Origin of the sequence: Sinorhizobium numidicum (assembly GCF_029892045.1) — a bacterium.
GTDB classification, from domain to species: Bacteria; Pseudomonadota; Alphaproteobacteria; order Rhizobiales; family Rhizobiaceae; genus Sinorhizobium; species Sinorhizobium numidicum.
This window is the reverse complement of record NZ_CP120367.1, coordinates 515,358-571,164: the sequence shown is the minus strand read 5'-3', so window position 1 is coordinate 571,164 and position 55,807 is coordinate 515,358. Positions and strand designations below refer to the sequence as shown.

Sequence of the window (55,807 nt, the reverse complement as noted above, 5' to 3'; positions counted from 1 at the left end):
AGAAAGTCTATCGCGCGTTCCTCGAGGCCGACGCGCTCGCGAAATGGCTTCCGCCCAACGGCTTCGCCTGCACTGTGCATCATCTGCAGCCAAAAGTCGGCGGCACGTTCAAAATGTCCTTCCGGAACTTCACAACGGACGAAAGCCACGCGTTTGGCGGCGAATATGTCGAGCTCGTCCCGGGCGAACGCCTGCGCTACACGGACAAATTCGACGACCCCAACCTGCCCGGCGAGATGCAGGTTACTGTGACGTTGAAGAAAGTATCGATCGGTACCGAACTGGATATCGTGCAGGCAGGCGTGCCGGACGTCATTCCACCCGAGGCTTGTTATCTCGGTTGGCAGGAGTCGTTACGAAACCTGGCACGGCTCGTCGAGCCTGAGATCAATCAATAGCGCATCAGGATCGAGCAAAGCCGCCGGCATCTGATCGCGTGCTCGACCTCCGCGATCCGACGTCGGCGCTTTCCAACTCGCATCTCCGATTTGGCAGACGCTCGGGCATTGGCGCGACTGCGCCGTTCCGGGAAATTGGTTAATCCTATCTATGCGAAGACGCGACTCCGCAGGCGGGATGTTACCCCGGCGGCTATCAACCCTGGCCAGCCGGCGCGCGTTCGCCGGGCGGTGCTCGCGGCAGCACCATACAATGCCTTCACCCTCACGGACGCGGGAAATATTTTCCTGTCGGCCGGTCAGCCCGAAAAGGCGCTGGAACTGACCGACGCCGCGGCCGCGCGGGACCCCGGATTGGACTGGTTCATTAACTACGTGCGAGGTGCCACCTTTATCGTGCTTGGCAAAAACGAAGACGCGGTTGAGGTGCTGAAGGCCGCAGAATTCGCCGACGCTCCGTTGCTATTAGCTATTGCCTATATGCGTCTTGGGCGCGAAGCAGGGGCCCGAGCTGCCGTCGCGAAGATGCTGAGGTCAGCTCCGACTGCGACGATTCAGTCCTGGCGGCAGGCCTGGAACTTCCGCGAGACTTCCATTCTCGATCAGGCCGCCGCTGACCTTGCGCGCGTCGGCCTTCCCGTTCAACTTTGGCATGAAGTCCGCCCCCGCATGGTGGATACCGATCACATCCCAATCAGCCGAAAATACTGACTGCCGGAACTTCCCGGTTCGGTAGGAGCTCGGTAATGCAAGAGAACCCGCCCGGAGATCGTCGGCTTGCCGCTGGTCGAACCTTCGTGGTCCAGGAGTTGGTTGTCCTGAAGAGAAAAGCTGAGCTCGCCCCCGAGTGGACGTCCGATCACGTACACCCGTTGATCCTCATCTGCGACCGGGAGCGTCGCCATCGGCCACTCAGGTACTCCTTTAGCCGTAGAAAAGGTGGCATGATACCGCCCGATGGCGGAAACCGGGACGGACTAACCGTCCCGGCGCCGGGTGACTACCACCAGGATGTGTAGAAGACAGCTAGGCCGGCCGCGAGCGCTTCGCGGGCCTTGGCGACAAAAGCGAGATCATCGTCGACTTCGCTGCCCTCGGACACGCCGAAGAAGAAGCCTTCGGTCGGCGGCAGGCTGCGATCATGGATCGCTGTTTCCAGGCGATCGAGATCCTCGGCAGTCAGCTGAAGAATGACGCAATTGAAATTCGCGTCATTGCCGCCCTTCTCGCGGTAGAGCTGTTCCATCCTGCCGTGAAAGTTCGGATGCTTGCGCCGGCCGGGCGACTCGCGAAGAGTGCAGGCGTACATGTCGAGTCCCATGATTTTCTCCTTTCATTGCTCGGTCCGAAGGACGCGGCGTGAAAGGCCGGACGGCAGCGGCCGCCGCCGTCATGGCCAACACGGGCCATCGCCGGGGCGTCCCGCCCCCGAAGGCTGGTGCGGGCAGGTCATTGACGGCAAGATGCCGCGCGGCAGGGACGCGAGAAACCGGAGGGACTGTAAGGCAAAGGAAGCCTGGGACCGGCCTCGTCCTGCACCGACGGCTGCCATCCTGCGCAAGGACGCCGACGAGGATGAGCGGCGCAACGGCAACGATTCTCCAGCCGCCTCGCGGCTGAACAGCGAACAGGCGATTGGCTTGCTTCCTGCGGGCTGGGCCTAGAAAACATGCGATCATCTGTGCCAACCGCGGGATGTTAAGCCTCCATTAGGGCCGCAGCATATACTCTCTATTCGCAGCGCACTGCGGGCATGATGCCTCCTGCGTCCCCGGTTATCCGAGGAATTCATAGAGCCATCCCCGCAGGTATCTCCATGCACAGGAATACAGTTTCGGAAAATCGGCGCACCCAGTTACTGGTTCTGCTCGTCGCCGCCGTTTTCATTCTGGTCGCAGCCGCCCTCGCCGGACTGGTTGCGGGCTCGATCGCGACGATCACCACAACCGCAGATGCAATCGATGATCAAAGAGCCCTGCAAGCAACATCGGGAGCGGTGCACGCGCTTCGCAAGCAAATGGCGGCGACCTTGCGGGACAACGCGTACTGGGATGATGCCTATGCCCAGGTGAACGCCGAAACACGCATCGACTGGATCATCGAAAACTGGGCCTCGACCACCGCCGACTACCCTTTGTATGACACGGCGATCGTCGTCGATAGCCGGAATCTTCCGGTCGTTGCGTACCGCAAAGGCGCTCCGATGGACGTCCCGCCGAGCGAATTCTTTGACGACTTCGAAGGATTGATCGACGCGGCGAGGCGCGCGAGGATGTCCGATGCAGTTCCCGTGCATTTCGCGCGCTCCCCCGCGGGAACTGAGCTGATCGGCGCGGCCGCAATCCAACCGTTCGAAAGTGACGACGCGCTCGATTCGCGACGTTTCTATGTGCTTGTCTTCGCAAAGCTGATCACCCCGGCCGTGGTGGCCGAGGTGTCCGACAGTTTTGCAATTGCCGGCCTGCGTCTTGCTTCGAAGCCTGCTGCAGGGCGATTGGCCGTCGCGTTGACAGGCGTGTCCTCTAAGGACGTTGCCTTTTTCACCTGGCCCTCGATGGCACCAGGGACCAAAAGTTACGAGAAAGTCGATGGGGATCTGCGAACAGCAGGCGCCATCCTGATCCTGTTTCTCTGCGGCATTGGGGTAGCCGGTGGCACAACGGTTCACAATTTGCGGAAAAGCGAACACTCTTCGCGCCTACGTGCATTGCATGACCCTCTGACGGGCCTCTTGAACCGCGCCGGACTGCTTGAGAACGTTGCTGCCGCGTCCGACTGGGCTCGACTGAACGAGAAGCAGGTGAAGCTCCATTTCATCGATCTGGACGGCTTCAAAGCCGTCAACGACACCTGGGGGCATGCCGTCGGAGACGCCCTGATCGTCGCCGTTGCCCACCGGCTGCGGGACGCTTTGCCGAAGGATGCGTTTGCTGCGCGCCTTGGCGGCGACGAATTCGCCGTAGTGACCGTCGATGAGCTCGGTGCTGAGCTTCTCCCTAGCTTCGGGGGACGGCTTCAAGAGGCCTTGGCCAGCCTATTCGAGATTGACGGACGGTCGATCGAAATCGGCTGCAGTATAGGCGTCGCGGTCTCTGAGCGAGGTGCCGTGGAGACCGGCGAGCTCATGCGCCGCGCCGACATCGCCCTTTACCGAGCCAAGGACCTTGGCCGCGGCATGACCATCGACTTCGACGACAGCTTTGACGATGATGCCCTCCAACAGTCTGAACTAGAGAGTCAGCTGCGAGCCACGCTGTTGAATGACGGTATGTCGGTTATGTTCCAGCCGCTGATCGATGCACAGTCGGGCGCGGTCACCGGCGTGGAGGCTTTGGCGCGATGGCGTAAAGAGGCTGGTACTGCAATTTCTCCGGATGTATTCATCCCCCTCGCAGAGCGCGCGGGAATGATTGATCTGCTGGGAATGCAGGTCTTGCGGACGTCCCTGCACGCCGCCACCGCATGGCCGAGGCTCAGTCTCGGGGTCAACGTTTCGCCGCTGCAGCTGAAGAACCCGCGCTTCGTCTCGCAGGTCCAAGAAGCGATCAAAGCTGCGGATTTTGATCCGCGTCGATTGACGGTTGAGGTGACGGAGGGTGTTCTGATTTCCAATCCAGAACAGGCGCGTCGGGCGATCGATGGCTTGAAGAAAATCGGTGTCAAAGTTGCGCTAGACGATTTTGGCTCTGGATACGCCAGCATCGGATCACTCCGGCGCTTTGGGTTCGACCGTATAAAAGTGGATCGCTCTTTGGTGACGGCGCTGGACCTCGACCATAATGCCGGCGCCGTGCTTCAGGCAACGGTTGCTCTTGCCAATGCTCTGCAAATTCCCGTCACCGCCGAGGGTATAGAGACTGAACAGCAGGCCACGGCTGTGCGGTTGTCCGGCTGCGACGAACTCCAGGGATATCTATTTAGCAGGCCAGTCAGTGCCGACGCAGTTACCGCTCTTTATTGCGAAGCCGAATCTGGCGGTCTCGCGAGCCAGAGCAGTCGCTGAATCAGAGAGGCGTTCTGCAATGGAATCTGGACGTTTCCCTAGCTAGTCACGTGAGCAAGACATCCCTGCGGTCGTCCCCGCGGATCTTGCCCGTTTTTCCTGGATCGAGGTGGCGCGAGGACGTGAAATACCGTTAGTACCGCCGGGGCTTTACCGCTTTACCGGCCCAGCCCCCAATCGACCGGAGGCTGATGTAAAATCCGGCCGGGACGGCTTGGCTCGTTCCAAGACGTCGCTGCAGGCGAAGGACGCTTCAATGCATGCGGCTACGAAGGAATTTCTTGCCCAATCAGAATATTGCGGGTGATGCAAAGCGGCGCGACAGGCTCGGACGGCCCGGACCTGCTGCGTGCGATGCATCGGCCATTCGTTCTCGAGGAAATCAAGTGCGTCGTAAGGGCCGCAGAACCGTCGCTTCATACCGTTTTGCAGCGTCACCGACAGTGGAACGTGCCATGGCACTTCTTTCATTTTCGGACCTCCTGAAAGGCCGTATGCAGAACCGCCAACCCATCGAAGTCGTTCCCAAAATAAGTGATTCGTCACTCCTGGTCACGGACACGAATCCTTTCACGGCGACGAAGTCGACATTCAGGGTAGTTGCCTGGACGTCGTTGCGGGCGCAGGGTGGCGCTTCACCCTATGATGATAAGCTTGTTTAGGTCATCTGCGCAGCAGGAAACGATGACGATATTATCCGAACGGCAACGTTACCCATCGTCGGCATAGGGGCATCGGCTGGTGGTATTCCTGCCGTGGAAGGCTTCTTCCGGGGGCTGCCGGCACGGCCAGAGATGGCCTTCGTCATCGTAACCCATCTGAATCCGCAACGTCAGAGCCTCCTCAACGAGGTGGTGAGCCGCTATACAGAAATGCCGGTACTCGTCGCCGAAGACGGGATCCCGACCGAGCCAAACCATGTCTACGTGATGCCGGAGAACGCGATCCTCACCATCAAGGAGGATGTGAGGCTGGTTGAGAGCAGCATCGTCACCAGCGGAGGAGTGACCGCTGCGAACGTCCGCAACTTTTCAGAAACTCACGCCGATCCTCATCGCTCCGCGAGGGCTGCAGCTCTGATCTTTCCTGATCCATAACACAGCACAAGCTAATATGCTGCCATATACGCCTTTAGAGCTATCGACGGGCTCCGCGCTGGTGCGATCCAGGCGCCAACGACAGGATCGGGTGTCATAAAAAAGGTGCCCGTCGATCGACGGGCACTCCTAAATCTTTCGCCTCCGCCGAGAGAGCGATATATTCAAACGCTGCGGCAAAAGGAAAGTTCCCCCTCTGCCGCTTAGTCACTACTCAGCCTTACCGGCCCCCCCAGTGGTCAGCATGCTGCGTTTGGATAGACGCGGCTTCAGCTTCGCGCCTTGGTCGCGCCATGCGTTGTCGTGTCGTCGAAGATCAGGCCACCAGACGAACGACGCCCATCACCTAGACAACGAAAAAGAGAGCACTACTATAAGCTCGCATGATCACATCCAGTCTCGGCCCTCTCCCCCACCGGAGAGGGCCTCTTTTTTGTTAATCTGGAATGTCGCGGAGTGGGTGGAGCTGTCCAAAAAATCAAGCGTCGAGACCGAACGAATCCTGAACTCCGCAACAACACTGAGCTACTAATGCGATTGCGCTACAATGATTTACACCAAACCGCCGAAAAACCCCTAAAAATGCATTGCGTCATCCACCTATAAGTGTAATATCCTGCCTGCGCGGGCACACCCTTTAAGTATTGAGCGATTTTCGCATGGAGCGACTTAGGGTCGTATTGCCGTGTCAGCGCTTTATATTGTGCGACTTGGAATGTAGTGGATTTAGTATCAATAGCTTATTCGAAATCCACCGAAACTGTGCATGAAGGATAGCCACATTATTGGCCCTTTAACTCTATGAGCCCGCTGGTCTCTCATACCGTCGGGCTCTTTTCGTGGCCGATTTTCTTCAAGCTGCTGCTTTGAGAATTTCTCGCAGAAGGCCGCCTGCCTCAGGCCACCTTTACAAAGACTTATGAACCATTGCGGCCTTTCGCAAGTCCGCGCGTTATTGGGCGCACGGCAAAAACGTCATCGAAGAAACCCACCCGCTCGATGAGCCTTCCCGATAGTTCATGACGCCTAGCGCGGCATTTGAGCGTGCGCTAAAATGCCGGCATGGCCAAGCGATATGAATTGAAGGATGACGGCAACGGACTGTGGAGCGTGATCGATCGCTTCACTGGAATGCCCGCACGTTGGGAAGGCGTGCTGCAGACTGGCTTGCAGCTATACGCGGCGGACGATCTAAACGAGTTGCTCAACCTGCTAGACGAACGCAGGCGTGCAAAGGGCAAACCAGAGCGAGACCAGCTGTTGTGAGCGAGACGCCGCGCTACACGATCCAGCAAAACGAGAACGGTAGCTGGAACGTCGTTGACACCGAAACGGGTCGCCCCGTCGTCTGGCACAGTGTCCGCGACAATGGTCTAAGTGAGAGCATGGCGCGCGCCTTGGCAGCCAGCATGAACCGGATTGACGCAGGCATGGGAATCGTTCAAGGGCGGCTTAAAGCGGCAGGTTTGCGGGTCGTGAAGGGCGGCAAAAAGGATTGACTCATCCGGTCAGTTCACGGACGCAAAGCAAAAGCGCATAGCCCCGCCTTGATCTATAAAACCCTCCGCTGGTTGCCTGGGCGTTCTACAGCACAAGCTAATTGGTACGATACATCCTTTTAGAGCTATGGACCGTCGCTCGCGACTTTCGCGAGTGTACCAATGGGCCGCTTGGGTAAAAGTCGCCTCAAAAAGTCCGCCCGTTGCTTGGGCGCGCGCGGAGTGTCTGGTCTTCGCTGATGGCTGCCCCAGTGACGATTGCAAGCTCGCCCTCGAGCGTGGTCAGCCGGCCGAGCCGTATTTCGCCCGCATTGGCGACGGCTTGGCGGTAGCGCCGCAGCATCGGCACCAGGGACGGCAGCATCATTGCCATCATCATCTTCACAAGCCACATGCCGAGGAACGATGCCGCGGCAGCGGACCATGTCTGTCCGGGCATCCGCATCCACGTCATCGACATCGTCCAGCCGTGCCAGGCATCGGCATCCCGCCCATCCATGACATGGGCGCGCTCCAGACGATGGTGACTGCCGCGCTGGCGGCGAAGAGCAGCGCCGAAACGGCCAAGAAAGACGGCTCTGACGTTCGCTGCGAAACCACCCCCGTAGCTTCAAAGGCCATTCCATCCCGGCAAATCGCAATCAGATTGACCGGGGCTACCAACAAAACCTCGCTCGACTCCCGACTTCCTTCCAGCTCATGTGGTGCGAGATTTGGTCGCCCCTACCAAACACATCTCACGCGGCACGTGCGGCGAAGATGTCCTTCTTCACCACCGCATGCACCCCCCAGTTTCCATCAACGACCTGGGTGATGCCGAAGTCCACTCCGATCGACATCAGCGAAATCGCCTCGTCCTCTGTTAGTCCTTTGGTTTTCATGAGGAAATGGCGCATTTTCCGGAACGCATCGCGCAGCGCTCTGTCGACAGACGACTTGGAATAGATGTCGCTCTGAGCGCTCGGTCCCAGTTCCTCGAGGTAGTTGGCGTAGGAAAACCCGTGCACGAGCCAGTCGGTTTGCGTCTCGAGCATGGGGTAGTTGAGCTCCTCGAGCGGTGTGCCGGCAAGGTCCGCTTTCTTGTGCAAGATGAGCTGGAACGTACCGGTGAGCGAGCATTCGATCGCCGTGCCGCACAATTCGCTGTCGCCTTGGCTGGCATGGGGATCACCGACCGAGAGCAGCGCGCCGTCGACCGAGACCGGATAATACATCGTGGCGCCCTTGCCGATGCGCCAGTTGTCGATGTTGCCGCCGGTGTAACTCGGCGGGATGGTGTCTACGACGTCCGCTTCCTTCGGCGCCAGCCCGATCGTGCCGAAATGCGGGCGAATAGGCAGTCTCACCCCCTTCAGCACATCGTAGTTCCGTTTGGTCAGGCTATGGTCGACGGGAACACCAGGGTAGTCGATCGTGTCATGCTTGACGCCGAACGGATCGGTCTGCGGCACCCATTGGAAATTGTACACCGCTTCGGCCCAGCTCTTGCCGCTGGCGATGTCGACCTCGTAGATGGTGACGACCTCGCGCTTGGTGCCGCCAAGGAGGTCGTTATAGTGGAAGCCCCAATTGGCCGCCGCGTTGGAGCCATATGACTTGCCGCCGAACTTGGGATTGCCGGACGGACGCGGCTCGCAATCGAGAATCCGCACCTCCAGTATGTCGCCTGGCTCCGCGTCGCGGACATAGACTGGGCCGGTCATGATGTGCACGCCCTGCCCCTCACCAGAGCCTTTCTTGTACTTTGCCGGGTCGGTAGGGCCGGCACCGCGGCGGTCGACGCCCTTCTTCTCTTTCGTCCAGAGATAGACGCTCTCTGCACCCTCGTCGCCCTCAACCATGCGCTCCAGGTCATCGCCCGCATGGTGGGTGAGCGACTCGATCGTGACGATGTCGCCGGAATTGACCTCGATGCGCGGCTTCAGTGATTTGCTGAAGTAGCCCCAATGCACAGTCTCGGCGTTGGCCGGCAAATAGTGATAGGCGCGTTGGGCAGGCAGCTTCGATGTCGTGGCCTGCGCCAGTGCCGGTGTGACCAGCGAGATGCCACCGGCGCCCAGCGTGGCCAGTCCGCTGGCCGCGAACAGGCCACCCTTCAGAAAGCCGCGACGCTCGGCATTTAGATCTTGCTTCAACTTCTTGTAGTGAAGTTCGAAATGCGGACAGCTGACATCATCGCCTTTGCACATGAACAGTCCCCTTGTTTTTTGTTGGAAGGAATATGCGCGATGTTATGCACCACAGGCGCCACCGGCAATCCAGCGAAACGGCCACGAAAATCAATACGTCGCGGTGGCCACCTCAAAAACGCGCGCTAATTCAACGCGTTATGAGAACGCCGGTAACATTGTGCAAGCTTGAGCTCCGCCTGTTGACCGGATAAAGTCAAGAGATTGTTCGCATGCGCACAAATACTGTAGCCGGCGTCGCGATATACTCGATCTGCGGCCGACGGGCGCCCGATGGACGTCACGTGTCGCGGAACAACAAGGACCCTCTTCATATGTTTGCGGCTCCGCGATCGATCGACCATCTGCCCCTCGATCAACGTCATAGGGCGTGGCTCGACTGGTTCGGGGAGCTTTCCCTTTCCGCGTCTGTCGACGATCAGCCGATCCCGAGAGGCACAATGCGCCTGCGGGCAGCGAACGCCACCACGCGCCTCGCCGACGTCTCCGGCACACCGCAGCGCATCGTGCCGATGCGCCGAAGCCACGGGATCCTCTTCGCTCTTATCGTTGCCGGGCGCGGGCGCCTTGTCGCCTCGCAACAGGCGTTCGATCTCGCTGACGGCGACATGATGGTGCTGGGCACGGCCGACGACTGGTCGTTGACCTTTCGCAGCGACTTCCGCGCGTTCCTGCTTCAGGCGGCCGCCGGTCCGCTGGAGGCACGCCTTGGCCGCAGCGGCATTCGCTTGCCGAAAGTGCTGGGCAGCACCGTCGTCGCTGCGGTCGCGAAGTCCGGATTGCGAACGCTGGGCTCAAATCTCGAGACTTCCGGTGCAGCCGATCTGACCGCGGCCGAGGTGGCCTTGACGGAGCTCGTGGCAAGCGCCCTGCTCGGCGAGGTGCGCGAGCCCGCTGGCAGCCTGACCGGTGTGCAAGCGGCGCATTTCAGGCGCGTCGCGGCGGCGATCGACGCGCGGCTGTCCGACCCGGAGCTCGCCTTGGCAGGCATCGCTAGACTAGAAGGGCTTTCCGTCCGTTACGCACAGAAACTGTTCGAGGGGCGCGGCGGAAGCTTCTCCGATTATGTGCGCCAGCAGCGCCTCGAGCATTGCCGCATAGACCTGGCGGATCCCAACCATGCACATGAAAGCGTCGCCGCGATCGGCCAGCGCTGGGGCTTTCGCGATCAATCGCATTTCAGCCGCGTTTTCAGCGCGACGTTTGGAATGAGTCCCACGCAAGCGAGGCGCGCTAGGGCGCAGACGGAGGAAGCTTATCTGCTGCGCGGCAAACCTGACGGCCGCAAGATGGCGGCGGCGCGGGCTGCCCCAATGCTCCAGGCCCCTATGGATCGGCCGCCAACGGTAAGAGCGCGCGAACGCACGGATCATTGGCATTTGCCAGCAACAGCGGAGACCGTGCATTGGGGCTTTTTCAGCCGCTCGCTGCCGCCGGTGTTACGCGTCGATTCGGGCGATATAGTCACCGTCGAGACACTCACTCAGCACGCCGGCGACGACTGGCAGCGGATGGTGGCAGGTGATAGCGGGGCCGAAAGCGTGTTCGATTGGTCACCCGAACACAAGCGCGTCGACCGTCGCGGTGCCGGTCCGGCCAACGCGTCGATCTTCGGGCGCGGCACCGGCGAGGGATTCGGCGTTCACATCATGACCGGTCCGATCTATGTGCGCGGCGCCGAGCCGGGCGACGTGCTCGAGATCGAGTTCGTCGATATTCGGCCAAGGCCAAGCGCTGCCTTCCCCGGCAAGGCCTTTGCATCGAACGTATCGGCATGGTGGGGGTTTCAGTATCACGACCTTCTGGACCGGGAGGTCAAACGCGAAACGGTGACTATCTTCGAGATCGACATGCAGTGCCCGGCCACCGCGCGGCCGCTATACAGCTACGAATGGCAGCCGCAGACCGACCCCTTCGGCGTTGTCCACGAGACGATCGACTATCCTGGCGTGCCCGTCGACCACAGCAAGGTTTCGCATCGCGACTTGAGTGGAAGCGGCGTGCTCATACCGGCGCGCATGCATTTCGGGTGCATCGCGGTGGCTCCGCGCGAGGCCGACCTGGTCGATTCCATTCCGCCGGGCTATTTCGGCGGCAATGTCGACAATTGGAGGATTGGAGCCGGTGCGAAGCTTTATTTGCCCGTTGCGGTTCAGGGCGCACTGCTCTCGCTCGGCGATGGACATTTCGCGCAGGCGGACGGCGAGATCAACGGCACGGGGCTTGAGTGTTCGCTGACGGGCGACATCGTGATAAAGCTGCATAAGGCGGGCGACGCATGCCCGGCTTTCCTGCGCGGTCTTAACTCGCCGCTCATAGAAACCCAGCACAGCTGGGTGATACAGAGCTTCAGCCACCCCAACTATCTCAAGGACCTGGGCAGCAACGCACAGTCGGACGTTTACAAGAAATCCACCATCGATTTGGCGCTGCGCAACGCCTTCCGCCAGACGCGCCGATTCATCATGCAAACATACGATCTCACGGAGGACGAGGTGCTGAGCATCATGTCGCTCGCCGCCGACTTCGGCATCACGCAAGTCGCCGACGGAAATTTCGGCGTGCACGCCACGATCAACAGGGCCGTGTTCGGGGAGCGACACCACAGCCAGCGTACCGCTCGCCCCTGACCGCCCACCTTTTCGAGCCGCCTGCGAACTGAGCACAGCGCAGTGCTGCCTGCGCTGGTGCTGCTGTAGCGCCAGGCCCGACACCCCCATTTGCCTTTGACTTTCACTATCTCTCATCGACCCGCTCTAGCACCGCCTCAACGGCCGCTTCCATGTCAGCGCAGCCGCTTCTTCGTCTCTGGCGCATAGTGCCGAACCCAGCGCGCGGTTCCCCTTGATAATGCGATCTATCGAGCACAGATCGGGAACACGCTCGCTAGAGCTTTCGTGCCGCTACCGGACCTCTGCTCGTGACGCTGCGAAAGTCTCGTGTCGACACAGAGCTGCCGCTGATCATCTTCGCGGTTGTGTCGCGCCGATAAAGTCCGCATCCAGCGATGCCTTGCATCGTCATCCTTGAACTTATATTGCACTGCAATAGTAATCATTCTGCCTGTCCGGACTTTTCCATGGCTGCAGGCTCCCTTCACGCGAAGAGCGCTCCTTGCGCATGACAGAAGGAGTCATCTCATGATAAATTCAATGTACAATATAGACGCTTCCGCCACGTGCCGAGGCCACATCGATATAGGGTGACGCTGTTCGGCGATCTCGCGAAGCGCGCGGGATAAAGCGTCGAGGACCTCGCATTAACCTGCGGTCTGACTGGCGCCACGAAATTAAAAGGATTGAGCTAGGTGCCGATGTCGACCCGGGCAGGCTCAGGCGCATCGCCGTTGCACTTCGAGTGCCAACCTCCACGCTCCTGCTGAAGTAGCGGAATCGGGCGCCGCACTGCTTTCAGTTGCGACGCCCCAAGGCTTCTGATTTCTAAGCCAATGGCCACCCAGTTGTCCCGCACTGGGCTTTGTTGAACGCCGCAGATGCAGCGATGGCTGCACCTAACAACGCGGCGCGCGGCCATGTATTCGGGCCCTCTGGGTTCGCTCGGATCCGCTCCACTCCTTTGGGGTTACCCAAGACGCAAACCGTACCGCTCGGCGAGGATTGGGATAGTGCTGAAGTGGATATCAAGCTCGTATCGGGCAACGACCTTGCCGATTGCAGCGTCGTCTCGGTAGCTAAGAATGGTGCAAGCTCGCGAAAATAGTCCTCGAACCCTGCCGATGACATGAGCTCGAGCAAGCGCCGCCGCGTGCGCCCGGCGCACCGCTCGACACGCATCGCAACTGGCTTGCAGCTTGGCGACGACGTGCTGATGGCCGGTGTACGTCTTTCGGAATTGCCTACTCCGGCTTCGCGTTGTCTTTGGTGGCCATTTTGTCTCTCCTTCAAATTCAATGAGGGAACGGGTGCGCGCAGTAGTCGGCTGAGTCTCAGGCGGGCGATTTGAGCAGGCCCCCATTCTTTTCAACCTTTTTGCTACTACTGATGTTACCGCTGATCATGTCTCTCATGCGCTGAAGGCGGGGAGAATATTCTTGGTCGACAAGGTTGCTGGTCCTTGGCAGGGCTGTAGTCTACCCAGCAGTGAATAATGCTGATCTCAGGGCGCGGCATGGAGTGCCGCTTCCGAGCAACCGGCTAGGTTGGCGCGTAACTCTCGCGGAGGCGACGATGTTTATCCTGGTTCTCGGCCTGCTGATCTTTCTGGGCGTCCACTCGGTTCGTATTTTTGCGCCGGCCTGGCGCAACCGGCGCATTGCGGTTATGGGGAACGGGCCGTGGAGAGGGTTCTATTCGCTCACCGCGCTGATCATCTCGATAAAACGCCGGGGCAATGACATACCGGCGCCGGGGCCGGCAAAACGGGACATGATGGCTGCAATCGCAGGCCTCTTGGTTTATGGGCTGTTCGTATGGAAACTGCACGAATGGCTGTTTGGCGTTACGTCGCTGCCCTGATCCGCACATCGCAGATTGGGGCGGCAGTTGGGTAGCAGGAGGGAAGCCCATCAACGTCCGTCAGCTTCATCAGCTCGACTTTGCGGCCTGCCTCGCTCCAACCGTCGGCTCTAGTGCACCTGGTTGAGCTAGCCATGGAGGTAGAGCTTCAGCATCGTTGCGGGGCCGCCCAGTCGCCGCCGCAGCGGCAAAGCTCTTTTGCACTCAAATCCAGCTCATCGATGAAAACATCTACAACACGGACAGAGTTGTCTTCGGCGACATAGTCATCGCGCATTCCGGCACGAGCAGCCGCTCTCGGCGGTTTTTGCTCTCGATGAGACCTCCATGCGGGCTTATAGTTACTTTGGCCCGGAAAGCCGACTGTTCAAACCTTTGCCCTGAGGGAATCGACTGTAGACCATTAAAACCTATCCGCATCGACTGCCGCGACCACGATACAGCCGATTCTTCGTCCCGGGCTGCCACCGCCTACAAGGATAGCCCCAACGCCTCCAGGCAATTGTAGAAGGAAGGAGAGTACCGAAATGGCCAGGAAATTCGCAGCCGGCGCGCTTCTCGCCGGGACAGCGCTCTTATGGCTGAGCGCCGCCGCCGCTCACTCCATCAAGGCCGAACCGGCGGAGGCTGTCCAGGCCCCGTTTGACATCATTGAGACCACCATCGCGACGAAGGGTGACACTGCCGTGTTCACAACCCGGGTGCGTGGCGAAGCAGGCTCTGAAAAACCCGCGGCGACGGGCAAATTCGAAGGGTCCGACGTCTACGCCTACGTCTGGCCAACCTCGTTCAACAGCGGCGAAATCGGCTTCGACAAAGACCAGGGCATCGTCGCGCTTGCGGTAACGTTCCACCCCGACTTCGACGACGCCGCCAAAGGCGGGAAGAACCGCGACGTCTGGCACCCGCACTGGGTCGTTCTGGCGGAAGACAAGACCTGTGGCGGTGGCCTTAAGGTCATCGACATTCCGGCAGGCGCTAAGCCTAAGGTCCCGGAGACCTGGCCAGGCGTTCCGCTGTTGATCGACAGCCCGGAATACCCGATAACGTTTAAAGGCGACGCCGTGGACGTCACCATTCCGCTGTCGCTCATCGGCGGCATCGCAGGCGCTGCATACGACGGCGTCACGGCAGGCCTCAAGGTCAGCGGCAACCTGCACGCCCCGCTGCTGTGCGTAAGCAACGTCTTCAAGGTCGCGTCGGGCAATCTCAGCCTACCCGGCAAGGTCACGCCCGCCGAGTAGCACGACGTCGGTCCGGCGATGGCAGTCGCCGGACCGACAATTCCTCCCCTCCAAGCACTGAAGAGAAAAACACGAGGCTCAGAGGCCCGTGCGCCTAGCAGCGGACTTTTCGCTGAGAGCTTCCTTCTGGTAGTGCGCTGGCTAATCGCATCTGGTTCACTCGGTCTGAGCTCGAAGGCGGTGGGGTCCGTACTCGCAGCATTTGCTCGCTGGTCCATCACACCCGAGGCTAGACTACGATACCTGCTTCGCGTTGCTGGAAACAAGGAAATCTCATGCCCGTAGTCGCCTCGTTCATGTACCGAGACGGAAAGCGCGCGGAGGAATTGCCGCTCTCCCCAACGCCGATTTCCTTCAAAGACGATGAATTCGCATGGATCGGCTTCTACGCCCCGGACGGTCGAAGAGATGGCGACCCTTCGCGCTTCATCAGCTTGCCGTCGAGGATGCACTCAATTCGCAGCAGATAGCAAAGGTGGACATCTACGGCGAGCAGCTCTTTGTGATTGCCAAAACCGCGCACCTCGAGTGCGACAAGATCTCTACGGCGAAACGTCGCTGTTTGTCGGGCGGCACCACATCATCTCGGTCCGGCAGGGCTCTGCACGTGCTTACACCGAGCTTCGCTCACAACTGGAGGCCTCGCCCCAATCGTTGCAGAGGGGGCCGGATTACGTACTACACGCGATCATCGATTTCATAGTCGATGGTTATCTCCCGGTCGTGCAGACGATCGAGGACAAGGTGCTGGCGATGGAAAAGCACAGGCTGGTGGCGTTTCTCGAGCGCGAGGAGATCCGCCGCGTTTTCCGTCTGCGCCGACAGGTCATCCTCTTCCAACGCATTCTTGGTCCGATGTCGGAGATCGTATGGCTGAAACGAAACTCAACTCCGCTCGACGGCCGGGCCGGCCATTGCGGAAATGCCGGTGCCATTGTGGGTACGCTCCGCCTTGGTGCCGGATCGTTGCTCCGGGATCAGCGCTGGAACAGGATCGGGCAGCCGCTCCAGCCGCAGCGAATTCACCACCACGAGGATGCTCGAGCCGGCCATGACCGCCGCCGCAAGGATTGGCTGCAGAAGTCCGAATGCTGCGAACGTCAGCGCGACGAGGTTGTAGCCGAACGCCCACATAAGGTTGGTCAAGATGGTCCTGCGGACCGCGCGGGCCACGTCGACGATCCAGGGCAGCATCCATAATCCATCCGCAGGCAGCACGAGCGCCGCAGTCTCGCGGGCGAGATCGGTGGCGGAGCCGACGGCGATACCGACATCTGCGGCGGCCAGGACCGGCCCGTCATTCAGTCCATCGCCGACCATCGCCACCGAACCGTGGTGATGGCGGAGCCGATCCAGGGCCAGCCGTTTGGCCTCGGGCGAAAGGCCCGCTTGGACGTCCTTGATCCCAACCAGGGCCGCGATCCGCTCCGCCGCTTGCGCCAAGTCGCCGGTCAACAGCGTGGCGTCGAGCCCGCGCTCACGCAGGGCCGCGATCGCGGCCTGCGCCTCGGGAAGCGGTGAATCATCGAGCGACAGCACGGCGTGAACCCGCTCGCCCCAACCGACATAGACCACCGAATAACCGCTCGCCTCCAGCGACCGCGCACGCTCGACCAGCGACGGGGGAAGCGGCCAGCCCAGATCATTCATTAATCTGCCGTTCCCTGCCGCCACGGGCCGGCCTTCGGCGTTGCCGCGGATGCCACGGCCAGGAACCGTCCGAACATCGCGGGTGACGAGCGGTGTGATGTCTCGCTGAGCGGCGGCCGCCGCGATTGCCCGCGCCAGACCATGCTGGGAAAGGCGCTCCAGACCGGCGGCGCGCGCCAGTACTTCGTCGATGCCGACCTCCTCGCGGTCGATGCCGACGAGACGCACTTTGCCCGCCGTCAGAGTGCCGGTCTTGTCGAAGGCGAGCAACCGTACACGCGCGAGAGTCTCGAGCACGCCGGGGTCGCGGACGAGGCACCCGTGCCGCGCCAGCCGGCCGATGCCGAGTGATGTCGCCATCGGAGCAGCGAGGCCGACGGCACAAGGACAGGCAACCACCAGTACCGAGAGGCCAATCAGCAACGCCCGATCGAGCGGCAATGACTGCGCCCAGTAAACGATCGCCAAACCGCCGAGGGCGAGGACGAGCGGCACGGACACGCCAACGACGCGATCGGCAAGGCGCTGGGTTGGACTGCGACGGCCCAGCGCTTCGCGCACCGACCGGCAAATCCGCGCCCAGCGGGTTGCGGTTCCGTCACCGCTGCTTTGGATCAGGAGCGGGCCGTCGATATTGATGCTGCCGGCAATCACCTTTGAGCCGGCGCCCTTTGTCACTTGCCGGCTTTCTCCGGTAATCACGGCCTCATCGGTGTTCGATTCCCCCTCGACAACCAGGCCGTCGACCGGAATGCGCTCGCCTGGCCGGACCCGCACCAGCATGCCGGCCGACACCTCCCGCACCGGACGGCGGATCTCTGCCGCGCCATCGACCACGGTCGCGCTCTCGCTTTCTGCGGCCAGAAGAGGTTCGAGGTCGCGCGCCGCCCTTGCGCGGCCAACAGCCTCGAGATAGCGGCCAACGGTGAAAAGCATCATCACCATCACGGCGGTATCGAAATAGACATGCGTGCTGCCCTCGAACACGGCAAATGCCGAATAGAGGTAAGCGGCAGCGACGCCGAGCACGATGAGTGCCGACGACGTCACTCGTCCCTGAATGCCATTGAGCCACATTTCGCGCAGATAGGGTCCGCCGAGAATCACCACCGCCGGCGTCGCGAAGATCCAGAGCAAAAGGTGAACCCACGGCAGCACGCCCGCATCGACGCCGGTGAACGCGTCCGAATAGAGGAGGAGGCTGAACATCATGATATTCATGGAGAGAAAGCCTCCCACGCCGAGCTGGATCAGAAGCCAGGCGGCTTCCCACTCTTCGTGTCTGCCGCTCTTCACCTGAAAGGCGATGCAACAGCCGTAGCAGCAGAACGCGCAAGCCTCACCGTTGAGCCTGCGCTCCATCGGGCGCAGGCCGACGGGCAGCGAACAATGGCTACAGAGGATATGGTCATGCGCAGTCATACGGGATGTCCGCCCAGCCAGGCAAGGCCGATATGCGGGTGAGAAGGCAGGAGACCACGGCCGAGCGTGATGAGACCGAGCAAAAGTATAAAGCCACCAGCCAGCCGCACGCCGCGCCGCCGCCAGGCTGGCCCGAGTATCCGGCCAACGCCGCCCATCATCAACATCGCGGGGAAGGTTCCCAGTCCGAACCATGCCATGACGAGGAACCCGGGAAGCGCTCCGGCGGTGCTCGCCGCCTGGGCGGCGAAGGCATAGACTAGCGGACATGGCAGGAAGCCGTTGAAAACGCCAAAGGCGAGCGGTGCGGCGCTGCTCCGGGCCGTCAAGAGACCGCGTAGGGACAATGCAAATGTGCTGCCGCCAAATCCGATCGCAAGGCGATGAAAGACCTGCAGCAAGCCGAAGAACTGCAACGCCATGGCAATCATGAGCAGGCCAGCGACGATCGCGAGAATTCGTTGGGCGATGTCGAGGGAGCCGTTCAAGAGCGGCGCTGCCGTTAGACCTTGCGTGGTACAGATGACCTGACCGATCGCACCCGCGAGCCCGCCCAGAAAGCAATAGGTTGTCAACCGGCCGGTATTGTAGAGCAGATGGCGAAGGACGGTTGCGCCTCCGCCTCGCTGATCGCGGCCCAGCGCGCAGGCAAAGCCGCCGCACATGCCGATGCAATGAAAGCTGCCTGCAAATCCAGCGGCGAAGATCACGAGGTAGTAGATCATTGGCGTTGTCGCTGCGCCGCTATTGCCGCACAAGATAGAAAAGGTAGATGATAAAGCCGACGGTGCAGCCGCCATAGATGAGGAAGCCGAGCATCTGCGGCAAGCCGGCGTCAGCGAGCTTGAAGACGGTGTCCTGTAGCATCCGCTGCTCCTATGTCAGCCGAAATAAAGACGAAGCACGTTTATCGCCACCTCGAAGGCCAGGAAAAGGAGGTTCAATGCGGCGACCCCAAGGAGAATTTTAGGTATCAACATCTCCATCACTCCTGCCTTACCGGCCCTGGCGACAGTCTTCTTAGAACAGACGGCCGGGGCCGAGTCCGCCCCAATAAACATACATGTAATACAGCCCCCAGGCGAACAGCAGTACGTAGACGACGAGAAGCCATAGCGGAATGAATCCCACACGCGCCTGTATCAGGCCGCCGGCATAGTCCTCCAGTTCAGGGTGCGAGCTTTGACGCACCTCCAGTTCCGGATGCCTCGGGCTCTCCGGATCGCTGCTCTGCAGATCGCTCATTTTCCATTTCCCTTTCAAAAAACCCGTTGGCGGCTTTGTCGGTGCCGCTCAAGGCGCCGGATAGGACGCCCCAGATGAACAAGAACAGGGCCGCCAGGCTCATCAGCATGGCGCCCGCATAGGGTCCGGTGACTTCAAAACCGAGCATGCGCTAACCTCCGGCGGGTGCCTGTTCCTCGCCAGGCGGCGCTGGCGGGCCAGACGCTGGCACCGACGGATCGGGTACATACGCTCGCTCAGGCTTGTCAGCGACCAGTTCCAGATCGTTCAGCGCCGCGCGGGCCTCCTTCTTGATCGAGAGCGGCTGCAGCGAGAGCGGGTCTTTATAGGCGGAAAGCGCCACCACGAAATAGGAAAGCGCCCACCGGTCCTCGTCCGGAAAGGCATTCCGGTAGGACGGCATCGGCGTGCCGCTGAGGCCGGTAGTTATCGTCCGGAAGATGTCTTCGACGGCCGGGCCAGACTTGAACTGGCCGCTTGTGAGGTCGGCCGGCACGCTGGCGAACCCGAGATCATCCTTGAGGCCGGCAGCCTTCTCGCCGTCGCCCTTGCCGCCTTGGCCGTGGCACTCCCAGCATTTCGCCACCTGCCAAACCTCCTTGCCACGGTCCAGCATCGTCTGGGACGGGATCGGCGGGCGCCCGATATACAACGGTGGGCCAGGCGGTTCCTCGACGAAGAAAGCGTAAGGACTGGCAGGATCGGAACGGTCAACCGCTAGCTCATACTTGATGTACTGGATCACCGCCAGCCGATCGTTGAGCGGCAGGTCGTACCAAGGGGGCATTGCCGTGCCGCGGACGCCGCGAGTAATGGTGCGCAGCATGTCGCCGTCCGTGGGCAGGGGCTCCTTTGTCAACCTGAACTTGAAGACTGCGGACGTGAAGTCCCTAGGCCGCTGGTTAAACATAAAGGTGGCGGCCGGCCCGTTGCCGTCGCCTTTGGCACCGTGGCAACCGATGCAGCGGCGCTCATAGACTTCCTTGCCATAAGCAATCCATTCCTCGGATCGCGGCATCGTCGCATCCATGACCTCCAGGCTTTGCGGCTCGAACAGATCGCGCCATTTACCCCGGTTCGTGCCGAGCTTCTGGAGGTAGGAAACGAGCGCCGCCACCGATTCCGTCTCCGCCACGATACTGACGGTTTCTCCTGTGTATTCGTCGTTCGGCGTCAGGACGATCGGCTTTCTATCGCGCGCCTTCAGCGGCACGAACAGCAACCCGGATGCATTCGGCGTCAGCTGGATCGCTTGCTGGCTGTCGAAGTCGAACAGGCCTTCGGTGACCTCTGTCCGTTCCAGGGTCCGATTGCCAGCGCCGTCGTCAACGATACGGACGGCTGCATCGGGCTCGTGGAAGAGGCCGCGATACGGCGCCATTATCGAGTCCGGCACCAGCATCCGCGGATCGTAGAAGTGCGCCAGGTGCCACTCGTCGCTGTATTTCAGGCCGACGCGCGTCAGGTCCGGTCCGATCCGGCGTGTGCCAAACAGGTGCGGCACGTCATAGGCGTATTCGCCCGCCTCGCTGACCGGTCCCCAGCGGCGGATCTCGCCGGTCACTGGCCGCACGAATTGCGAATGGCAGTACCAGCAGCCTTCGCGCAGGTAAATGTTGCGGCCGCGAAGCTGCTGCTCGGTGTAGTCCGTCGCCTCTGAAACCATCCATTTCAACTGGCCGAAATCCGTGCGCACCACCGAGGTCACGCGCGTCGTTCGCGAGGACGGCTCCACGAAGGGCAGCACGCCCTGCGTGATCACCGCAAGGGTGATGCAGAAGACGCCGGCGAACAGCGCGAAGAAGCGAACGTTCACCGTGCGAGCCCTCCAGCCGGGGCCGGGATAGGCGCCTCCACCGGCCCGCGGACGCGTCGCGCCTCAACCGCCGGGCTGGTCAGAGCGGTCAGCATCAGATTCAGCACCAGCAGCGACATGCCGATATCCATGCTGATGCCTGCCAGGGTCCGCGCCAGCCAGTAGGGCTTCACCCAGACGAGCGAGTCGAGCCATTCGACCCCATTCATCCATTGATAACCCTGCTGCAGCCCGCCCGCTGTGAGGACGAGGCCCATGGTCGCGATGCCGACGGTGATCAGCCAGAACGACCAGTTGCCGAGCTTGAATGACCAGAGTTCGCGCCCGAACAGCCGCGGCCAAGTATAGATGAGGCCCCCCATCGCCCAGACGACGAACGTGCCGAACACGGTAAGGTGCGAATGCGAGATGACGAAATCGGTGAAATGGGTCGGCTGCTGCAGCTGCCGCAGCGCCTCGGTCGAGCCTTGGAAGCAGCCGACCAGATACATGAGCGAGCCCATGATCAGGAACTTCGCCGGCAGGTTCCTGCCGAACTCATGCCACTTGCCCATCATGGTGCCAAAGAAGTTCACCAGCACCGTCCACACCGGAATGATCAGCAGCATCGACGTGACGACGGCCAAGGTCTCGGCCCAGTCGGCGATCGGGCTGTAGAGGTAATGGTGGATGCCGACGAACGGGTAGAACAATGCCAGGGACCAGAAGCCTACCAGCGAGAGCTTATGGGCATAGAGCGGATTTCGCGCGCTGACCGGCAGGAAATAGTAGATGATCACGTAGCCTGCGGGCGTTAGCCACAGCCCGACGATATAGTGGAGATAGAGGCCATGGAAGGCGGCGCTGTTGATGCCCGAAATCGTGTATGGCAGGATGAAGCTTCCAAGCACGAAGTTCATCGTCGTCCACACGAAAGTGGCGATCAGGTACCATAGCGCGACATAGATCGCTGGCTCGAGCCTTCGACTGATCGTGATCAGGAACTGCGCGGTAGCGACAGCCACCACGATGAAGAATGCGACTTTCGCGTAGAGCGGAAGCTCTCCGGCTTCCAAACCGTCACTGTCGCCGATCAGCAAGCCGACCAAACCGGCAAGTGTTGCGATGTTCCAGACCCATGCGAGAAGAACCGACCACTCCGACCATATCACCCGCACCCCCGACAGACGCGGAACGAGATAGTAGCAAAGGCCGATGAAAAGCGTCGAGAAGGCGCCGAAGATGACACCGTTGACGTGGACCGGGCGCAGCCGGCCGAAGGTGAACTCAAGGTTGCCCGATCCGAGATAGTCAGGGTAGTTGAAGGTGCTCGAGATCAAAACGCCGACGGATGGCGTCACCATCAGCCAGAACATGCCGAAATAAAGCCAGGTCCGCACGACCCGGTTGTCGACCAGCGCATCCAGGTCCACATTCGCGAAGTTGCCGCGCAGCTCCATCCCAGTCTCTGCCAACGCATCGACCTCCCGCGCGGCTCTTGGGCCGCACGACTGCTTCAACCCCACCCTTCCGCCATCGAGGTCACCCCGATGGTGGACTCGCATCGCACTCCCTGCAGCCGGTGCCCCGGCTATCGACTAGGCCAGTATTTGCGTGGCACCAACACCGAGCCGGTGTTCAACCAGGTGATGTACGCCTCGAGCGCCTTCATCGCCTGCGATTCGGGATCGATCTTCTCGCCCTGGTTCGGCTCCTCGATGCACCAGTAACCCGCTCATCAACTCGCGCATCGTCATAGAAGCCACCTCCTTCATGGGGACGAGGGGCAACTTTTAAAAATAGAGCCAAAACAGTACCATGTCTAGCCATGACGGAGATCGCCATTATGCAGTTGAGCGATGCGTCGAAAGATGTCATCCGGAAGGAGAGCGGCCATGCAAAGACATACAAAGGAAGCTTCGGAGCTTAAGGAATTGATCCTCGCGGATCTTCATAAGGAACCGGGATGCGAGCACGTTACCGACTTTGTGATTCAGCGGCTCGAAACCAAGGAGAACGGGGCAAACTGGACTGTCAAATATCTGGATCCTCATCAAGATAAGGTCTGCGAGACCATTCTGATAAACATTGCGCGAATGTTGCAGCTCAACTTCGACCTTCCTGAACGCGAGTCGTGAGAACGATGCGAGCGGGATCGGGCGCGCATCGCGCTTCGACTTGATTCTTATGCAAGCAGGGAAATCGGGCGATGGCGGAGCCCACAGCGTTGCACACCAGCAAACCTGGCGGCGTAAAGAACGTGATTGCGCTGCGGCCCTCGCGCGTAAGTTCTAGTCTTCGAAGTCCATGACGGGCGCCGAAAACCTTCTCTCGGCCTCCAATCTGTCACGGAAGAGCTCTACCACTCTGAACCGGCGGGATGAGCTAGAAATCAATGTCGAGATTGTCCTCATGATCGTGATGGCCGGGAAGCTCGGGCGGCGGCGGGCCAGGCACCTCGGCCACCATCGCCTCCGTCATGATCATGAGACCGGCCATTGAGGCGGCACCATGAAGTGCTGTGCGCACGACCTTGGTGGGATCGACAATGCCGGCCACCAGCAGATCGCGAAACATTCCGGCTTGCGCATCGTAGCCCCATCCGTAGTCATCGTTTTGGAGAATTCTGGCGGCCACGAGCGAGCCATCCTCACCCGCATTGGACGCAATCTGTTTCGCCGGCCAGGCTACGGCTTCCTTGACGATGTTGATGCCGGCCTGCTGGTCGAGGTTTTCACCCTTCAGCGTCCGAATCGCCTTGCTTGCGCGCAAGAGAGCGACGCCACCGCCCGGCAGGATACCCTCCTCTACGGCGGCACGGGTGGCATGCATCGCGTTGCGGATACGGTCCTTCTTTTCCCTAACCTCCGACTCGGTCGCGCCGCCGACTCGGATCACGGCAATCCCGGCGGAGAGCCGTGCCAGCCGCTCCTGAAGTTTCTCGCGATCAAAGTCGGACGTACTTAGTTCAAGCTGTGCCTTGATTGCGCCGATCCGTGCAGCGATTTCCGCGCTTGAGCCGCCGCCTTCCGCGATCGTGGTATTCTGCTTGTCCACCCTGATCTTCCGAGCACGGCCGAGGTCGTCGATCGAAATGGACTCGAGCTTAAGGCCGACCTCCTCGGAAATGACCTTTCCGCCGGTGAGCAATGCTATGTCTTGCAGGATCGCCTTGCGGAGCTCGCCATAAGCGGGCGCCTTGACGGCCGCCACTTTCAGGCCGCCGCGCAGCCTGTTGACAACCAGCGCCGCCCTGACTTCGGCCTCTATGTCCTCGGCAATGATAAGAAGCGGCTTGTCGGCCTGCATGACCTTTTCTAGCAGCGGCAATATTTCGCTAAGGCTCGACAGCTTCTTCTCGCAAACAAGGACAACCGCGTCCTCCATCTCCACCTGCATCTTGTTTCGATTGGTGACAAAATGGGGAGAAATGTAGCTGCGGTCGAACTGAATGCCGGTGATGACTTCGCTTTCGGTTTCGAGTGACCTGCCTTCCTCGATCATGATCACGCCATTGGTGCCGACCTTCGCCATCGCCTCGGCGATGATCTGGCCGATCTCCCGATCGCCATTGGCCGAAATCGTGGCGACCTGTGCGATCTCGTCATTTGAGGTGACCGATCTAGCATTCTGCTTCAATGCCGCGCCGATCGCGTCGACCGCACGATCAATCCCGCGCTTCAGGTCCATCGGGTTCATACCAGCAGTGACCGCCCGGACACCGCCTTTGAGGATTGCGTCGGCGAGCACCACCGCCGTCGTCGTGCCGTCGCCCGCCAGGTAGGAGGTTTTGATGGCGACCTGCCTGAGCAACTGAACGCCCATGTCCTCGAACCTGTCCTCGAGTTCGATTTCCCGCGCGACCGTCACGCCGTCCTTGGTGATCTTCGTGCCGAAGGAGCGGTTGATGGCAACGTTTCGACCGCGCGGCCCAAGCGTGACAGCGACGGCGCGTGCAAGCGTCTCGATGCCATGTAGCATGCTGTCGCGCGCCTGGAAGGCGATTCTGATCTCCTTGGCCGTCATGTCTCCCTCCATTACTGCGTTGCGGCGTCTGAGCGGATGAACAAGGACGCAATGACGCTTCCCAATCGTGGGGTCCCTTCGCTAAACCGATTTCCGATTTAAGACTTCACGCGGCAATCTCCTCTTTCCGCCGAGGAGGCCGCCCCTTCGCGGGGCAGCCCGAGTTCATCCCAAACATCGCTGAGCGCCGTCACAAGTTGCCCGATCATGATGTCGTCGTGGCACGGAGAGGGTGTGATGCGGAGCCGCTCTGTTCCCTTCGCCACGGTCGGGTAGTTGATCGGCTGGATGTAGATGCCATGCTGGGCAAGCAGCATGTCGCTCGCGGCCTTGCATCTCGCCGGATCGCCGAGCCGCACCGGAACGATGTGGCTGTCACTGGCCATGACCGGCAGCTTCGCCGCGGTTAGTTCGGCCTTCACCCGCTGGACCCGGTTCTGATGAGCTTGGCGCTCAGACTGCGACACCTTCAAATGGCGGATCGCGGCGGTGGCCGCGGCACAAATCGGTGGCGGCAGCGCCGAGGTGAAGATGAACCCCGGGGCGTAGGAGCGAACCGCATCGATGAGCGTGGCGTTTCCCGCAATGTAGCCACCAAGACAGCCGAACGCCTTGGCCAGTGTTCCTTCGATAACATCGATCCGGTGCACGACACGGTCTCGTTCGGCGATGCCGCCGCCGCGCGGACCGTACATGCCGACGGCATGGACCTCATCAAGGTAAGTCATGGCCCCGTAACGATCGGCAAGATCGCAAATACGGCGGATCGGGGCGACGTCGCCATCCATCGAATAGAGGCTTTCAAACACGATCAATTTTGGCCGTGCCCGCCCGGCCATCCTCAGCAACTCCTCAAGGTGGCGGAGATCATTGTGACGGAAAATCCGTTTTTCTGCGCCCGACTGCCGTATGCCCTCGATTATGGAGTTGTGGTTGAGCGCATCCGATAGGATCAGGCAATCGGGGACCAGCTTCCCAAGCGTGGAGATTCCCGTCTGGTTTGAGACATAACCAGAGGTGAAGACCAGCGCCGCCTCCTTGCGATGGAGGTCAGCAAGCTCGATTTCCAGCTCGAGCATGGGATGGCTGGTTCCCGATATGTTGCGCGTGCCGCCCGCGCCTGTTCCCAGACGCCTCGCAGTCTCAATCATGGCGGCGATCACACTTGGGTGCTGCCCCATGCCGAGATAGTCGTTGGAACACCAGATAACGACTTCCTTTGGTCCGTCTGGTGCATGCCAGATTGCACGCGGAAAGCAACCGGCGATCCGTTCAAGGTCCGCGAACACCCGGTAGCGCTGCTCGGCATGGAGTTGCGCTATCGCGTCGGCGAAGAACCGATCGTAAGGCACCAACCCTGACATTTCGGGATGCGACAAGCGCTCCGGCATGGCCTTCCCTGTCTCCGCGTTGCTCGGTTTCGACGTAGCTTTACTGACCGGCCTTCGTCATCAGGCGCCGCAGCGTGTCAGCTATAGCGTCACCGGGCGTGCCGGCCTCCAGTCCGCGCACGAACCTGCCCTGAGGGTCCATGACATAGATATACGTGCTGTGATGGACGACATAGTCGTCTGGATCACCTTCCGATGGGTGCCGCTCACTATAGGCGCCATATTCCTGCGCGACGGCAGCGATCTGCCGCTGACTTCCGCTCAGCCCTAAAATGCGCCGGTCGATCGCGCCGGTATACTGCCCGATCACATCGGGTGTATCGCGTTCGGGATCGACGGTGATGAAGACCGGTTGCACCTTCGCCGCGTCGGGGCCAAGCCTGTCAAGGGCCAGTGCAATCTCGCTCAGCGTCGTCGGGCAGGTGTCGGGACAATGGGTATAACCGAAGAAGACCAGCATCCATTTCCCCCGAAAGCTTGCGTCGGTTACCGTCGTTCCGTCCGGTGCGATCAAGCTAAACGGTCCGCCGATCGTCACCGGCGACGCGGCGTAAACAGGCGCAATGATGATGATGAGGAATGCCGCGGCTGAGATGAAGCGATAAAAGGCCGCGCGGGTAAAGGCCGAAGCATTACACTGACCGAACCGCCCTTCCATGTGCCTCACTCCTCGTGAGCCGATGTTATCGCCATACGCTGTCGACGGCGACACAAACGGATGCCTGCGAGAGGGGCGGGGCTGGTCAGAAAGAGCCGATCGATGCGATATGATTTGGCGCGGCCGGGAATTTCCCGCTTGCGTGTCGCCATATTCGTCGCCAGCCCTACCGAAATCGCGATTTCAACTTGATATTAGAATCATTCTGAATGAGAATGCAATGTTCCTTTGGGAGGAGGTTTTGCTGTGGAAAAGCGCCACTTCTCCGGGTTTCTCGTAACCGCTGCATTGATGACGATGGCACCGCCCGCGCTGTCCTACGAGGTAAGCGCGGTATCCGGAGGTGGCTCCATCGAAGGCGTTGTCGTCTATCGTGACAGCGTTCCGACGCAGAAGATCATACCAACCAAAGATGTCGAGGTTTGCGGCCAGCCACGGGAAGAGCCGCTGATCCGCGTTGGCGCAAATCAGGCGGTCGAAAGCGCGGTCGTGTACTTGGTCGACGTGGCCTCCGGCAAGGATTGGCCGGCGGCCGGCAAAACACCTGAACTCGACAATGAGAAATGCCGCTTTGTGCCGGAAGTGCAGGTGATCGCCCCTGGACCGCTTGACGTCATCAACTCAGACCCGGTGCTGCATAACACCCATGGCTACTACGGCAAGCGCACCGCCTTCAATCTGGCTCTGCCGAACGAGGATCAACGCATCCCCGTCGAATTGCCCCGCCCAGGTACGGTTCGCATCGACTGCGACGCGCATGGATGGATGGAGGGCTGGATCTACGTCGTGGACAATCCCTACTACGCAGTGACCGGCCCGGACGGAAAATTCTCGATCACGGATGTTCCTCCGGGCGACTATAAACTCGTGGCGGTGCAGGCCTTCATCGGGCCGATTGAGATGCCTGTCAGCGTTGAGGGCGGAAAGGCCACGACGCTCGATATCGAGCTTAAAAAGAAGTAGTGCGAAGTAAAGCACGCTAAAAACAAGAAAAGTAACGATGTGGCTGTCAAGCCATGTCTGCCTCTGTGGGCCGAGTTCTTCTTTCGGCCTTAAAGGAGGAAACGTCATGTCGGACGAACTCGATCGCATCCGTCGCGAAATGCATTCCGTACTGCAACCCGAAGGAGCTCGTCCCGACGACTCGCTGAAGATCACCCGCCGCACATTCATTCACGGTTCTTTGATATTCGGTGCAGCAACGGTGGGCCAGGCCTTTGCGTGGTGGCCGCTGCTCAACACGCTCGACATCGCGCATGCAGCCGAAACACCCTTCAAGTTTGCCTGGATCTCCGACACCCATCTCTATCCACGATCCCTGAACACGCGCTTCGTCGACAAGGTCGTGCGTGCAGCGCAGGAAGTCCAGGCGATGGATCCACCGGCCGATTTTCTGATCTTCGGGGGTGACCTCGCGCAACTCGGGAAGATCGAGGAGCTCGAACTCGGCGTCGACCTGTTGAAGGAGATCAAGATCCCGAAACATTACATTCCGGGCGAGCACGATTGGTACCTCGACATGGGGAAGAAGTGGGGCGAGTTGTTTGGCCAGCCCAACTGGTCTTTCGACCACAAGGGCGTACGCTTTATCGGCCTCGATACCGTCAGTCGCGGACCGGATTATTGGACTGCCAAGAACATGACGCCCGAGGAGCGCATGGGCCATATGGCGACACTCGATGGCACAGTCGCCGGACCATGGGCTGGCGTCGGCAGGGACCAGCTCGACTGGATGGAAAAGACGCTGGCCGACTGGGACAAGGCACGGCCGGTGGTCATCTTTAGCCATAACCCGCTCTACGAATATTATCCGCCCTGGAACTTCTGGATACGTGACTGGCGCGAAGTGCATGAAGTGCTGAAGCCGTTCGCCAAAGTCACCAACATTCACGGCCACGTGCATCAGGTACTTTACAACGAGATCGGCACCATGCGGTCGATCGGCATGCTGGCGACCTCCTGGCCTTGGCCCTATGCGCCAGAAGGCTTGCCGAAGCTCACCAAGCCGATGATCCGTGTCGACCCGGGCGATCCTTATGATGGTGTCGGCTGGAGCAAGATCGACGTGGGAGCCACCGACAAGGTGGAAACCGAATATATAATGTGGGGACGCAAGGAAGTCTTCGTGCAGTCCCCTGAAGACCATGACAAGCATGTTTCGGAGGTCATTCGCCCAAGGATCGCCGATAACATGTGGCCATTCTAGCGGAGGAAGGGTCATGACAACCCACTCGAAAATCCGCTGTTCACTGCGGCGCTTCGGCTTGGTGGGGGGAATTGCCATTGCCGCCGTTTTCGCGGGACCGACCAACGCCCATAAAGATCCGGTAAAGCCGGAGCAATTGAAGCTCTACCAGGAAGCATTCATGGAGGAGGTAAGAAAAGGCGACCTCCTCTTCCATGGCGACCAGGCAACCGCCGAGGCACTAGGCGTCGCCGACGACCTGTCGAATACGGGAATGGCCTGCGCGATGTGTCATCCCATGGCATCGGACACCCATCCGCAATCCTTCCCGAAGTTCCAAGCGCAGATAGCCAAGTTCGCGACCCTTCGCGACATGATTAACTGGTGCATCGAGAAGCCTATGCAGGGCGTGAAGATCGACCCGGAATCCGAAGCAATGAAGGCGCTCGAAGCATACATTACCTGGTCCAACACCGGTTCAGTGCTGCAGCCGGGCAAGTACTAGTGCGGCCGCTGTCCGGATTGAGCGGCCACGGCAATCCTTGCGTGAACCCGAACTGGCGCGGGTAAGAGGCAGCATGGTTTGGCAGAGACCGCACTCGTCTTGCCCGAGGGCGGGCTTTGGATGTTGCCTTGGGTCGTCGACGTGGCCCGCGCGGTTCGCCGGACCATTCTCACCAATCTCCTCTGGCCTTTGGCTACAATCGCATTGACCGCCGCGGCCCTCGGATCTCCGCAGCCGATTCTCCAGGCGGCCCTCATGGCCGGATCGAGCGTTCTCGTGGTTATGGATTCGATGCGGCTCCAGCGCCTGCCGGCCCCGGATCCATCAGAGATCGCTGGTGGGCAGACTCCCCTTCAGGAGCCTCCGCCGAACACGTCCGCAGTGAAGGCTGAATACCAGCCCACGGCATGATGGGCGGTGCGGCGGCGGGCCTCAGCGCTCTCGCCCACCTTGCTTATGAACATTTTGACGGTTTTTATCTTTCCGCCCTCGGATGCGAAGGTGAGGGCATTGGTGAAAGCGTCGTCGGGCGCTAGAAACGTGTAGCACGAGTTGAACAGGTGCGGCGGAAAGTGAGGCGAGCCCGTGAGGGAAGCCGCAACGGCAAAAGCGCATGCTTTGGCCTGGCTGTTTGCAGAGAAGGCAGACTTCGGCATGTCGCCGCCGATAATTGAGTCGCCTACGACATGGATGCCGGGCTGCAAGGTCGATTCGAAGGTCACGGGATCAACCGGGCACCAGCCGGACGCGTCGGTGAGACCTGCCTTCTCGCCGATGAGCCCCGCCTTTTGGGCCGGAATAATATTGGCGACCGCCGCCCTGAACGTCTCGCCTTCTGTTACCACCGATCGCGCCGCGACATCTACGGCTTTGATGGCCCCGGTGAACTGAGACGGTAGCCATTCAATCATGCCCGGATAATGACGCGACCACGCATCCTGGAACAGTTCCTGACCCGAAAACGTATCCTTCGCGTCGAGAATGAGTATCTTCGATTTCGGTTTGAACTGCTTGAAATAGTAAGCGACCAGCGAGGCCCGCTCATATGGGGCCGGCGGGCAGCGGAACGGGTTTGGAGGCGCAGCGATAACGAACACACCTCCGTCGTCCATGCTTTTGAGCTGCCGGCGCAGCAGTTCGCTCTGGGGTCCGGCAATCCAGGCATGCGGCATTATTTTTGCCGCTGCCTCGTCATAGCCGCCGATCTCACCGAATTTGAAGGCGATCCCCGGAGCGACGACGAGGCGGTCATAGGAGAGCTTTGGGCCGCCCTGAAGTTCAACACCTTTGCCTGCGGGATCGATCGCCACCGCGCTGTCCCGGATGATCGTTATGCCGTGGCGTTCGGCCAGCGTTTCCAGACCGAAGGTCAGGGAGGCGAGCGAGCGAAGACCGGCAAGGTAGAGATTGCTGAAGAAGCAGGTGACGTGGGTGGAGTTCGGTTCGACCAGAGTGACGTCGATTGACTTCAGGTCAGCGAGGTATCGGGCAACAGTAGCGCCGCCGATGCCGCCGCCGATCACTATGACCCTCGGCCGTCCCTGACCACGAGCAATATGTGGCGCAGCCACCCCCAGCAGCGCTCCTCCGACTAGGCCACCGATCTGGCGGCGCGTCCAATCCGTCATGGCTGCCATCCGGCGTTGGCTTTTCCAGTGAGATAGCGCGCCATCGCGGCCAGTTCGCCGTCGGTGAGCGACAGTGCAACGGCATGCATCACAAGGCTGGGGCTTTCGCTTGCACGAAAGGCGAGCATGGCCTTGACGATCCCCTGTTCGTCCATTCCCACAATCGGCGGAATGGCCTGCCCGCGGCCGGCTGGGTCGTGGCAGGAGGCACAGGTGGCGGCGATCTGCGCGCCCTGGCTCCCGTCCTCGGCGGCCGAATTTCCGGGAAAAAGGAGAATTGCGGAAAGCGAAACACCGAGCAACCAACGGATTTCGGCTGCGAGGCCCTTCGCACGCGAGACAGTCGCGGCCTTCCGTACGAGCTGCATGTCAGGTGACCACTATGTCATGAAAGAGGGAATAGGTCGCGCCGCCGTCCTCCCGCCAGGAGAACTCAAGGCGACCGTTTTCCGTCGCACGCAGATTGAACTCCAGGAACGGATTGGCCGAGACCGCTTCGTGCAGATCGGCGCGGAAGACCTCGAGCCCGCCGTAGCGGCAGACGAACTGGTTGATGATCTTGCGCGGGATCGTCTTGCCCGTGGAATCGGTGCGCAGTCCCGTCTCCATCTGGTGCTGAATGATGGCCTTGACCGTGAATACGTCATTTTTTGCTACCGAGCCCGGAACCATCACGCGGGGTATGGGAGTGGTCACGCCTACCTCCTTGCGCAAATTTCAGAGACAGCCATTCGTGGCCACAGCCACCCAGGCCTTTGCCATCAGTAGGCTACCGTCGCTCATCTCAGCAAGCGCCACCACATGTTGCGGAGCGGCCAGCCGAACGCGGGTTGAGACGCTGGAGAGGCTGCGCCCCGGAACGAAATGAAACTGCACCACTTCGACGAGCGGATTCTTCGGAGCGAAAACGCGGACGGATTTAACGTGGTCGGCCTCGGTCATCGGACTGTCGACCGTGATGCTCATAGGCACCGTATAGCCGGTCGGGAATTCCGCTGGCATCACGAGGCGAAGCCGATTCGAAGGCGTTGCCTTCCGCCCGGTCAGGCGCCACAGGAAGTCCTCCACCTCATCCGCCCCCCGCGCACGCTTCGGCGTCAGCAGGGCAACCGCACATGCCACTGTTCCGATTGTGCTGGTCAGCATATGACGTCGCGTCAGGCTCATCGCTCTGTCTCCGGGACGGCTTGCACGCATTCAAACAGGAATTTCCTGCACTCCTCAAGGTCGCCACCGCGGTTCTCGGAAAAGAGTACACCCTGTCCCCTCCCCCGTAAATTGTCCACGATCCCAGGGTTTACCAGGGTTGCATTGAAGCATACCCGGCATGCTTTGTGCCTGCGTCGATTATTGAACTTGACCATATCGCTTCGTTGAGGGGTGCCACGCACTGCTCGATCAAAATCACAAGAGGGGTGCGGTTGAGCGGACCGTCGACGACGAGTGGCACGATGAAGCGATGAAAGCGCAGCCGAAAAAAGTCAGCGTCATCCAACGCCCGACCGCACTGACACCAGCCGCGGCGTGCGTCAGCGGAAGGAGCGAAGGACATGGGCGCTGTCGACCATGGGCACGCAGGTCATGACGACAAAGGCGTACGCGCGCTCACTTTGATCGTCGCGCCGCACCCGACCGGCAGCACCCGGTCAGGCTTCTCGGTCCATTTCTGTCTGCCACTCTCCCGCAAACGACCCCGCAGCGGTTGTTTTTTGGGGGACGTTCTTAAAGTCGACGAGACAGCAATCCAGGTCGGAAAGCTGCATAAGAGCATATGCCGGGGTGTTTATTGCCCGACCGATCCGAGTTGTATCGGTCGTATCCAGTTCACTGAGGAACCATTCAGCATCAGCCGGAGAGTTGCGCGGGACGCGACTGTCAAAATTCTTCCAATAGGCCAACGAAGCTTCAACGAGTTGCCTGCGCTGTTCCGCTGGCATTGTCTCAAATTCTGAGAGATCAAGAGCGGCAATAACGAACTTTTCGACCTCATCGGAGCTTGCTGCCGCCCGTTGCACCATGCTGATGAGAAGCAAGAACAAAAATCCAAACCGTGACATCTTCATCAATTGGGCAGCCAATCAACGTCTTCCGTGTCTTGTATAACAGCAGCGGAAGGCGACTTCATCAGCTCGCAACTTGCCGTCCTCGCGACGAGTTATTGCCATTGAACATCGCGCCGGAGGCGTCACTCTTGGTCATTATCGACTTTATTCTTGAAGTGATCGGCTACACCACGGCTAGGCTCATATTGCCGCTCATCACCCGTGGGAAGGTGCGCGTAGAACCCGCATCCTCTACCGAGACAGGGTTTAACTGGTTGGGATTTAAACGTGTCTCAGATGGCGCACTGCTCTGCCACGCCCCCATGGAAGGATGGTTTGGTCTGATCCCGTGGGTACTCGTGATCGCTCTTGTGGTCCTGATCGCATAGCCGAGCGCGCATCACCGGACGCTTTCCGCAGCAGAGATCCGCGATGCCCTCATTGATGCGGCCGATGTCATAAAGACGCTGAAGAACGTGCCGAGCGGGAGGGATTAAGCGAGCGCCAACACCGGCCGCCCATTGGAACCCCTCTCCGGCTGTCCCGTTCCTCCTTCAATGCTTAGAGAACGCTGATTTTCGAAATGTGAACATGAACAGGTGCCCGGCCAAGCCTAATTACTACCCGCGCTTTGGCTCAGCTGGAAAAATCACGATCCGCCTGTTGAGATGTCGAATATCGCCGACTCGTCATCCTGTTGCGCAGACCTTGTTTCCGTCATCGGCCTAAGGGCGGACGAGTTGCAGACCAACGGCTTACCCGGGGTGAAACGGGTATTCATGATAGAAGATGCGCCAAGCGCTCCATATCGCTACGGCGCTCAGCACGACAGCGGCCGACACAACCAGCAGGATTTGCAAGACGCTACCGTATTCGACAAACTCAACTCCGAGTGTAACCAGTGCCACTCCGATTGAGGCGCAAACGACAACTGCAATAACCTCAACGACGCTTCGGATCATCCGGCGCCCTTTCATGTAAAAAAATCTACACTACAAAATTAGGGGTTAATCTACCATAGGTAGCTAGGAGTCCCTTTGATGTCAACTATTCAACTTTGCAGTTCAATGGGAGTCGAGGAGCTTTCAACCTGCGCCGAGCTCCGCCCTGTCGTTTGCCTCGGGAACTACCGCTCACGTGTCAGAGAATACACCGTCGCATCATCAGCTCGTTCCCTGATCCCCTTGAACGATGGATGCCGCAGCTTCCCGTCCTCCGTCCAAGCGCGATATTCAACCTCGGCGACCAGCACCGTTTCGGTAAATACGGCACCCTTCCGCTTTAAGGCGACGGCCGGTTTCTTCGTGACCATCCCCTCGAGCAGCTTACGCAGCTCCACCGCCACCTCGCGCGAGAATCCGGTACCGACGCCGCCGACGTAGACGAGCTCGTCACCTTTTCTCGCGGCCAGAAGCAGCCGCGCGATCGCGCCGGGCATCGCGGTCGATGGCTCGAAGCCGATGATCAAGAAGCTGTCGCTGCGCACACACTTGATCTTGAGCCAATCAGGACGCCGGCCTGAGCGATAGGGGCTTTCGCGATGCTTTGCGATGATTCCCTCAAGACCGTGCTCGCAGGCGACGCGGAGGAATTCGTCGCCGACAGCATCTGCCTCTTCCGAAAGACGAATGAGACCCGTCCGGCCGGCGACGATCGGCTCCAGACGACGCCGGCGCTCTCTCTGCTTCAGACGCCGCAGATCGTGCCCGTCGATATAAAGCAGATCGAATGCGAAGAAGATGATCTCACGGTTATCTTGCAGGCTTGGCCGCTTGCCGAGCGCCCACTGCAGCGCACCGAAATCGGACCGGCCATGCTCATCGAGTACGACCGCCTCGCCGTCGATGATCATCGTGTCGTGCCCGAGCTCGCACGCCTCCTCTGCGATGGCGGGAAAACGCTGCGTCCAGTCATACCCTCCACGTGTGATGACGCGCACCCTCCCCGGCTCGACGTGCACGGCCACGCGGTAGCCATCCCACTTCACCTCATAGGCCCAGTCAGGCCCTTTCGGCGGACTGTTGACCAGCAGCGCCAGGCATGGGTCAATCCGATCCGGCATCGGGTCTGGTGGAGGCGTGTCGCTCGGTGGTTTTGGCGGTGCTCTGGCCATGCGATCATTAACGTACGAGGGCCAATTAACGGCAGTGCCATGTCATTAAAAATACCTCTGGATCAATCGAGATCAGCCATGGTCGGCCTGAACATAGACCGGCTTAAAGGCAGCGGTCAGCGCTCGAAAGATTTCGCGGGCGATGTAGTGCGTAGCGGCGGTACGTGGACCCGGCGGCTTCCGCGCGAAGTCCTCAACAATCATCTCCGGAACCGCCCAGATAGCGTTGGCGATTTGCCCGATGACCTCGTCCTGGGTCGCTTCCGCTGAGTTCCGGTGAAATTGGTAGTCGCGCCGCACGCGCATGAAAACATGAATGGCGATAGCAGCGGCGCTCCTACGATCAGGCGGTTCTATTTTTTGACCAGACAGGAGCCTCTGCCGTAAGTCGTCATCGATCTCCAGCAGCGCTATGTGGATCGCTGATGCATTCAGTTCTCGGTGCAAACTCCTGCCTCCAATTGCGTAATCCAAGCTTGCTAAACGCATCGGCGCTTCGGAGGGTCCCGAACGGTTGCAGATATTTCGGCTTGCACACGATCAAACTCTCGTCATTGACTTGCAGAATTATGAGAACATAATGAGAACATTCACCAGCGATGCGGCGCACCACATCCGAAACTTAGGGGGACCGGACATCCGCTCATGCGGCATTTGAAAGTGCGCCATGCGAACATTTGAAGATGAAATCACAAACCTGATCGCGGTCGACTTGCCGTTCTCAAGCCCTTCCAAAGGCGGGCCATTGCCGGGCTCGATCAATATGGCCATCGGAGTGACGTTTCAGCAGGTACAAAATATGAGAAAGCCGCCAACACGGTGAGTTCGAGCCGTCTTCAAGCCATCGCGGACGTACTGAACGTGCCGGTTTCCCACCTCTTTGACGGCCCAGGCGACGGCGGCGCTGTGTCGAAGGCCGATGGTGACCTTGACCAGCATCTGTCCAGTCCAGAGGGTATTGCTCTTAACCGGGCATTTGCTCAGCTAAGCGACACGCGGGTTCGTCGCCAAGTGGTAGCTCTCATCAGAGCGATCGCGGTTGAAGAGTGAACGCCGGTTAAGCCCACATGGCCGCATCCGTCGATCCTGTTCTTGGACAAGTCAGTCGGTCCCACGAACCAGCGCAAGGAACCCGGTGACTGCCACGAATACGCAAGCGAACGTCGGAAAGGCAAGCCATACTCGATTAAGCTTCGGACTAATCTGGCGGCAGCAGCATCGCCTTGGGGCTATTGGTGACACTCTACACGAATGCATACATTGGGGTTGGGCGTGATCCTCGCGCTCGCCTATCTGGGCTTTAGAACGAACTTCTTCGCTCGAAGAAGCGAACAACTGCGCCCTCGCCCCAACAGAATGAAAGCACGCGTTTGACGGCTGAGGCCTTGTAGCAGCGCGACCACGCCTTCGGCCGTAAACATCGCTTACACTTGGGCCGCCGATCCCGACAAAATCATCGCTGCCGTCAAACGTGGGCACCACGTGCTAGAGAAAAGCTCAATGGCTCTGGTCATGTAGCCCCTAGCGTCTTTGTTCAGCTTGCCCGTTAGCTCTATTGTGGGCGGTGCTCGGTGCATTATAGATGGGCAGTAACTTGTGTCAGTGACTTCGATGGGGTCGCCGATCTTATCGTCAAACCGGCTATGTTAGGGCTCGTCAAAGCCGACCGCGACGGGCTGGATCGTTCCATCGCATTCAGGCCCTCCCGACCATAAAGGCGAATGCCAATGACCGAATTTCTTACGGCGGAAGCCCTTTCCGCGTTTCTCCAGGTCATCATGATCGATCTTGTCCTCGCTGGGGACAACGCGATTGTCATTGGATTGGCGGCCGCTGGCCTGCCCAAAGAACAGCGCAACACGGCCATCCTTGTGGGCATCGCGGCTGCCACCGTGCTTCGCATCGGGTTTGCGGCGATTACGACCCAGCTCTTGCAGGTCATCGGGCTGCTTCTCGCCGGCGGCATCCTCCTACTTTGGGTCTGCTGGAAGATGTGGCGGGAATTGCGCGCTGGCCAGCACGGCGATGTCGACGCCCACGAAGCTTTGGAAGATCGCGATATCGACAGCGATGGAAGGGTCGCTGGAAATGCGCCGCGCAAGACTTTTGCACAAGCGGCGTCGCAGATCGTGATTGCCGACGTATCGATGTCTCTTGACAACGTGCTGGCGGTGGCAGGCGCTGCCCGCGAACACCCCGGCGTGCTCGTCTTTGGGTTGGCATTGTCGATCGCTCTCATGGGTGTAGCTGCTGGCTTTATTGCTCGGCTGCTACAGCACTACCGCTGGATTGCCTATGTCGGCCTTGCGGTCATCCTGTATGTTGCGATGGAGATGATTTACCGAGGCGTTCACGAGATTGTGGCGTATGCAGCCATATAGTCTTTGGCCTCGCCGTCGGGGCGTACTTGGCCATCTCGGTAGGGCGCTCACCGAGCTACCAAGGCCGCCCGTTTCTCACCTTCCGCAGCCCTGGTGAACCCTCGCAGACTAGGCGGTCGCTGTCGAGGCAATGGAGAAGATGGTAGAGCTCGGCGCCTGTGTGCTCCTCAATTAACTGAAAGTTGACCTCGCGCAAACAACGCTATCTCTGGCGCCCGTCGAAGCGTCGCCTCAAGCTTCCGTCCTGGCATGGCCCCCTCTCAACGCCTCGTGCGCGGCCAGTTTGCCAGAACGGCGCAGCCGAGAACCGACCGTCAAATCCGCCCGGCAATTGTCGGGGACTTAGTGGAATCGCTGTCCGGGATTTAGCGGAATTGCTGTCCGCTACTTACCGGAAATCAGTGTCCGGGACTTACTGAAACACGCATCCGTAGTTGCAGATTATCAGTTTTCATGAAATTCTCCCCTTAGGACTTATTTTCACGAGCGGGTATTGAAATTCATGGGCGGAATGCAGCCGAAGCCATATTCAGCCGCTGTAAGAGTTTTTCACGGCCGCTGGCTGCCGGAGGAAGCGATCCCTGCCGGATATGCTGCTTTGATCGGCGCCTATGAGCTGCCCGTCCCGCTGCCTCGGATCCTGGCGGCCATTGGTCCACGCCACAAGGTCTATCAGACGGACGACTGGAATATCTATACGCCGCGGCACGCTCCTGATGCCGATCTTATCGGGAATCTGACTTTTGCCCTGCGCTATGAGGGATTGGACTTAGCAGTCCTTAAAGCGCTGTTTTGCGCCACTGGCCCCGATGCGATAACCGACATCGTGCGGGCGTCTCCGACCGGCTCTTATGCGCGGCGGCTGTGGTTTCTTTACGAATGGTTACTTGGTACACGGCTAGATCTTCCTGATGCGATCCAAGGCAGCTATGCGCTTGTGGTCGATCCTGACCAGCAGTGGGTGACGGGGGGCGCAACGTCGACCCGCCATCGCGTGAGAAACAATCTGCCAGGAACGCCGGCCTTCTGTCCTATGGTCTTTCGGACGCCGGCGCTCGAGGCGTTCGTGGCGCGCAATCTGGCAGGCGAGGCTCGGCGTCTGATTGCCGAGATGCCGGCTGATCTAGTGGCACGAACGGCGGCGTTCCTGCTCTTGAAAGACTCCAGATCGAGCTTTCAAATCGAAGGCGAAGACCCGCCGCAATATCGGATCCAGCGCTGGGGCCGGGTAATCGCCGAGGCGGGCCGTCGCCCGATCGACCGCGCCGAGCTGGAGCGCCTGCAACGCATAGTCATCGGCGATGCGCGCTTCGTGCGCCTGGGACTGCGCGCCGAGGGAGGCTTCGTCGGCGAGCACGATCGCCATACTGGAGAACCCATACCTGACCATCTCAGCGCGCGACATGAGGATCTGCCAGAGCTCATCGACGGGCTCACCGCTTTCGACAAGGGAGCGGCCCGAGAGCTCGACCCAGTGCTTGCTGCCGCCGTCCTAGCCTTTGGCTTCATCTATATTCATCCTTTCGAAGACGGGAATGGCCGTCTTCACCGCTATCTCATCCATCATGTTCTGGCCGAGCGCGGCTTCAATCCGCCCGGCCTGGTTTTTCCTGTTTCTGCCGTCATCCTGGATCAGATCGACGACTATCGTAAGGTGCTGGAAAGCTATTCGCGCCGCCTACTACCACAGATTCATTGGAGGTCGACCGATCGCGGCAACGTCGAGGTGTTGAACGAGACGGCCGATTTCTACCGCTTTTTCGACGCGACGCCGCATGCTGAATTCCTGTTCGCCTGCGTGGCGCGCACGGTCGACGTCGACTTGCCGGCTGAGACCGCGTTCCTCAGGGCATACGATGCGTTCAAGGACAGGGTTCACGGGATAGTCGACATGCCGGACCGGCTGCTCGATCTCCTGTTCCGGTTCCTGCGACAGAACGACGGCAGACTGTCGAAGCGTGCCCGCGAACGGGAATTTGCTGGTCTGACTGACAAAGAGGCCACTCAAATCGAGGCCATGTTTGCAGAGCTTCGTCCACATCTTTGAAGCCAGCCTTGTCGACGAGACCTGCACACCCGGATTGAGGCGAGTTTCCCGACCCGCGCTACTCGCCTATGCTGGAAGCAATTCGTCGAGCTGTTCCAGCTGCTCCGGCAATGCGGCCGCCCCGCCCTGTAGTGCTTCCTCAAGCGCCTCCTTGGACGGATAGATTTCGTGGAGATTCAGCAGCGTCTTCCCGCCTTGGTCCTCGAAGGTCACGGTCGTGACCGCGCCCTCTTCGCCCTCGTCGTTGGTCCAGACGATGCGCTCGTTCGGCACCACCTCGAGATACTTGCCGTAGAAGGCCATGGTGTCCGAACCGCCGGCGCCGAATTCCAGCCGATATTTGCCGCCGGTACGGACGTCCATATCGCATGATACGAGCGAAACGCCGGATGCCGATTTCGGCACCCACCAGCGCTGGAACAGCTCGGGCTGGCTCCACGCCCTGTAAACCGTGCTCGGCGGCGCATTGAATGTCCGCGTTACGACGAGTTCGCGATCCCCTTTGCGCTCGACTGACGTGCGGTTCTGCGCACCACCTGCACTGTTAACTTGCTGATTCATCGCTTCCCTCCTGTTTCATTTCGCTGATGATTTCGTCCAATGCTTCGAAGCGGGCCTCGAAGAGCTTGCGATGCGCCTCGATCCACTCGGCCTCCGCCTTGAGGCCGCGTTTCCCAAGCTTGCAGGTTCTCACCCGTCCGACCTTCTGCGTGACGACGAGCCCCGCCCGCTCGAGAACCTGGACGTGCTTCTTCATGCCGGTCAGCGTCATCTGGAACTTATCCGCGAGACTGGTGATCGACGCGTCCCCTCGCCCCAGCTGATCGATGATCCCGCGGCGGGTCGCATCGGACAGCGCCGCGAACGAGAGATCGAGGGGACGGCTTACATACTGAACCATATAGTTCAGTGTCTATCTTGCTCGCGCAGGAAGCGCAAGCGTCCCGAACTTTCCCTGCCGTAGACCGGTCAGTCGAGGTCATACACCGCGGCGGCCGCAGCAAAAATCGTCTGCTGAGGGGCAAGCGGACCTTCGAGCCGCGGATGAACGAATGTCAGCTTTCAGCGCCTGCTCCCCGAAACCAGTCCGCCGGCTAACGGCCCCAATCGCGACATTCACAGATCGCTCTGAGAAGGGCGGCTCCTGGCGCGTCCGAGCGGCCGGCGCGTAGGCTGTACCGCAATGGAGCGTTCTACGTCGCGATCGGGCCAAACTCGGTCGTCAGTATCGCCTACCGCAACGGCAAGGTCGCGCTGCATTGCTGACGTTGGGATTCCCTGCACGCGAGTCTGCATTATTCTGTACCATCACCGGCCATTGAGAGGACATTGCGGGGTGCACACGCCGCCGATCCAATTTGGAAAGGTGCATCCCTCGACGTTCCGACGTTACTTCATGCGCTTCCAGACGATGCGAATTTTTGGCGCCCTCGGGACGCGCCATGGGAATGCACACTTGCAATTTCGCCAATATCGTAATAATTGAAGTTACATGAAGCGCGATAGCCGACTTTCTTCCGTCCTCCATGCCCTGCTGCATATGGCCGAACATGACGAAGCAATGACCTCCGAAGCGCTGGCCCAATGCATGGGAACCCATCCTGTGGTCGTGCGCCGAACGATGGGCCTTTTGCGAAAGGCGGGCCTTGTGGCATCTGAACGCGGCCATGATGGTGGCTGGCGGATTACCGCGGACCTCGAAACAGTCACCCTGCGCCATTTGCACGAGGCGCTCGGCGAACCCGCGATCTTTGCCATCGGCAACCGCAACGAAACGCCGGACTGCCTTGTGGAGCAATCAGTGAACGCGGCGCTCGACGAGGCATTTGCGGAAGCCGAGGCGCTGCTGCTCAAGCACTTCGATCACGTCACTCTGGCCGATTTGTCTGCCGACTTCAGCCGCCGGCATGCAGAACACCGCGCCCGAAAGGAATAGAAGATGCAATATGATGTCATCGTCATCGGCGGCAGCTATGCCGGTATGGCTGCCGCCCTCCAGCTCCTGCGCGCCCATCGCAGCGTTCTGGTGATCGACGCGGGGCTGAGGCGCAATCGCTTCGCCAGCCATTCACACGGATTTCTCGGTCAGGATGGCGTTGATCCCGCAGAGATCGTGCAATCGGCGCGGCAGCAGCTTGGGGCGTATCCAACGCTGACGTGGGTGGAGGGCGTGGCCGAGGCGGCGTCAGGGGAAAAGGACAGCTTCATCGTCGCGACCGATGACGTCGCGCGCCATCAGGGACGCCGCCTGCTGTTCGCGGCTGGCGTGTCGGACACGCTACCGGCGATCGAAGGGCTGGCGGAACGCTGGGGCGTGAGCGTGTTCCTTTGCCCCTATTGCCATGGTTACGAGCTGAAACAGGGCCGTATCGGCGTGATCGCGACCGGGCCGATGTCTCTGCATCAGGCGCAACTGCTTCCCGAATGGGGCGAAGTCACCTTCTTCATCAATGATGCGGTGACGTTGGACGCCCCCATGCGCGATGATCTGGCGGCGCGGGGCGTGACAATCGAGGAGACCCCGATCGCTCGGCTCGACGACCATGCAGACGTCATCCTGGCGGGCGGACGGCGACTGTCCTTTGCCGGCATTTTCACCGCCTCGCGCAATGCGCCCGCCACCCCCATCGCCAAAGGTCTGGGCTGCGCCCTCGCCGAGACGCCCATGGGCATCCAGATCCAGACGGACGATACCAAGGAAACCACCGTGCCAGGCGCCTTCGCCTGCGGCGACGCCGCGCGCGTTCCCCACTCCATTTCGCTCGCTGTCGGGGATGGAGCCTGGGCAGGCGCGCAGTTGCACCGTTCGCTCGTGTGGGCGTGAGACTGGCCACGAACAGGCGACCAGGTCGCGGCGGAGCGGCGCGGGCAGTCTGCGAAGCATCGGTGAAGCGCCCCGGCCGCGTCGAAGCCGCACTCGAAAGGTGAGGAAAGTCGTGTGATGAAACTCTATAATTTCCCCTGGGGACCGTATCCGCGTCGCGTGGAACTCTACCTCGGCGAAAAGGCGATCAAGGGGCTCGAACTTGTCGAAGTCGAGTTCCCTCATCAACCGGAACTTTGGCCGGAAGGATTTCTCAAGGCGTTGAATCCGGCGCATTCACTCCCGGTGCTGGATACGGAAAAAGGGCCGATGATAGGTCAATCGATTGCCATCCTCGAATATCTGGAAGAACTCTATCCGACCCCGGATCTCATCGGGTCGACGGCGGAAGCAAGGGCGGCGACTCGCGAGTGGATCGCCATTTTCGACGAAGCGGCATCCTTCTTCGGGCTTTGGGCGCGTCAAGGCAGCGCCGTGAATGCCGATCGACACCGGCCCAGCCTCGAAGCTGCTTTGGCGGGTGCGGAGCGCTATGCGAGCAAGCTCCGCATCGCGGAGGAGAAGTTCGTTGGGCCGTTCCTCGCTGGAGATGTGCTCTCAATGGCAGATTGCGTGGCGATGGCGCTGATCGAGTTCACCGATCAATTTTACGGCGTGCCCCTGCCAAAAGATTGCCCGAAGCTGATGTCTTGGTATGCGCTAATGTCGGAGCGACCGACGGTTTCTCGCCCAGCATATCCCGAAGCCATGCTCCAAGTCGCCCACGGTCTCCCGGAGCAAACCGATTGCTTCATTTAGGAGGTAAAATTCGTCCCATCAATTGCCGTTGCTTCTTACGTCTGCTTTCGGTGCAAGCAGACCAATTCGCCTGAAATTTCACCGTCAATTCAGGGTCGACTCGCGAAGGTCAGGTTTGGAGAAGCGCCGGGAATGGCAGCTCCTGGCACTTCCTGCTTGATCCAGTAGGCGAAACGGACGGCAAAGAACCACCCTTCTGCGACGGCGGTGAACGCGAAAAGTCGACCCTTGCTGTCACTGGCATCCGGCGCAATGAATGACTCAAGTTGGCCCGGAAGCGGACCTCGACGCTCTCGCCAGGTCCATTGTCGAGTTTGTCAGCCGAACATCGGCCTCGGGCTGTTCGGCCGTGGCAGGCCGTGTTTGGCAAGCTCGAGCGTCAGAATGCGCGTTTCGAGCAGATTGAAAATTCTCAGCACGACCTCGATCGCATCGAACGGCTTCGTCAAGAAGTCCTTGGCACCGAGCGAGAGTGCGCGGCGACGGGCGGGAAGCGTAACATCTGCCGTCAGCACCAGGATCGGCAAATAAGTATGGGCGGGGACCAGCCGGGAAAAACTCTCCAGGAGCGCATAGCCGTCGAGGTCGGGCATCATCAGGTCGAGGAGGACGAGGTCGACCGGATGCTCCTGGAAAAGCCGCAGGCCCTCGCGCGGGTCGGTGGCCATCAGGAGGTCAGTAAAGCCTTCCCGTTTCAGGAGCCGCTCAAGCAGTGTGACGTTGGCGGGTTCGTCATCCACGATCAGGATTACGGATCTGCGCATGAGATCGGAGGTTTCTGGCATCATCCCTCACAGGTTCACAATTGGTACAAGATGCTCGTTAAACGATGGACATGAACGGCTACGGCGCGTCAGCGTTTGCCTCCGGCCACTGCCCCTCAACCATCAAGCTCACGTGCTTCCCTCCAGTTCGGCCATCCGCCTCGGATTGATGACGTTTCGCCAAAGGCAGATCAAGATGGAACGCCGAGCCGCCTTCGCGCCGGTTGTCGTGCGCAAGCGAGCCGCCCATCGCGTCTGCGAGCTGGCGTGAAAGCGCGAGACCTAACCCCGAGCCTTCCACCACAGAGCGTTCCGCACCCAGGCGGTCGAAGTCCAGAAAAAGTCCGGCCGCCCGCTCGGGGGGGATGCCCGGCCCGGAATCAAGTACGGTGATTCGAACCAGCGTTTCATCCAAGGGCCGGAAAGCGAGGACGACATGCCCGCTTTCGTGGTTGTACTTGACGGCGTTGGAGAGCAGGTTGAGCAAGATCTGCAGTAGCCGCCGGCGATCGGCAAGGGCCGTCAAATCTGCTCCAGACGGGTTCGAGACGTCGATCCTGATTTGACGCGCTTGAGCAAGAGGCCTTGCGAGCGTCGCCGCTTCGGTCAGGATTTCCGGTACCAAATGCGGTTCGATGGTGAGGTCCATCCGGCCCGCTTCGATCCGCGCCAGATCGAGCACGTCGCCGATCAGGGTCAGTAGATGCCGCCCGGCCCGTAGGATTTGCTCGATATTGTCCCGTGCTACCTCGTCCTTTGCATCGAGCTCCAGAAGCTGTGCGAATCCGAGGATCGAATTGAGCGGTGTGCGCAGTTCATGGCTCATGCGCGACAAGAACTCGCTCTTGGCCTGGCTCGCTCGCAAGGCCTCCTCGCGTGCTGCAATGAGATTGCGTTCACTCTGCCTCAGCTCGTGCTCACGCTTTTTGAGGAGAGTGCTCGCATTCTGAAGTGCCTGTTCCAAATGTCCGATTTCGTCCTTGGCGGGATCGAGCGCCCCGACCCTTTCACCATGTGCAAGGCGGTGCGCCATGCCTTCAAGCGCATGGACGCGCCGCACAATTCCCTTCGAGAACAGGGCGACCGCTGCCAGCGAACCGGTCAAGCCCAGCAGCGCCGCGGCGACAAGCAGGCCGCGCGAGAGAGTGCGCACCTGATCCGCATCGTTTGTGCGCAACGCAAGAAGTTCGGCCTCGCGCTTGACCATCGCGTCGATCTCCGCACGGAGGATGTCCAGATCCTTCTTGCTCCCCGTCAGGAGGCCCGCCAGCTCCTGCCGGGCCAAAGCGTCTGCGGACGCGACCGCCCGCAATCGCTCAAGGCTTGCGAGCTTCTTGTCGATCATGATGCGAACCTTCGACAGCCGCTGCTTCTGTTCGGGGTCGGCAAGTTGCTGCCCCATCCTGGCAATGACGGTTGGTAGCGCGGTTTTCGCACGCTCATAGGGCGCGAGCCATGTCTTATTTCCCGTAAGGAGGTAGCCCCGTACGCCGGTCGCCGCCTCCGCGATGTGGGCATGGATCTCCTGAATGTCCGATTGGATTGCGAGCGTCAGACGCACCTGATTGTCCGCAATCGTACTTTGCCGATCCGCCAGAAACACGAGCGCGAGGGCCGACATGATCAGCATGAGCGGCCCGGCGACGACGATCACGCCCTTGATCTTGAGCGGCAGGTCTTCGAATCGCCGAAGAATGGAACGGTGGCTCCGGATCATTGTGAGCTCACCGGAAGAAGCCCACTGCGGACTGCAAGTACGGCCGCCTGGGTTCGGTCGGCTACGCCAAGCTTGGCTATGATCCGCTCGATGTGGATCTTGACCGTCCCTGGCGCGATAGCAAGGCGGCGCGCAATTTCCTTGTTCGTGAGGCCCTCCGCAATCTTCACGAGCACTTCGCGTTCGCGGACGGTGAGCCGATCGATGCCGGTTTTTTCAGGGATGCTGCGCGAAGATGCCCGGCGAAGCAGGCGTGCCACGAGATCGGCATTGAAAAAGGCCTCGCCGTCCAGCACCCGCCGCATCGTCGCCAATATGTCTTCACGGCTGGCGTCCTTGAGCACGTAACCGGAGGCGCCCGCCTCGATCGCCGCTTCGAGATAGTCAAGGCTGTCGTGCATCGATACGATCAGAACACGGGTTGTCGGTAAGCTGGCCCGAATCTCGCGGGTCGCCGCAAGCCCGTCCAGCTCCGGCATGCGGATGTCCAGGATGGCGAGATCGGGCGCGTGAACCCGGCAGGCCGCGACCGCGGCCGCCCCATCGGACGCCTCGGAAACGATGCGAAAGTCTTTCTCGCGGCCAATCATCGCGGCAAGGCCGGCCCGGGCAAGATCGTGATCGTCGGCAATCAACACGGAGGCAATCATCAGGAACCCGGCCGAGCACGCAGCGGAACGGAGGCGCGGACAATTGTCCCGCGCGGTTTCGTGCGCCCTAAGTGGAACTCTCCTCCGAGGAGTGCAAGCCTCTCCCGCATCCCGGCGATGCCCAAGCGTTCGCCCGCTGCGCCGGGCCCGGTTGGAGCGATGCCCTTGCCGTCATCGCAGACGTGGAGATGAGCAATGTCCTCCTCTTCGAAGACGCGCACGGTCACGCGGCTCGCGCCGGCATGCTTCACGACATTCGCAAGAGCCTCCTGCGCGACACGGTAAAGCACGAGGCAAATCGCCGGCGGCCAGTCTTCCGCGGCGGGAGCCAGATCAGCGGCAACGCTGAGGTCTTCGAGGTCATCGAAGCGCGCCCGCAGCGCCGCGGGAAGGCCGAGGCCATCCAACTCGGGCGGCCGGAGACCGGCGATGGCGGCACGGATCTCCGCTACCGACCGGCGTGCCATCGCCACCAGTCCCTGCAGCTCCTGCCTGAGCACGTCCGTCTCCGCGAGCCCCGCAATCACGGTCTCCAGCCGATGGCCAAGGGCGGCTACCGTCTGGGCTGAGCCGTCATGCAGGTCGTGGGCAACTCGGCGTCTTTCCTGTTCCTGGACTTCGATGAGGCGGCGCACCAGAGCGGCCAGTTCCGTACGCTGCGCGGCGACTTCATCAAGCAGGCGTTCCCTTTCCGTCGCCTGGCGCTCGACGCCGATCGTCGTTGCAATACGGCGGATGATCACGTCCAACGCTTCGCGATCTTCTGCGGCGAGCATCTGCCGACCAGGAAGCAGGCGGAGCGCCAGGCGCGCCATCACGCCTCCGTCCGCGACCGGGATAAGAACGTCCCAGGCATCGTCTCCGTGACTCAATCCAAGAACCGCTTCCAATGGAGCCTGCCCATGTGACGCCTTGACGCTCAAAGCGACGTTTTGGGCGCCGGCAAAGGCGGCAATACGTGAAAGCACGCTCTGGGCCGCCTTTGTGAAAGGCGAACCATCGAGGAGGCCGTGCACGTCCACGATGAAGCGTAGCCGTGCTGCCTGGCTCTCTGCATCGCGGTAGAGCCGGCGGAGTTCATGGACGGTCGAGGATTCGGCGGAGTCTCGCATATGTCCTTGGAGCTGGCTCATCGCCGTTTGATCAAAGCAATCGTCCTATGCCGCTTGGCATACCAGGCCTATGCCGCCCGGCAAATGTGATCGACGCACCCGGCCTCCCAGATAGCATCTGTACGGTCGCTCAGTCGACCCCAAGCAGAACCGGAGATTAATCATGCGTCTTATCCTCGCCACTGCCGTAGTCCTGTCCACCCTCTCGTTCCAGCAAGCTGCCGCGGCCACGGCCGAATGCGCGCCGATCACCGAAGACGGAGTCGCCGAGCTTTTCGATCGCTGGAATGCTTCGCTCGCCACCTTGGATTCCGAGAAGGTGGCGGCCAATTATGCCGCGAACGCGATCCTGCTGCCGACCCTTTCGAACACGCCTCGCCTGACACAGGAGCAACGGGTCGACTACTTCAATCATTTCCTCGAGAAGAGGCCGGTAGGCTCGATCGATAGCCGTGTGATCAGGATCGGCTGCAACATGGCTGCCGACAGCGGCACCTACACCTTCGCACTCGCCGATGGCACGAAAGTTCCGGCTCGGTACACCTACACTTACGAGTTCATCGACGGGAAGTGGCTCATCACCGGGCACCATTCATCCATGATGCCCGAAAAATAAGGAAGCGACGTCGGCGTGCTGGTGCCACCAGCGCGCCGATCGACCTTCCAGCGGATGCAGAGGATTCCTCACCCTAATGGAAATTCAATGAAGTGAGGCTGACGAGCCATCTTGAGGCCGCCTCCCCTCGGCTGGGGCTAGCTGTCAGTGGCTCGATGCGTGAGCCCCATAGGCCAAATAAGTCCGGCCCCCCTTGACGCCCGGGGATGAAGTTACGATCTGTGCAGCAACCCGTTGGTCCGGACCCCTTTGGCGAGAGCCTCGGCACTTTTGCGATGTCGGACCTTTTTTCCGACAAGCAGTGCCGATAGGGGATCTAAAATGGACCTCTCTCTTTTGTTCGTCGAGTGGCTGGAAACGCCGCTGTGGATGTGGTCGAGCTTTTTCGTCCTCGTCATCGCCATCCTGTCGTTCGACCTCGGTATTCTCCATAAGCAGAACAAGGAAATCGGCGTCCGCGAGAGCGTCAAGCTTTCCGCTCTCTATATCGAGAAGTTCCCGGCCGCGCTCTCGCGCGGCGTCACCTTCGCGATCATCGCTGCCGGCGTAGTCTGGAGCCTGATGAAGACGCGGGATCAGCAGCAGCCTGCATGACGGGCTCTGCTCCCAGAAACACCGTTAACTAGAAGGAAACAGATATGATCTCGGATTTCATCGGCTGGATTTTTGCCCTTCTTGTCGTCGATCCGCTGCAAGCCCAGGTTCAGGAACAAGTCGAGCGCGCGAGGCTTCCCGTGGAGATCGTTCGGCAATCCCAGGCTTGCCTCAACTCCCAGGCCCCGCAACTGATCGAGCGCGCCGCGGGCGACTACGGTTGGGCGGCGGCCACGGTCGTCAACTTAGCAATCGGCCGCACCGCGCCCGCGGAGCTTCTCGATAGTGGAGACCCGCAATGCGCGGCCCTCGTCAGCGTCCCGAACGGAGCCGGCGAGGATGCGTAACGGCCAGCCTGAGTGAAATGGATCGGGTGCGATGTGTCTGATGGAGGCGGGAACACAAGACCAACGCGCGCAGTAGCCTCCGCGCGGCTCACGCTAGCTTGACGGCGATGCGCTTCAAGCTGAACGAAGGCACCGCAATCCTGGCTTCGACGAGATCGGGAGCGTGACAAGGTCGATGCCGGTAAATGACTGCAAGCTTGCCGCGCACCAGGGCGGCATAGCCGGGCGGGTCGGTGATCCCCGTGCCGATCCCGGGGGTAGTAACAAGGCGAAGCAGCCGTGCTGCCGTTACAGCTCCGCTTTTGATGTCTCCAAAGCCGTCTTCCAGAGCAACTCGGCCGCATACGACCCGAATGAGCCTTGCCGCCGGGCCAGACAGATCACTCTCGGCTGCTCGGCCGTAAGGGGAATGACGGCAACGCCGGCGTGGGTTTCGGGAACCGCCATTTCGGCGATCACCGATACGCCCATTCCGGCGCGGACCATGGCGAGGATCGAGGTGATCTGCTGGATATTATGGCGCACACTCGGTTCATGTCGCGTCCGCGCGAACCAAGCCCGAACCAGCGGTTCGCTGCCGCCCTTGGTTAGGATGAAATCGCAGCCGGAGAGTGTCGCAGCGTCCAGCGTCGCGCGTTTCGCCAGCGGCTCACCGTGCCGGACCAGCGCGACCAGCCGATCACGCGCGACCGGGATCATTTCGAGATCGGGTGCATCATGTTCGACCGCAATGGCGAAATCCGCCAGCCCGTCGCGCAACGCCTGTAGGCTAGGCTTATCGGCGCTTTCCGAGATCTCCACCCGCAGCATCGGACGGCTGCGGGTGACGGTCGCGACCAGTGCGGGCAGGATATGGGTCGAGGCCGAGGCGCCGAAAGAGGCGATGCGAACCAGCCCCCGGCCCTGCACGCGGCTTTCCTCCAGCGCGCGCCATGTCCTCCTGCCGCTGCGCGTAATCGGCAAGGATCCATCCCTCGGCGGTGAGGCTGAGCGGGCACCGGTCGCGCCGCACCGGCGTAAGCCCGCTTTGCGCCTCCGACCGGGTAATCGCTTTGCTCGCGGCGGGCTAACTGATGCCGCAGGCCCGCGCCGCCTCCGTCAGGTTCCCGGTCCGGCCGATCTGCAGCAAGAGCCGAAGCGCCGAAGAGGGAATATTGTAGAGAGTTTCCATCGCATCGCTGCCGGAAGACAATCGTCTCGCGCCACCATCGTGCTTGCATACCAGACGCTCGAGACCTAAATTCGCTAAATGCTTGACCATTCGTCTCGACAGTTGTCGCCGTCAAATATCCCAATGGATGCGCTAAGCGAAGTCCTCCGAGACTTTCGCTTGAGCGGAGTCAACTATGGGCGCTGCGAACTCCGACATCCATGGAGCATCGCCTTTCCGCAACAACAGTTGCTTCGTTTTCACTTTGTCAGCCAGGGCCCATGCTGGATCCATACCGAAGCCCAAGGATGGCAGGAGTTGAACGATGGCGATCTGGTACTGCTGCCGCAAGGCATCGCACATCGACTTTCCAGCGCGCGAGATGTTGTAGGCGACTCGCTCGAGGGTTGCCAAGTGACAAGGTTGGGGAGCAACGTCTGCGAAGTGGTGCGGGAAGGAACTGGTGCGACCAGCACGCTCTTCTGCGGCTCCATGGCTTTGGGAGCGTATGCGCTGAACCCCTTGATCGCGTTGATGCCGCCAATCATCAAAGGCTGCGATGTAGCCGGCAACGACCCGATCGTTGGTCCCCTGCTAGCTGCTATGACCGCGGAGGCCACACAGCCCCAGATGGGCAGCGCTACAGTTTTATCACGAATGGCGGACTTGCTTGCCGCCCGGCTCATCCGCTGCTGGGTCAATTGCAGCGGAGCCTCGACCACCGGTTGGCTCGCCGCCATTCGCGACCCTCACATCGGCCGCGCTCTGGTAGCCATGCACCGAGACCCCGGTCATAACTGGACTCTCGAAAGCCTCGCTGGCGTGGCAGGCCAATCGCGCTCGATCTTCGCTGAACGCTTCAGCGCTATCTTGGGAGAAGGCGCGGCGCGCTATCTCACCCGTCTGCGTATGCAGCTTGCCCGCGAACTGTTGGGTCAAGGCGGCATGTCGGTCGCCGAGGTAGCTTCCCGGTTAGGGTATGAGTCTGAAGCATCCTTTGCTCGCGCCTTCAAGCGCATCACTAGCGTCTCACCGGGCATTGTGCGCCGCACAAATTCCAGACGAATGGACATGGATTTCGGATTTTAGGATACATATCATCCCAAAGAGTTCGTCTATGAAATCTCCGGAACGTAGGAGATACTTCAATGACGGACACGACATCACAACTGCGCGACGCGGCGATAGACTTTGACACCGCTGAGCCAGCCGCGTGGACCGCGGCGACTTGGTTTGCCGTTCTTTCGATGGCAGCCACCAGCTTTGCGCTAGTATCGGCTGAGTTTCTGCCGGCGGGCCTATTGACGCCAATGGCGCGCGATCTCGGCATTAGCGAGGGAACAGCCGGGCAGGTCGTCACCGCCACCGCTTCCGTCGGCGCCGTGACCGCCCTATTGAGCAATGTTCTCATCGGCAGACTGAACCGTAAGGCGGTGCTGGTCGGTCTCAGTGCGTTGGCGATCGGCTCCAATATTCTTGCAGCGTTAGCGACTGATTTTTTGCAATTGTTGTTGGGCCGGGCTGGGTTGGGCATCGCGCTTAGCGGTTTCTGGGCGCTTTCAGTTGCCGTCGTGGCAAGGCTGGTTGGCGCCGATGCGACAGGTCGGGGCATGGCTATCGTCACCCTCGGCGTTTCGCTCGCCACCATAGCTGCACCATCAATGGGTGCTTTGATCAGCGACTGGCTGGGCTGGCGCAGCGCCATGGCCATGACAGCGGGGCTGGCCGCGCTGGCCATGCTGCTGCAAGTACTCAGCTTGCCGACGCTGCCTGCAAGCACTAGTAACAGCCTCTCCGACGTGCTCCGGCTGACAGGACGGCGTGGTGTTCAACTGGGAATGCTTGCCATCCTTTTGCTGATGACGGGACATTTTGCTGGTTCGGTCTATGTGCGTCCCTTCCTCGAGCAAGTGACACTCCTTGAAACCGGGCCGATTGCCCTGGTGCTGCTCGGGTTTGGCATCGCCGCTGTGATCGGCAATGTTGCGGGTGGCCGGATGGCAGACGCCAGTATCCGCATGGCACTCGCCATTACCGCCGCATTAATGGCGTTTGCGGCGCTTGCTTTGGTGCTTTGGGGCGTCCACGTCGGCGCTGCCTTCGGCTTCGTGACGCTTTGGGGATTCGCCTTTGGCATGGCGCCGGTGGTGCTGCCTACCAATCTTTCCCGCGGAGCACCCGACGCTTTGGAGGCAGCAGGGAGCCTGATGGTCGTCTCGTTTCAGGTTGCCATCAGTATCGGCGCGGTTTTCGGCGGCTATGTCGTCGATCACTACGGCGCTGTTGGGCCCTTGATCCTTACCGCCGTCCTAGCCGCATCGACGTTCGCCTTGACGCTGCTGCAGCCTCGCAGCTGATATTCCCTTCCGGGTTGAGCAATCAGGCGCAATCGGACTGACAATGCTGGAGAACTCTTTGCATCTGTAAGGCACTAGGTTGGCGGCGCATGCCGGGCCGAGTAGCGCTCTGGATATGAGGCCGCCGGCAATCGCCGGCGACCTCGAATGCGTCAGTCTATGATAATGTCCTTGCCTTCCTTGAGGCGTGCGAGGCCGTCCTTCATCTGCTGCAGCTGTTCAGCCGAGTGGGGTTGCCAGTCCGCGACTTCGCCCATGACGCGAAGCCGTTCGCGAGAGCGGTACGACTGCGTGGGATCGCAGGGAAACTTCTTGTCAGTCAGGTTGGGGTCATTCAGATAGCGAGAAATCCTTTGGGGGGACTTCACGCTTTGAAATGAACGGTCACTTAAAATGACTTCCTATTACGGGTCATTACGGTCATGTGGATTATCGAAGCTCGTCTGAACCACTGCTCGACGACTAACGGACCAAAGAGCTGATTGCATGGAAAACCCGGTCTCATTGAACCGCATCGCCGAAAACAAGGTCTTTCGTAAAGGTGATGTTTTCGTCCTCTTCGGCGAATTATTCGGTCGCGGATATGCGACTGGTTTGCTCGACGAAGCCCGGCGGGCTGGAATGGAGATCGTGGGCATCACGGTCGGGCGGCGCGACGAGAACAACGCACTGCGGCCTCTGGACGCCGAGGAACTCTTTGCCGCCGAGGACCGACTGGGCGGCAGGATTATCAACATACCTCTTATGGCCGGCTTCGATCTCGACGCTCCGGCAGGAGGCCCCACTCCGACGGATCTCCTCGCAACTATGACGCTGGAGAGTTGGGAACATGACACGGTCGACTGGGACTACATTGAGCAGTGCCGGGACATCGCCACCTCACGGTTCACGAATTCGCTTTCACAGGTCATGGCCGTTCTCGACGGAATGATTGCCGACGGCCGCAACGTCTTCTTCGCCCATACTATGGCCGGAGGCATCCCGAAAGCGAAGGTATTCCTGGTTGTTGCCAATCGCATCTACAAGGGACGTGGTCCCCGCCACATGTCGTCGCAAGCGCTGCTCGACAGCGATATGGGCAAGCTCATCCTGCAAAATTTCGACGAAGTCTCCGCAATCACCTTTCGACATCTAATCGACTTCAGCGCGGCGATCCGTGAGCGCGTAGGGGCTTCGGGTGGTCAGGTCCGGTACACGGCCTACGGTTACCATGGAACGGCAGTCCTGATTGACGGGAGCTATCGTTGGCAGACCTACACCAACTACACCCAAGGTTACGCCAAGATGCGGCTCGAAGGCATTGCGCAAGAAGCCTGGGAAGCGGGTGTTAAGGCAACCGTCTATAACTGTCCCGAAATCCGAACCAATTCGTCCGACGTATTTACGGGTATCGAACTTCCCCTGATACCGCTGCTGCTCGCCTTGAAGAAAGAGAACGGTGGCCAATGGGCAGAGGAGCAATGGCAGGCATGCCAACAGCTTTTGGCAGACGGCTTCACGATGAAGGATGTGTTCCAAAAAATTTCCGATATGCAGGCCAACGAGGTTATGCGTCCGTTTTACGACTTCTCGGCGTGGCCCATGGCAAACAGCCAAGCACAGTCCGATCTGACCATCGGTACGTCCAACGAGATCACGCACATGCATCGGGACAGCAAGGCGATGATCAGCGACCTCCTGAGTGCTCTCGTGGTCGAGGCGACGGGGAAGCTCATTTTTGGCGAGTCCTCAGATCCCTCCGGTCCCATTCAATGGCTCAACCACGATATCGTGGCGCGCCGACTTAACGCTTCCCACTTGCAACGGAAGTCTCCCGCGCCGTTGATCGCGCAAGGGGCGAACGATTCCCACGTCGAGATGGCTTGACAGTTTGAGGAGGCGGCTAGGGGGCCCATACCAATGTTCTTGAAAGTGTGGACCTGATGGCGGGGTAGCAATGCGATACCGCCCGGAGCGACGTCGAGCACCTCATCGCCACGCCAGATCCGAAACATCCCTTCGATAATGTAGGAGATCTCATCTTGGCTGCTGTGGCCGTGCGCGGCGCGCCAACAGAAGGGCGCACAATCTCCTCGATCACTGCCGCGTCGAGAACCGCAACGGCCGCATCGCCACGGATGATTACGGTCTCGCCGAGCACCTCAAGTACCCGGTCCGCTTGAGCTTTGGATGAATTCGGCTCCGCCATCCACTCTCCGTTGGTCTTCCTCGAGACGGTGCCCTGCACTGGACCACCGATCGCAAGGCACGCCGACCCGCCTGCCTAGCGGCGGCTCAGCCCTCTCACGCAATCGGGATTCAGCAGATTCAAAGTTTCGGGGCGTTGGTTTAGATGACGTCGACGAGGCTCACACGAAGATCGTTGATGATGGTGGCAAGGCCCGGTGCTCCAATTAATTGCACGACGCGCACCGCCGACAATTTCGAGATGGCACGGTCAAAGATCGCGAGATTCGTATGTCCGTTCGGGCGGGAAGGATAGATGATGCCGTCCGGCACGGACCGGTGCTCATGGAAAGCAAGCGACCACGCCCGCCCGAGGGAGTGGCGGGAGGATTTCGCGACATCCGTCGGCACCTCCCATCCTGATCGCGCGGTCCTCGCGGAGATCAACAAGACGGAGATCCGCAATCGTCTCAATCTCTGCGTAGCGCCGCATAGATCTCTTCTCATCGATCGGGAGATCGCCCACGAGGCCATCGCGCCGATCACGCAAGACCGCTTCCAGGAAGCAGACCTTGAGTGTGTCGCCCAAATAGACAACGCCAAACCGCCTTGCCGGGCCACGCCGGCGGGATCACTGAACCGGCTCGGCGTCTTTCCATATCCTAACGGATCGGGAAAGGCGCTCGCATAGATTCGTCCAAATCGACGACCGGCAGGAA

54 protein-coding genes and 7 pseudogenes (1 of these 61 running past the window's edge) are annotated in these 55,807 nt (G+C 60.3%); 28 read left to right on the top strand and 33 right to left on the bottom strand.

All coding sequences use genetic code 11. The features are described from left to right. Positions 1–398, top strand: the 3' portion of a protein-coding gene (locus PYH37_RS02785; protein WP_280731916.1) for an SRPBCC family protein. The gene continues 46 nt to the left of window position 1, outside the view; only the last 398 of its 444 coding nucleotides appear in the window; the start codon falls outside the window, past its left edge; the stop codon is at positions 396–398. Positions 399–635: 237 nt separating this feature from the next. Next, positions 636–1,109 (top strand): annotated as a pseudogene (locus PYH37_RS02780) (hypothetical protein); the annotation flags it as partial. Here PYH37_RS02780 and PYH37_RS32365 read toward each other — a convergent pair. Together PYH37_RS32365 and PYH37_RS02775 are read right to left on the bottom strand one after the other, a co-directional pair. Continuing rightward, a complete protein-coding gene (locus tag PYH37_RS32365) occupies positions 1,082–1,303 on the bottom strand; it encodes a trypsin-like peptidase domain-containing protein (RefSeq protein ID WP_425336071.1) in 222 nt (73 codons plus the stop codon). The pseudogene PYH37_RS02780 and the gene PYH37_RS32365 sit on opposite strands and share 28 nt — an antisense overlap. 95 nt (positions 1,304–1,398) lie before the next feature. Continuing rightward, complete coding sequence (locus PYH37_RS02775) at positions 1,399–1,719, bottom strand: phosphoglycerate kinase (protein ID WP_280731915.1); 321 nt, start codon at positions 1,717–1,719, stop codon at positions 1,399–1,401. Positions 1,720–2,151: 432 nt separating this feature from the next. Here PYH37_RS02775 and PYH37_RS02770 point away from each other — a divergent pair, with 432 nt between their 5' ends. Beyond that, entirely contained in the window at positions 2,152–4,401 is a 2,250-nt protein-coding gene (locus tag PYH37_RS02770; protein ID WP_280731914.1) for a putative bifunctional diguanylate cyclase/phosphodiesterase, read from the top strand. 150 nt (positions 4,402–4,551) lie between these two features. On the opposite strand, the gene PYH37_RS02765 is transcribed toward PYH37_RS02770, so the two are convergent. Beyond that, positions 4,552–4,821 carry a DUF982 domain-containing protein gene (locus PYH37_RS02765; RefSeq protein ID WP_280732508.1) on the bottom strand — a complete coding sequence of 90 codons (270 nt, stop codon included), beginning with the start codon at positions 4,819–4,821 and terminating at the stop codon, positions 4,552–4,554. A 335-nt stretch (positions 4,822–5,156) separates the two neighbouring features. On the opposite strand from PYH37_RS02765, the pseudogene PYH37_RS32180 reads away from it, so the two are divergent. From PYH37_RS32180 to PYH37_RS02750, 3 genes and pseudogenes are all read left to right on the top strand, one after another. Next, positions 5,157–5,327: pseudogene (locus tag PYH37_RS32180) on the top strand (chemotaxis protein CheB); the annotation flags it as partial. Positions 5,328–6,560: 1,233 nt separating this feature from the next. Then, positions 6,561–6,764 carry a hypothetical protein gene (locus PYH37_RS02755; protein ID WP_280731913.1) on the top strand — a complete coding sequence of 68 codons (204 nt, stop codon included), beginning with the start codon at positions 6,561–6,563 and terminating at the stop codon, positions 6,762–6,764. Further along, complete coding sequence (locus PYH37_RS02750) at positions 6,761–6,997, top strand: hypothetical protein (RefSeq protein ID WP_280731912.1); 237 nt, start codon at positions 6,761–6,763, stop codon at positions 6,995–6,997. The genes PYH37_RS02755 and PYH37_RS02750 overlap by 4 nt, the downstream gene beginning before the upstream one ends. A 187-nt stretch (positions 6,998–7,184) precedes the next feature. Here the strand turns inward: PYH37_RS02750 and PYH37_RS02745 are convergent, their stop codons facing one another. Continuing rightward, positions 7,185–7,496: a copper chaperone gene (locus PYH37_RS02745; RefSeq protein ID WP_280731911.1), complete on the bottom strand. Its 312-nt coding sequence runs from the start codon at positions 7,494–7,496 to the stop codon at positions 7,185–7,187. A 238-nt stretch (positions 7,497–7,734) separates the two neighbouring features. Continuing rightward, positions 7,735–9,186 (bottom strand): acetamidase/formamidase family protein, encoded by a 1,452-nt coding sequence (locus PYH37_RS02740; RefSeq protein ID WP_280731910.1) that lies wholly within the window; start codon positions 9,184–9,186, stop codon positions 7,735–7,737. A 314-nt stretch (positions 9,187–9,500) separates the two neighbouring features. Between PYH37_RS02740 and PYH37_RS02735 the strand changes: the two genes are divergently transcribed. The 5 genes and pseudogenes from PYH37_RS02735 to PYH37_RS02710 form a co-directional block, all read left to right on the top strand. Further along, complete coding sequence (locus PYH37_RS02735) at positions 9,501–11,816, top strand: acetamidase/formamidase family protein (RefSeq protein ID WP_280731909.1); 2,316 nt, start codon at positions 9,501–9,503, stop codon at positions 11,814–11,816. A 510-nt stretch (positions 11,817–12,326) separates the two neighbouring features. After that, positions 12,327–12,573 (top strand): annotated as a pseudogene (locus PYH37_RS02730) (helix-turn-helix domain-containing protein). 800 nt (positions 12,574–13,373) lie between these two features. Continuing rightward, complete coding sequence (locus PYH37_RS02725) at positions 13,374–13,661, top strand: NnrU family protein (RefSeq protein ID WP_280731908.1); 288 nt, start codon at positions 13,374–13,376, stop codon at positions 13,659–13,661. A gap of 527 nt (positions 13,662–14,188) precedes the next feature. After that, entirely contained in the window at positions 14,189–14,905 is a 717-nt protein-coding gene (locus PYH37_RS02715; RefSeq protein WP_280731907.1) for a hypothetical protein, read from the top strand. Positions 14,906–15,268: 363 nt separating this feature from the next. Continuing rightward, positions 15,269–15,727: pseudogene (locus tag PYH37_RS02710) on the top strand (CorA family divalent cation transporter); the annotation flags it as partial. A 63-nt stretch (positions 15,728–15,790) separates the two neighbouring features. Here PYH37_RS02710 and PYH37_RS02705 read toward each other — a convergent pair. The 6 genes from PYH37_RS02705 to PYH37_RS02680 form a co-directional block, all read right to left on the bottom strand. Next, a complete protein-coding gene (locus tag PYH37_RS02705; RefSeq protein ID WP_342394651.1) occupies positions 15,791–17,917 on the bottom strand; it encodes a heavy metal translocating P-type ATPase in 2,127 nt (708 codons plus the stop codon). 56 nt (positions 17,918–17,973) lie between these two features. Beyond that, positions 17,974–18,702: a sulfite exporter TauE/SafE family protein gene (locus PYH37_RS02700; protein WP_280731905.1), complete on the bottom strand. Its 729-nt coding sequence runs from the start codon at positions 18,700–18,702 to the stop codon at positions 17,974–17,976. Between the two features lie 19 nt (positions 18,703–18,721). Next, the gene (locus PYH37_RS02695; protein WP_013845677.1) at positions 18,722–18,844 is read right to left on the bottom strand and encodes a hypothetical protein; all 123 of its coding nucleotides are present in this window, start codon (positions 18,842–18,844) and stop codon (positions 18,722–18,724) included. A 153-nt stretch (positions 18,845–18,997) separates the two neighbouring features. Beyond that, positions 18,998–19,222, bottom strand: coding sequence for a hypothetical protein (locus PYH37_RS02690; protein ID WP_280731904.1), 225 nt, complete (start codon positions 19,220–19,222; stop codon positions 18,998–19,000). A gap of 151 nt (positions 19,223–19,373) precedes the next feature. Next, on the bottom strand, positions 19,374–21,038 hold the full coding sequence (locus PYH37_RS02685; protein WP_280731903.1) for a cbb3-type cytochrome c oxidase subunit II: 1,665 nt from the start codon (positions 21,036–21,038) through the stop codon (positions 19,374–19,376). Beyond that, entirely contained in the window at positions 21,035–22,477 is a 1,443-nt protein-coding gene (locus tag PYH37_RS02680) for a cbb3-type cytochrome c oxidase subunit I (protein WP_342394650.1), read from the bottom strand. The genes PYH37_RS02685 and PYH37_RS02680 overlap by 4 nt, the downstream gene beginning before the upstream one ends. A gap of 90 nt (positions 22,478–22,567) precedes the next feature. On the opposite strand from PYH37_RS02680, the gene PYH37_RS02675 reads away from it, so the two are divergent. Next, positions 22,568–22,747 carry a hypothetical protein gene (locus PYH37_RS02675; RefSeq protein WP_280731901.1) on the top strand — a complete coding sequence of 60 codons (180 nt, stop codon included), beginning with the start codon at positions 22,568–22,570 and terminating at the stop codon, positions 22,745–22,747. A gap of 165 nt (positions 22,748–22,912) precedes the next feature. Beyond that, positions 22,913–23,155, top strand: a complete 243-nt coding sequence (locus PYH37_RS02670; RefSeq protein WP_280731900.1) for a hypothetical protein — start codon at positions 22,913–22,915, stop codon at positions 23,153–23,155. 247 nt (positions 23,156–23,402) lie between these two features. Here the strand turns inward: PYH37_RS02670 and groL are convergent, their stop codons facing one another. From groL to PYH37_RS02655, 3 genes are all read right to left on the bottom strand, one after another. Further along, on the bottom strand, positions 23,403–25,043 hold the full coding sequence (gene groL / locus PYH37_RS02665; protein WP_280731899.1) for a chaperonin GroEL: 1,641 nt from the start codon (positions 25,041–25,043) through the stop codon (positions 23,403–23,405). A gap of 98 nt (positions 25,044–25,141) precedes the next feature. Beyond that, the gene (gene hemA / locus PYH37_RS02660) at positions 25,142–26,434 is read right to left on the bottom strand and encodes a 5-aminolevulinate synthase (RefSeq protein ID WP_280731898.1); all 1,293 of its coding nucleotides are present in this window, start codon (positions 26,432–26,434) and stop codon (positions 25,142–25,144) included. A gap of 40 nt (positions 26,435–26,474) precedes the next feature. Beyond that, positions 26,475–27,092, bottom strand: a complete 618-nt coding sequence (locus tag PYH37_RS02655; RefSeq protein WP_280731897.1) for an SCO family protein — start codon at positions 27,090–27,092, stop codon at positions 26,475–26,477. 291 nt (positions 27,093–27,383) lie between these two features. Here PYH37_RS02655 and PYH37_RS02650 point away from each other — a divergent pair, with 291 nt between their 5' ends. From PYH37_RS02650 to PYH37_RS02640, 3 genes are all read left to right on the top strand, one after another. After that, complete coding sequence (locus PYH37_RS02650; RefSeq protein WP_342394649.1) at positions 27,384–28,055, top strand: carboxypeptidase regulatory-like domain-containing protein; 672 nt, start codon at positions 27,384–27,386, stop codon at positions 28,053–28,055. A 106-nt stretch (positions 28,056–28,161) separates the two neighbouring features. Continuing rightward, entirely contained in the window at positions 28,162–29,298 is a 1,137-nt protein-coding gene (locus PYH37_RS02645; protein WP_280731895.1) for a metallophosphoesterase family protein, read from the top strand. 13 nt (positions 29,299–29,311) lie between these two features. Further along, positions 29,312–29,782: a c-type cytochrome gene (locus tag PYH37_RS02640; RefSeq protein WP_280731894.1), complete on the top strand. Its 471-nt coding sequence runs from the start codon at positions 29,312–29,314 to the stop codon at positions 29,780–29,782. 353 nt (positions 29,783–30,135) lie between these two features. Here the strand turns inward: PYH37_RS02640 and PYH37_RS02635 are convergent, their stop codons facing one another. The 5 genes from PYH37_RS02635 to PYH37_RS02615 all read right to left on the bottom strand — a co-directional run bounded on the left by PYH37_RS02635 (position 30,136) and on the right by PYH37_RS02615 (position 33,488). After that, entirely contained in the window at positions 30,136–31,410 is a 1,275-nt protein-coding gene (locus tag PYH37_RS02635; protein WP_280731893.1) for an NAD(P)/FAD-dependent oxidoreductase, read from the bottom strand. Then, positions 31,407–31,778 carry a c-type cytochrome gene (locus PYH37_RS02630; protein WP_280731892.1) on the bottom strand — a complete coding sequence of 124 codons (372 nt, stop codon included), beginning with the start codon at positions 31,776–31,778 and terminating at the stop codon, positions 31,407–31,409. Before PYH37_RS02630 ends, PYH37_RS02635 begins: the two co-directional genes overlap by 4 nt. A 1-nt stretch (position 31,779) precedes the next feature. Then, a complete protein-coding gene (gene soxZ / locus PYH37_RS02625; protein WP_342394648.1) occupies positions 31,780–32,082 on the bottom strand; it encodes a thiosulfate oxidation carrier complex protein SoxZ in 303 nt (100 codons plus the stop codon). Between the two features lie 45 nt (positions 32,083–32,127). Continuing rightward, the gene (locus PYH37_RS02620; protein ID WP_280731890.1) at positions 32,128–32,577 is read right to left on the bottom strand and encodes a thiosulfate oxidation carrier protein SoxY; all 450 of its coding nucleotides are present in this window, start codon (positions 32,575–32,577) and stop codon (positions 32,128–32,130) included. 479 nt (positions 32,578–33,056) lie between these two features. Beyond that, on the bottom strand, positions 33,057–33,488 hold the full coding sequence (locus PYH37_RS02615) for a hypothetical protein (RefSeq protein ID WP_280731889.1): 432 nt from the start codon (positions 33,486–33,488) through the stop codon (positions 33,057–33,059). 113 nt (positions 33,489–33,601) lie between these two features. On the opposite strand from PYH37_RS02615, the gene PYH37_RS02610 reads away from it, so the two are divergent. Continuing rightward, the gene (locus PYH37_RS02610; RefSeq protein WP_280731888.1) at positions 33,602–33,841 is read left to right on the top strand and encodes a hypothetical protein; all 240 of its coding nucleotides are present in this window, start codon (positions 33,602–33,604) and stop codon (positions 33,839–33,841) included. 737 nt (positions 33,842–34,578) lie between these two features. Here the strand turns inward: PYH37_RS02610 and ligD are convergent. Together ligD and PYH37_RS02600 are read right to left on the bottom strand one after the other, a co-directional pair. Further along, a complete protein-coding gene (ligD, locus tag PYH37_RS02605) occupies positions 34,579–35,565 on the bottom strand; it encodes a non-homologous end-joining DNA ligase (protein WP_280731887.1) in 987 nt (328 codons plus the stop codon). A gap of 72 nt (positions 35,566–35,637) precedes the next feature. Next, positions 35,638–36,054 (bottom strand): hypothetical protein, encoded by a 417-nt coding sequence (locus tag PYH37_RS02600; RefSeq protein ID WP_280731886.1) that lies wholly within the window; start codon positions 36,052–36,054, stop codon positions 35,638–35,640. Positions 36,055–37,292: 1,238 nt separating this feature from the next. On the opposite strand from PYH37_RS02600, the gene PYH37_RS02595 reads away from it, so the two are divergent. Further along, entirely contained in the window at positions 37,293–37,946 is a 654-nt protein-coding gene (locus PYH37_RS02595; protein ID WP_280732480.1) for a TerC family protein, read from the top strand. Positions 37,947–38,457: 511 nt separating this feature from the next. Continuing rightward, entirely contained in the window at positions 38,458–39,993 is a 1,536-nt protein-coding gene (locus PYH37_RS02590) for a Fic family protein (protein WP_280732507.1), read from the top strand. A 66-nt stretch (positions 39,994–40,059) separates the two neighbouring features. Here PYH37_RS02590 and PYH37_RS02585 read toward each other — a convergent pair whose 3' ends face one another. Together PYH37_RS02585 and PYH37_RS02580 are read right to left on the bottom strand one after the other, a co-directional pair. Then, positions 40,060–40,554: an SRPBCC family protein gene (locus PYH37_RS02585; protein ID WP_280731885.1), complete on the bottom strand. Its 495-nt coding sequence runs from the start codon at positions 40,552–40,554 to the stop codon at positions 40,060–40,062. Further along, on the bottom strand, positions 40,538–40,894 hold the full coding sequence (locus PYH37_RS02580) for an ArsR/SmtB family transcription factor (protein WP_280731884.1): 357 nt from the start codon (positions 40,892–40,894) through the stop codon (positions 40,538–40,540). The genes PYH37_RS02585 and PYH37_RS02580 overlap by 17 nt, the downstream gene beginning before the upstream one ends. 591 nt (positions 40,895–41,485) lie before the next feature. On the opposite strand from PYH37_RS02580, the gene PYH37_RS02575 reads away from it, so the two are divergent. The 3 genes from PYH37_RS02575 to PYH37_RS02565 all read left to right on the top strand — a co-directional run bounded on the left by PYH37_RS02575 (position 41,486) and on the right by PYH37_RS02565 (position 43,615). After that, entirely contained in the window at positions 41,486–41,929 is a 444-nt protein-coding gene (locus PYH37_RS02575; RefSeq protein WP_280731883.1) for an RrF2 family transcriptional regulator, read from the top strand. Between the two features lie 3 nt (positions 41,930–41,932). Continuing rightward, positions 41,933–42,817 carry an NAD(P)/FAD-dependent oxidoreductase gene (locus tag PYH37_RS02570; RefSeq protein WP_280731882.1) on the top strand — a complete coding sequence of 295 codons (885 nt, stop codon included), beginning with the start codon at positions 41,933–41,935 and terminating at the stop codon, positions 42,815–42,817. Between the two features lie 117 nt (positions 42,818–42,934). Further along, complete coding sequence (locus tag PYH37_RS02565) at positions 42,935–43,615, top strand: glutathione S-transferase family protein (RefSeq protein ID WP_280731881.1); 681 nt, start codon at positions 42,935–42,937, stop codon at positions 43,613–43,615. A gap of 317 nt (positions 43,616–43,932) precedes the next feature. On the opposite strand, the gene PYH37_RS02560 is transcribed toward PYH37_RS02565, so the two are convergent. The 4 genes from PYH37_RS02560 to PYH37_RS02545 form a co-directional block, all read right to left on the bottom strand. Then, a complete protein-coding gene (locus tag PYH37_RS02560) occupies positions 43,933–44,379 on the bottom strand; it encodes a response regulator (protein WP_280731880.1) in 447 nt (148 codons plus the stop codon). Positions 44,380–44,458: 79 nt separating this feature from the next. Further along, entirely contained in the window at positions 44,459–46,096 is a 1,638-nt protein-coding gene (locus tag PYH37_RS02555) for a sensor histidine kinase (protein ID WP_280731879.1), read from the bottom strand. After that, entirely contained in the window at positions 46,093–46,746 is a 654-nt protein-coding gene (locus PYH37_RS02550; RefSeq protein ID WP_280731877.1) for a response regulator, read from the bottom strand. Before PYH37_RS02550 ends, PYH37_RS02555 begins: the two co-directional genes overlap by 4 nt. Next, complete coding sequence (locus PYH37_RS02545; RefSeq protein WP_280731876.1) at positions 46,746–47,879, bottom strand: sensor histidine kinase; 1,134 nt, start codon at positions 47,877–47,879, stop codon at positions 46,746–46,748. Before PYH37_RS02545 ends, PYH37_RS02550 begins: the two co-directional genes overlap by 1 nt. A gap of 142 nt (positions 47,880–48,021) precedes the next feature. Here PYH37_RS02545 and PYH37_RS02540 point away from each other — a divergent pair, with 142 nt between their 5' ends. The 3 genes and pseudogenes from PYH37_RS02540 (at position 48,022) to PYH37_RS02530 (ending at position 49,415) form a co-directional block, all read left to right on the top strand. Continuing rightward, positions 48,022–48,474, top strand: a complete 453-nt coding sequence (locus tag PYH37_RS02540; RefSeq protein ID WP_280731875.1) for an SgcJ/EcaC family oxidoreductase — start codon at positions 48,022–48,024, stop codon at positions 48,472–48,474. 321 nt (positions 48,475–48,795) lie between these two features. After that, a pseudogene (locus PYH37_RS02535) lies at positions 48,796–49,029 on the top strand (hypothetical protein); the annotation flags it as partial. A gap of 83 nt (positions 49,030–49,112) precedes the next feature. Continuing rightward, positions 49,113–49,415: a hypothetical protein gene (locus PYH37_RS02530; RefSeq protein WP_280731874.1), complete on the top strand. Its 303-nt coding sequence runs from the start codon at positions 49,113–49,115 to the stop codon at positions 49,413–49,415. A gap of 288 nt (positions 49,416–49,703) precedes the next feature. Here PYH37_RS02530 and PYH37_RS02525 read toward each other — a convergent pair whose 3' ends face one another. Together PYH37_RS02525 and PYH37_RS02520 are read right to left on the bottom strand one after the other, a co-directional pair. Further along, entirely contained in the window at positions 49,704–50,378 is a 675-nt protein-coding gene (locus PYH37_RS02525) for a LysR family transcriptional regulator substrate-binding protein (RefSeq protein WP_280731873.1), read from the bottom strand. A 103-nt stretch (positions 50,379–50,481) separates the two neighbouring features. Continuing rightward, the gene (locus tag PYH37_RS02520; RefSeq protein ID WP_280731872.1) at positions 50,482–50,586 is read right to left on the bottom strand and encodes a LysR family transcriptional regulator; all 105 of its coding nucleotides are present in this window, start codon (positions 50,584–50,586) and stop codon (positions 50,482–50,484) included. A gap of 78 nt (positions 50,587–50,664) precedes the next feature. Between PYH37_RS02520 and PYH37_RS02515 the strand changes: the two genes are divergently transcribed. Beyond that, positions 50,665–51,654 carry an AraC family transcriptional regulator gene (locus PYH37_RS02515; RefSeq protein WP_280731871.1) on the top strand — a complete coding sequence of 330 codons (990 nt, stop codon included), beginning with the start codon at positions 50,665–50,667 and terminating at the stop codon, positions 51,652–51,654. Positions 51,655–51,713: 59 nt separating this feature from the next. Beyond that, positions 51,714–52,922, top strand: a complete 1,209-nt coding sequence (locus PYH37_RS02510) for an MFS transporter (protein ID WP_280731870.1) — start codon at positions 51,714–51,716, stop codon at positions 52,920–52,922. 152 nt (positions 52,923–53,074) lie between these two features. Here the strand turns inward: PYH37_RS02510 and PYH37_RS02505 are convergent. Beyond that, positions 53,075–53,254 (bottom strand): annotated as a pseudogene (locus PYH37_RS02505) (NAD(+)--rifampin ADP-ribosyltransferase); the annotation flags it as partial. 154 nt (positions 53,255–53,408) lie between these two features. Here PYH37_RS02505 and PYH37_RS02500 point away from each other — a divergent pair. After that, positions 53,409–54,788, top strand: a complete 1,380-nt coding sequence (locus PYH37_RS02500) for an enoyl ACP reductase FabMG family protein (protein ID WP_280731869.1) — start codon at positions 53,409–53,411, stop codon at positions 54,786–54,788. On the opposite strand, the pseudogene PYH37_RS32360 reads toward PYH37_RS02500, so the two are convergent. From PYH37_RS32360 to PYH37_RS32170, 3 genes and pseudogenes are all read right to left on the bottom strand, one after another. After that, positions 54,671–54,952: pseudogene (locus PYH37_RS32360) on the bottom strand (cupin domain-containing protein); the annotation flags it as partial. The gene PYH37_RS02500 and the pseudogene PYH37_RS32360 sit on opposite strands and share 118 nt — an antisense overlap. Positions 54,953–55,250: 298 nt before the next feature. Then, a complete protein-coding gene (locus PYH37_RS32175; RefSeq protein ID WP_342394634.1) occupies positions 55,251–55,499 on the bottom strand; it encodes an RES domain-containing protein in 249 nt (82 codons plus the stop codon). Next, complete coding sequence (locus PYH37_RS32170) at positions 55,432–55,638, bottom strand: hypothetical protein (protein ID WP_342394647.1); 207 nt, start codon at positions 55,636–55,638, stop codon at positions 55,432–55,434. Before PYH37_RS32170 ends, PYH37_RS32175 begins: the two co-directional genes overlap by 68 nt. Between the last annotated feature and the right edge of the window lie 169 nt (positions 55,639–55,807).

Bases quoted from the DNA above. Each gene is read 5' to 3' on its own strand.
- PYH37_RS32365 (WP_425336071.1), bottom strand. From the start codon at position 1,303: ATGGCGACGCTCCCGGTCGCAGATGAGGATCAACGGGTGTACGTGATC.
- PYH37_RS02775 (WP_280731915.1), bottom strand. From the start codon at position 1,719: ATGGGACTCGACATGTACGCCTGCACTCTTCGCGAGTCGCCCGGCCGG.
- PYH37_RS02770 (WP_280731914.1), top strand. From the start codon at position 2,152: ATGATGCCTCCTGCGTCCCCGGTTATCCGAGGAATTCATAGAGCCATC.
- PYH37_RS02765 (WP_280732508.1), bottom strand. From the start codon at position 4,821: ATGAAGCGACGGTTCTGCGGCCCTTACGACGCACTTGATTTCCTCGAG.
- PYH37_RS02755 (WP_280731913.1), top strand. From the start codon at position 6,561: ATGGCCAAGCGATATGAATTGAAGGATGACGGCAACGGACTGTGGAGC.
- PYH37_RS02745 (WP_280731911.1), bottom strand. From the start codon at position 7,496: ATGGATGGGCGGGATGCCGATGCCTGGCACGGCTGGACGATGTCGATG.
- PYH37_RS02740 (WP_280731910.1), bottom strand. From the start codon at position 9,186: ATGTGCAAAGGCGATGATGTCAGCTGTCCGCATTTCGAACTTCACTAC.
- PYH37_RS02735 (WP_280731909.1), top strand. From the start codon at position 9,501: ATGTTTGCGGCTCCGCGATCGATCGACCATCTGCCCCTCGATCAACGT.
- PYH37_RS02725 (WP_280731908.1), top strand. From the start codon at position 13,374: ATGTTTATCCTGGTTCTCGGCCTGCTGATCTTTCTGGGCGTCCACTCG.
- PYH37_RS02715 (WP_280731907.1), top strand. From the start codon at position 14,189: ATGGCCAGGAAATTCGCAGCCGGCGCGCTTCTCGCCGGGACAGCGCTC.
- PYH37_RS02705 (WP_342394651.1), bottom strand. From the start codon at position 17,917: ATGGAGCGCAGGCTCAACGGTGAGGCTTGCGCGTTCTGCTGCTACGGC.
- PYH37_RS02700 (WP_280731905.1), bottom strand. From the start codon at position 18,702: ATGATCTACTACCTCGTGATCTTCGCCGCTGGATTTGCAGGCAGCTTT.
- PYH37_RS02695 (WP_013845677.1), bottom strand. From the start codon at position 18,844: ATGCTACAGGACACCGTCTTCAAGCTCGCTGACGCCGGCTTGCCGCAG.
- PYH37_RS02690 (WP_280731904.1), bottom strand. From the start codon at position 19,222: ATGAGCGATCTGCAGAGCAGCGATCCGGAGAGCCCGAGGCATCCGGAA.
- PYH37_RS02680 (WP_342394650.1), bottom strand. From the start codon at position 22,477: ATGGAGCTGCGCGGCAACTTCGCGAATGTGGACCTGGATGCGCTGGTC.
- PYH37_RS02675 (WP_280731901.1), top strand. From the start codon at position 22,568: ATGGTGGACTCGCATCGCACTCCCTGCAGCCGGTGCCCCGGCTATCGA.
- PYH37_RS02670 (WP_280731900.1), top strand. From the start codon at position 22,913: ATGCAAAGACATACAAAGGAAGCTTCGGAGCTTAAGGAATTGATCCTC.
- groL (WP_280731899.1), bottom strand. From the start codon at position 25,043: ATGACGGCCAAGGAGATCAGAATCGCCTTCCAGGCGCGCGACAGCATG.
- hemA (WP_280731898.1), bottom strand. From the start codon at position 26,434: ATGCCGGAGCGCTTGTCGCATCCCGAAATGTCAGGGTTGGTGCCTTAC.
- PYH37_RS02655 (WP_280731897.1), bottom strand. From the start codon at position 27,092: ATGGAAGGGCGGTTCGGTCAGTGTAATGCTTCGGCCTTTACCCGCGCG.
- PYH37_RS02650 (WP_342394649.1), top strand. From the start codon at position 27,384: ATGACGATGGCACCGCCCGCGCTGTCCTACGAGGTAAGCGCGGTATCC.
- PYH37_RS02645 (WP_280731895.1), top strand. From the start codon at position 28,162: ATGTCGGACGAACTCGATCGCATCCGTCGCGAAATGCATTCCGTACTG.
- PYH37_RS02640 (WP_280731894.1), top strand. From the start codon at position 29,312: ATGACAACCCACTCGAAAATCCGCTGTTCACTGCGGCGCTTCGGCTTG.
- PYH37_RS02635 (WP_280731893.1), bottom strand. From the start codon at position 31,410: ATGACGGATTGGACGCGCCGCCAGATCGGTGGCCTAGTCGGAGGAGCG.
- PYH37_RS02630 (WP_280731892.1), bottom strand. From the start codon at position 31,778: ATGCAGCTCGTACGGAAGGCCGCGACTGTCTCGCGTGCGAAGGGCCTC.
- soxZ (WP_342394648.1), bottom strand. From the start codon at position 32,082: ATGGTTCCGGGCTCGGTAGCAAAAAATGACGTATTCACGGTCAAGGCC.
- PYH37_RS02620 (WP_280731890.1), bottom strand. From the start codon at position 32,577: ATGAGCCTGACGCGACGTCATATGCTGACCAGCACAATCGGAACAGTG.
- ligD (WP_280731887.1), bottom strand. From the start codon at position 35,565: ATGGCCAGAGCACCGCCAAAACCACCGAGCGACACGCCTCCACCAGAC.
- PYH37_RS02600 (WP_280731886.1), bottom strand. From the start codon at position 36,054: ATGCGTTTAGCAAGCTTGGATTACGCAATTGGAGGCAGGAGTTTGCAC.
- PYH37_RS02595 (WP_280732480.1), top strand. From the start codon at position 37,293: ATGACCGAATTTCTTACGGCGGAAGCCCTTTCCGCGTTTCTCCAGGTC.
- PYH37_RS02590 (WP_280732507.1), top strand. From the start codon at position 38,458: ATGCAGCCGAAGCCATATTCAGCCGCTGTAAGAGTTTTTCACGGCCGC.
- PYH37_RS02585 (WP_280731885.1), bottom strand. From the start codon at position 40,554: ATGAATCAGCAAGTTAACAGTGCAGGTGGTGCGCAGAACCGCACGTCA.
- PYH37_RS02580 (WP_280731884.1), bottom strand. From the start codon at position 40,894: ATGGTTCAGTATGTAAGCCGTCCCCTCGATCTCTCGTTCGCGGCGCTG.
- PYH37_RS02575 (WP_280731883.1), top strand. From the start codon at position 41,486: ATGAAGCGCGATAGCCGACTTTCTTCCGTCCTCCATGCCCTGCTGCAT.
- PYH37_RS02570 (WP_280731882.1), top strand. From the start codon at position 41,933: ATGCAATATGATGTCATCGTCATCGGCGGCAGCTATGCCGGTATGGCT.
- PYH37_RS02565 (WP_280731881.1), top strand. From the start codon at position 42,935: ATGAAACTCTATAATTTCCCCTGGGGACCGTATCCGCGTCGCGTGGAA.
- PYH37_RS02560 (WP_280731880.1), bottom strand. From the start codon at position 44,379: ATGCGCAGATCCGTAATCCTGATCGTGGATGACGAACCCGCCAACGTC.
- PYH37_RS02555 (WP_280731879.1), bottom strand. From the start codon at position 46,096: ATGATCCGGAGCCACCGTTCCATTCTTCGGCGATTCGAAGACCTGCCG.
- PYH37_RS02550 (WP_280731877.1), bottom strand. From the start codon at position 46,746: ATGATTGCCTCCGTGTTGATTGCCGACGATCACGATCTTGCCCGGGCC.
- PYH37_RS02545 (WP_280731876.1), bottom strand. From the start codon at position 47,879: ATGAGCCAGCTCCAAGGACATATGCGAGACTCCGCCGAATCCTCGACC.
- PYH37_RS02540 (WP_280731875.1), top strand. From the start codon at position 48,022: ATGCGTCTTATCCTCGCCACTGCCGTAGTCCTGTCCACCCTCTCGTTC.
- PYH37_RS02530 (WP_280731874.1), top strand. From the start codon at position 49,113: ATGATCTCGGATTTCATCGGCTGGATTTTTGCCCTTCTTGTCGTCGAT.
- PYH37_RS02520 (WP_280731872.1), bottom strand. From the start codon at position 50,586: ATGGAAACTCTCTACAATATTCCCTCTTCGGCGCTTCGGCTCTTGCTG.
- PYH37_RS02515 (WP_280731871.1), top strand. From the start codon at position 50,665: ATGCTTGACCATTCGTCTCGACAGTTGTCGCCGTCAAATATCCCAATG.
- PYH37_RS02510 (WP_280731870.1), top strand. From the start codon at position 51,714: ATGACGGACACGACATCACAACTGCGCGACGCGGCGATAGACTTTGAC.
- PYH37_RS02500 (WP_280731869.1), top strand. From the start codon at position 53,409: ATGGAAAACCCGGTCTCATTGAACCGCATCGCCGAAAACAAGGTCTTT.